Here is a 57,301-nt window from a genome sequence, read left to right on the forward strand (position 1 = left end):
ACCTCTGCGACACCACGGCGTGCACGCCTGCGCGACCGGCATCGCCATCAGCGCGCAGACCGCCCAGAAGCTCATCGACCCGGCCCACATAATCCGCCACGAGCCGATCCTCGTCGCACTGCGCGCCGATCACCGCGAACGACGTCGCCGTCGGCACCGGCAACTGCTCCGTCGTCATCGCCGTGTTGATCCCGGCGCCGAGCACCACCGCCTGTCCGGTCGCCTCGGCGAGGATGCCGCAGATCTTGCGTTCGTCGACGAACACATCGTTGGGCCACTTCACCCCGACCTCGTGGTCCGGGAGCTGAGCGGCCACGGCATCCGCCATCGCCGCTCCCGCGATCAGCGGAATCCATCCGAACGCCACCGGATCCGCCGGCAGATCCCGCAGGAGCACCGAGATCGCCAGAGCCGACCCCGCCGGTGTCACCCATGAGCGATCCAGCCGACCGCGCCCCGCGGTCTGATCCGCTGTCACGATCACCGAGAGGTGCGGGTACTCCGGTGATTCTGCGGATCGGTCGCGCAGCTCGGCGTTCGTCGAGGGCGACTGCTCGAGCGCATCCACCCGTCCGGCCACCGCACGCGTGCGCGCGAAGCCGGCTGCGCGGTCAGACGACCAGCTCATCGTCCTTCTCTTCTTCGTCGTCATCGTCTTCATCCGTGACGACGGATCCGATCTCGCGCTGGTGCCACTCATCCCACTCGGCCATCAACTGCTCGATCGCGGCGTGGAACTTCGCGGTCGCGACGCCCGGCGTCGTATCGCCGAAGTAATGGCGAACCCACATGCGCAGCTTCGCGATGGCCTCCTCGTCGGCGCGCACGCGCTCGACCTCCGCAACGATGCCGGATGCCCTATCGACCGTCAGCCACTCGCAGTCCGAGAGATATCCGCCCGTGTCGACGGATGCGCGCTCATCGGCCGGCCGGGTGATCAGCAGCGGCTTGCCCACGGCGAGACGGTCGTAGACCATGGCCGAGATGTCGACGATGGCGACGTCGGAGGACGCCAGCTGCCAGCCGAGCTCGGGACCGTCGTCGTAGACGTGCCCGGCCGCGGGGTCAGCCTCGTTCGCGGCGGCGATCGCGGCGACGATGCGCCGATGCGCCGCGCCGTAATCCGCATCGACGACGCCGCTGCGCGGGTGCGGGCGGTAGACCACGCGGTGCTCGCCCGTGGCCAGCAGCGCGGCGACGAGGCTCTCGCCGTGCGTCGCGATCGAGCCGTAGAACGCGCTCGGGCGGTCGCCCTCCCAGGTGGGCGCGTAGAGCACGACCGTGCGCTCGTCGGCACTGAACGGGAGCGAGCCGGAGTAGTGGTCCGCCTGCGGGCGCCCGATCTCGATCGTGCGCCGATCGATGTCGAAGTCCCACAGGGTGCGGGAGAGCCGATCGCGCGCGGCCTGACCGGCGACCAGTGCGTAGTCGTACGCCTTGTACTGGTTCGTCGTCATGTACATCTTGTCGGACTCGCCGTGGTTGATGAACACATGCCAACGGCGGCCATAGCGGAACATCTGGAAGTTGCGCGTGTTCTGGTTCACGTACAGCACGATGCGGATGTCCTGCGTGCGGATGAAGCGCTCCATGTCGCGCACGGTCGGCACGAAGGCGACCGGCGGAGCGTCTTCGGCGATGAGCTTCTCCGCGCCGGTCGCGCTGCGGGAGAGCACGACCACGGGCCACTTCTTCGCCAGCTCGGCCAGCGGCTTGTACCACTGGCGCATCTGGTACATGTTGACCGCGCCATCGGCGAAATACACCGCGATCTTGTAGTGCTCCTCCGGGTGCGGGGGCATCGCCGCGAGAGTACGCCGAACGTTCTGCACGGCTCGACGCGAGCGCAGGGCCTTTCGCAGGAGGCGATAGGACTTCTTGACATCTCTTACAGCACCCACATGACAAGCCTACGCAGGCCTACCCTCCGCGTCATGACATGATCGGGGGGTGGGAGAGAACGATTCGACAACACCTGCGGCCGGCGTCTCGTTCGTCATGCCCGTGCTCAACGAGATCGACTACCTCGAGCACGCCGTCGCCTCCGTCCTCTCGCAGGAGATCGACGGCCCCTCCGAGCTCATCCTCGCGCTCGGCCCCTCCACCGACGGCACGACCGAGCTCGCCGAGCGCCTCGCCGCAGCCGATGACCGCATCCGCCTCGTCGACAACCCCGCAGCCCACATCCCCGTCGGCCTGAACGCGGCGATCCGCGCGAGCAGCAGCCCCGTCATCGTGCGCGTCGACGCGCACTCCGAGCTCTCCCCCGGGTACGCCCGCCGCGCGATCGAAACGCTCGAGCGCACCGGAGCCGCGAACGTCGGCGGCCTCATGCGCGCCGATGGCCGCAGCCCCTTCCAGTCCGCGGTCGCCCGCGCCTACAACTCCCCCGTCGGCCTCGGCGGCGGCGCCTACCACGGCACCGACCGCGAGGGCGAGGCCGAGTCCGCCTACCTGGGCGTCATGCGCCGCGACGTCCTCGACGAGGTCGGACTCTTCGACGAATCGATCCGGCGCGGCGAGGACTGGGAGCTCAACCTGCGCATCCGTCAGGCCGGCCACACGGTCTGGCTCGACCCGCAGCTGTCCGTGACCTACTGGCCCCGCGAGAGCTGGTGGCGGCTGGCCCGACAGTTCCGCGCCACCGGTGCGTGGCGCGGCGAGCTCGTCCGCCGCTACGGGCGCAGCAACGGCATCCGATTCTTCGCCCCGCCCGCACTCGTGCTCAACGTCGCGGTCGCCGTGATCGTCGCCGTGCTGCAGCTGAGCGGTGCACTGCCGACCACCGCGGCGCTCATCGCGAGCATCGTGTATCTGCCGCTCGCGCTGTATGTTCTGCTGGTGCTCGCCATGGCCCTGCGACCCGGTGGCGGGCGCACACCGCGCGAACGCCTGTGGACCCTCGCCGTCCTGCCGACCATGCACCTCTCCTGGGGCTCCGGATTCCTCACCGGCGTGCTGCGCGGCGCGCGCGACACCGTCGACGCCTCGCGCCTGGGTTCGCAGAACACCCCGCTCCCCTGAGCCGAGCGCCGACGATCGGCGTGGGGGTCAGGCCTCGAGATATCCGAGGTCGAGCAGACGCGAGACGACCCGCTCCGAGGCGCGCCCGTCGTCGAGCTCGTTGAACTGCTTCCGCCAGGCCGCATAGCGCGGCCCGAAGTGGCCCGGCACGGTCGCGTCGTTGATGCGTTCCGCCAATTCTTCCTGCGTCGAGACGAGCGGGCCCGGCGCCCGTGCGGCGAGATCGAAGTAGAACCCGCGCAGCTCGCCCCGGTAATGCTCCAGATCCGGCACGAGGAAGAAGATCGGCTTGCCCGTGACGCTGAAATCGAACATGACCGAGGAGTAATCGGTGATGAGCGCATCGGCTGCGAGCAAAAGCTGCGCGGTCTCCGGGTGCCCGGTGACATCGATGACCCGCGCGCCCGATTGGTCGCGCCCCGGACGCAGCGTGCGCGAGTGCCCGCGCACGAGCACGACCGAGTCGGTCTGCTCGGCGAGAAGCTGCGGGTCGATGAAGTCCACCATCTCGGAACGGTCGTCGCGCCAGGTCGGCGCGTACAGCAGCACCCGCTCGTCCGGCGAAATGCCCAGCTGTTCCCGGGTCGCGGCCCCATCGTCGGTGACGAGCATGTCGTTGCGCGGGTAGCCATCGGTCCAGACCGGCTTGCCGAAGAACGCGTAGGCCTTCTTCAGGATGCGCTCGGAGTAGGTGTTCTGCGCCAGCAGCACATCCCAGCGGCGCGACTCCTTCACGACGGCCGCCATGCGCCGCGGCGCGAATCCCGGGCGGTGCAGGGCGAGGCGCTTGAGGGGTGTGCCGTGCCAGGTCTGCAGAACCTTCTGCCCGGGCTTGCGGGCGAAGCGCCTCCGGAGCCAGTCGTTCACGATGAGCAGCCGCGCCGCTGCGCGCGCCCGCCACCACTCGGGAGTGCCCTCGACGACGGCGATCGCGCCGGGAGGGACCGGCACCGAGAGATCGGTGACGCTCCAGTAGCGGGTCACGTCCGGGGCGCGTCCGGCGAGCTCGCGGTCGATCGCGCGCGGGTTGCATCCGGCGCTCTGCCCGTAGAAGCTCTCGAAGAAGACCGCGTTCTCGAAGTCGCCGCTCTCGGTGACGTACTGCTCCTCGAGGGCCGCTTGCCCGGCGGGCGTCTCATCGGCCGGGGCGATCGGCGGGGCGATCTCGACGACGGCGCCGCACACGTCCACGCGCAGCCTCGGCAGCAGGGTGGTCGGGACATCGATCCCGGTCAGGTCCGTTCCCGTGATCACGAGCTCATAGGCGCCCGCGGGAAGCGGGAGCTCCTCCCCGCCCCAGCGCGCGAGCGTCAGCGGGAAGCGCGCCTTCCAGGTCTTGCCGCCCCCGGTGATCTTCGCCACGACGCGGGCCCGCGCACCCTCGAGCACGGCGTCAGCCGGTTTCGGACCGTCACCGGCGATGATCAGCGTCTCGCTCTGCTCATCGAGCTGGGCAATGGTCATCGTGCTCCTTTCGGCGCGGGGATTCCCCGCGCACGGATCGCCCGGTACACCCGGCGGGAATTCTTGCCGTCCCGGAACGCATGCACCTGTGCGCTGAGCGTAGTGGACCGGCGCGATCTCTCGGCGAATACGCGCTCATCCGACAGCACCGCCGTGAGCTGATCGATCGTCTCTCCCCAGGTGCGCGCGGCGTCATCACCGGCGACATCCGTGTAACGCCCGTAGAACCCTCGCGTGAGCGCATACTCCTCGGCGTCGGGGGCGAGGTAGAGCACCGGCATGTCGAGCAGGCCCACGTCGTACGCGAGGGATGAGTAGTCGGTGATCAGCGCATCGATTCCCGGCAGAGCGGGGGTCACGTCGGCGAGGACCTCGGATCCGAGCATCCGCACCCGTGCGCTCGGCAGCGGGGGCTGGTATCCGCCGGCGCCGAGCGGATGCGAGCGCACGTAGAGGACCGCGTTCTGCGATTCGAGGAGCCCGATGATGCGCACCCATTCCGCGGCGGTGGGAACGGCCGGGTCTTCGGCGCCGTCACGCCAGGTCGGTGCGTAGAGCAGGGCTCGGGAGCCCGCGGGTCGCGGTCCCGCGGTTTCGTCGAGAAGCCGGGATGCCGCTTCCCGGCGGTCATTGGAGGAGCCCGACGAGAGCACGTCCACGCGCGGCTCCCCCGTCACGACGACCCGGGCATCGCCGAGGGCGAAAGCGGATTCGAGACGGCCACGGGAGCGATCGGATGCCGCGGGCAGCACCTGAATGCGCTGTGCGGCCGCGCGATACAGCAGGCCGATGAGCCTGCGCAGATAACGGGCCCCGGGAACGGCCGGGACCTGGGTCGTGGCCGGCGAATCGAGCCCGATCCGCTTGAGAGGGATGCCGTGCCAGAGCTGCACGACGAATCCGCCGGCGACCGCGTAACGGTTCACATCCCCCAGGCCGTGCGTGACGACGAGCACCCCGGCACGCGCGGTGGCCCACCAGCCGCGGAGGGAGGACTTGGCGAGCGTCGGGATGCCGAGGGCATGGGCGTCCGTTTGCTCGCGCTCGGAGGCGACGAGCCAGACGGCGTCGTGCCCCTCGGCGGTGGCGATGCGCCACAGGGCGAGCGCTCCGTCGCCGATTCCGGCACCGCATCCGAACACCCAGCGCGTTCCGCGCGGTGTCAGGAGTGTTCCGAGGCGACCGATGGCATAGACGGGGATCCGCAACAGCTTGGCCGCGTTTCCCGAGCCGAATGAGAAGGACGCCACCGTGCGAGCCTATCGCGCGGTGGCGTCCTTCTCTGGGATATGAGCGGTCAGCCCCGCGCAGAGATGATCAGAGATCGAGCTCGCCGAGCACGACGTCGACCTCTGCGGACTCGCCGTCGCGCTGGTAGGTCACGGTCACCTCGCTGCCGGCGGCGACGGCGCGCACCTGGGCCGTGAGGTCTGTGGCTCCGCTGATCGGCATCCCGTTGAACTTCGTGATGATGTCGCCCTCGCGAAGGCCCGCTTCCGCGGCCGCACCGCGGGGGGCCTCGGCGATGTAGGCGCCCGCGACGTCCGCGCCCTCGACGTAGGCGGCGTCGCGCACCGAGGCGCCGAGCAGGCCGTGGCTGGCGGATCCCGTCTCGATGATCTCCACCGCGATGCGCTGGGCGACGTTCGAGGGGATCGCGAAGCCGAGGCCGATCGAGCCCGATTCCTCGGAGCTTCCGGCCGTTGCGATGGCGACGTTGATGCCGATGAGCTTGCCCTCGCTGTCGACGAGCGCGCCGCCGGAGTTTCCGGGGTTGATCGCGGCATCCGTCTGGATGACGGCGATCGAGATCGACTGGCTCGCCGCCTGCCCCTGTGCTCCCGGCAGATCGAACTGGAAGGGGCTGCTCTGCTCCTGCTCGCCCTCGGGAGCATCCGGAGCCGCCGACTCGGGAAGCGCCGAAGAGGCGATCTGGATGCTGCGGTTCAGCGCACTGACGATGCCGGTGGTGACCGAGTTCGAAAGTCCGAGAGGTGCGCCGACGGCGACGGCGGTCGAGCCGACGTTCAGCTTCGAGGAGTCTGCGAACTCGATCGGAGTCAGATCGTCGACGCCGTCGATCTTGAGGACGGCGAGGTCGTAGATCGGGTCGGTTCCGACGATCGATGCGCTGTAGATGCTTCCATCGGATGCCGTGACCTGGATGCGCGGGTTCGCCTCGGCGCCGCCGAGCGTGACGACGTGCGTGTTGGTGAGCACGTAGCCGTCTTCGCTGAGGATCACACCGGATCCGCTTCCGGAGGCGCTGGAGCCCGCGGCGTCGATCGTGACGACGGAGGGCAGCACGGATGTCGCGATCGCCGTCGTCTCGTTGACGGATCCCGGGTTGTTGACCGTGATGCTCTCGGGGCCCGACGTGGAGGACGAGCCCTGGTTGCCCCACAGCGTGTTCCCGAGGTAGCTGGAGCCGAGACCGGCACCACCGCCGACGAGGGCGGCCGCGACGATGAGGGCCGCGACCTTGCCGGCTCCGGACGCCTTCTTGGGGGCGTGCGACGCGGCGCCCGATGACGGCAGCGGTGCCGCGTATCCCTGCGGCAACGGAGTCGTCGGCTGCGTGATCTGCGGGCGCTCGGCGTGAACCGGAGTCGGGATTCCGCCAGCGGGCTGATGTGCGGCAGGATGCTGCGCCGCCGGTGCGTGCGAGGCGAATGCGCGCGGCACGTCGTGACCTGCTGCGGCGACCGCGGCGGGAGTCTCCGGAACCGGCGGCACCGTACGCTCGGCGGGCGCTTCGAAGGCGGTGGGCGCCTCGGGCGCGGACGGCGTCTCGGGCACGACCGGCTCGGCGGCCGGGGTGTTCTCGACGGGGGTGTTCTCTTCGTTCATCTCTGCTCCTTCACCAACGCTCTTACAGACTGACGCCCGTTCCTGTGTGTTCGTTATGGTCGCGGTGAGTGTCGCTTATGGCCTTAGCCTGGGTTGCATGAGTGCAATTCCCGGCGCGTGGCGCCGCACCGCGGCCGGAGCAGGTCTGCTCGGGCCCGACGGCGCTGTCGCGCCCACCATCTTCGCAGAGATGTCGGCTGCGGCGGTCGAACATGATGCCATCAATCTCGGCCAGGGCTTCCCCGATGAGGACGGCCCCGCCGAGATTCTCGAGGCCGCACGCGCAGCGATCGCGAACGGCGCCAACCAGTACCCGCCCGGACGCGGCATCCCCGATCTCCTGGCCGCCATCAGCGAGCACCAGCAGCGCTTCTACGGGCTTGCGGTGGACCCGGCATCCGAGATCATCGTCACGGCGGGGGCGACCGAGGCCCTGACGGCGACGCTGTTGGCGCTGATCGACTCCCCCGACGATGAAGTCGTCGTCTTCGAGCCCTATTACGACTCCTACGCCGCGGCTGCGGCTCTGGCCGGCGCCCGCCTGCGCACGGTTCCGCTGCGCCGCCCCGACTTCCAGCCCGATCTCGAACGGCTCGCGGAGACCGTCACGGATCGCACGCGGATCATCCTCGTCAACGATCCGCACAACCCCACGGGCGTCGTCTTCGACAGTGACGTGCAGGCCGAGGTCGTGCGCCTCGCTCACAAGCATGATGCGGTGATCGTGACCGACGAGGTGTACGAGCACCTCACCTTCACCGGCCCGCACATCCCTCTCGCGACCCTGCCGGGTGCCGCCGAGCGGACGCTCACCATCTCCTCGGCGGGCAAGACGTTCTCGACGACCGGGTGGAAGATCGGTTGGATCCACGGGCCGGCAGAGCTCATCACCGCCGTGCTCACCGTCAAGCAGTACCTCACCTATGTGAACGGCTCGGCGTTCCAACCGGCGATCGCTGCAGGCCTGCGGCTCCCGGATTCGTTCTTCACGGATGCCACCGGGACCCTCGCGCGCAAGCACGAGATCCTCGGCGCGGGACTGCGCGCAGCGGGCTTCACGGTGAACGCACCGCAGGGCGGATACTTCACGGTCGCCGACGCGACGGCCCTCGGCGGGGCCGATACCGCCGCATTCTGCCGGGCGATGCCCGCACGCGCAGGAGTCGTCGCGATCCCGATGAGCGCCTTCGTCAGCTCCGAGCATCGGAAGGATTACAACGGGCTCGTGAGGTTCGCCGCCTGCAAGCGGACGAGCGTTCTGGAAGAGGCGGCCTCCCGCCTCGCGGCCACCCGCTGGTGAAGCCCGCTCAGCGCGGGACGACCCGGTAGCGGCGCAGGCGCAGAGCCGGGTTCTTCTCGCGCACCGCATCGACGGCATCCTTCGTCAGCGGTGCCACGGCGATCCCTTCGCCCGTGCCGACACCGCCGATCACCACCCCCGACGGGTCGATGATCTGCGAGTGCCCGACGCCGATCGGCGTCGGGTGATCCGCGGCGACGACGTAGACCGTGTTCTCGATGGCGCGCGCAGCGAGCAGCGTCGTCCAGTGGTGCTCCTTGAGCGGGCCGCGCACCCACTCGGCCGGGACCACGATCGCATCGGCGCCGACGTCCACGAGCGTGCGGGCCACCTCGGGGAAGCGCAGGTCGTAGCAGGTCATCATCCCGATGCGCAGGCCCGCGACCTCGATGGTCTGCGCATCGCTCAGATCCCCGGGCGCCACCCAGTCGGACTCGCGGCTTCCGAACGCGTCGTACAGATGCTGCTTGCGATAGGTCGCGAGGAGTCCGGTCGCATCGACGGCGACGAGCGTGTTGTGCACCCGGTCGCCCGCCTCTTCGACGAACCCGGCGATGACCGTGACGCCATGGGCGGATGCCGCCGACTGCAGCGTGCGCACGAAGGGCCCGTCGAGCGTCTCGGCGTTCTCCGCGAAGGACGCGTCCAGCTGGTCGACGAAATAGTTCGAGTACTCCGGCAGCACCACGAGGTGAGCCCCGCGCGCCGCAGCATCGCCGATGAGTTCCACCACCCGCGCCCGGTTCCCCTCGGGCGAAGCGGACGGAGAGAACTGGCAGACGGCGGCGAGAAGCTCGGACATGCTCCCATCATCCCGCATCGACGCGCCCGGGGTACCCATCCGAATGAGCCCGCACGCGATACCTGATGTAGGCTATTACTTGTGACGCGGGGTGGAGCAGTTCGGTAGCTCGCCGGGCTCATAACCCGGAGGTCGTGGGTTCAAATCCCGCCCCCGCAACCAAGAGAAGGCCCGGATCATTCGAAAGAATGATCCGGGCCTTCGGCATTACCGCCCACCGGTGAACGGTTTTCCCTCTCCGCAACACAGCACCTCAGTTCATTGCTACATTCGCTGGCACAAGACTGAACCAAGGGGTGCAGGGCATGGATTCGTCCATAGTCGGATTCACAGCGATCCTGGGAGCACTGTTCGCGATCGCGAACCCGTTCTCCGGATTGCCGTTCTTCCTCGGCTACTCTGCTCCGTTGACGTCATGGCGCGAGAAGTTGACCGCGGCGATCATCACGAGCGCCACGATCTGGGTCGGCGCCACCGTCGTCCTGCTCGCCGGCCACGCGGTGCTCTCGTTCTTCGGCATCTCGATCGCGGGACTCCGTGTCGGCGGCGGGCTGGTCATCCTGATCTCCGGCCTGTCGATGATGAACACGAAGGTCGATGACACGAAGAAGAGCGGCCGATCGCTCGCACGTGTGGTGCATGACCTCGTCCGTCGCGGGCACACCCCGCACGGGGCGGCATCCGCCGTTCACGCATCGTCCCCCGAAGCCGCGGCCTCCTTGCGAGAGCATGCCGCGACCAGCGGCCACGACGCCGTCTCGGCTGCGATCTCCCACGCGGCGACGGACGAGCCGTCGCCGAATACCGGGGCCCCCGATGCCGAGACCGAGCGCAAGAACAAGAAGGCCGCCTACCTCTCGCTCATGTTCCCGTTCGCGATCCCCATGGTGCTCGGCCCGGGATTCATGTCGACGGTCCTCATCGCCCAGCACAGCAACGGAGCGATGCCGGTTCTCGGCGCCTACTCGATCATCATCGGCATCTCCTTCGTCGCCTTCCTCCTCGCGGCCCCGATCCGGGCGATGCTGGGCGCGTTCGGGATGAACGTGCTCCTCCGCCTGGTCGGCCTCATCGTCATCGTCCTCGCCGTCGAGATCATGGCCGCCGGTCTCGTGAAGCTGCTCCCCGGACTGGCGGGCTGACATCATGTGCCGCTGGCTCGCCTACCTCGGCTCCCCCATCCCCCTCGAGGATGTGATCGTCAAGCCCAACCATTCGCTGATCGATCAGAGCCTCCTCGCCCGCGACCTCCTGCTGCCCGGCACCCCCATGGCCTCGCAGTTCCGCAGGCATGCATTCCCGACGAACGGCGATGGCTTCGGCATCGCCTGGCAGGGACGCGGCGGCACGATCGGGCAGTACCGGCAGACCACCCCCGCTTGGGACAGCCAGAACCTCCGCCATCTCGCCGCGCAGATCGAATCCGGATGCTTCCTCGCGCATGTGCGCGCCGCACCCGGCGGAACGATCGCGGAGCAGAACTGCCATCCTTTCCAGCACGACGGGTGGATGTTCCAGCACAACGGCGAGATCAACGGATTCGAGCGGCTCAAGAGGGATCTCACCTTCGACGTCGCGCCGGAACTGTATCCCTCGATCCTCGGGAACGGCGACACCGAGGTGTGCTTCTTCCTCGCCCTCACCTACGGGCTCGCCGACGATCCTGTGGGAGCACTCATCCGTATGGTGCAGCGCATCGAACGGGCCCGCCAGGAACGCGGCGTCGCCGAGCCGTTCCGCGCGACAATGTGCGCGTCCGACGGCACGCGTCTCATCGTCCTGCGCTGGGTCAGCCCGGAAGCCGATTCGAGCGCCGCACCCTCCCTGTTCCACTCGCACGGCCCGACCACGCTCCATGTGAAGACCGGCGACGCGGAGCACCTCCCGGTCGATGCGCAGCTCGTCGTCTCCGAGCCACTCGAGCTGCATTGGAGCGCCCGCACCTGGCACGAGGTACCGGCAGGCACCATCGGAGTCTTCCGCCCGGGCCGCGAGCCCGAGTTCACCGCCGTTCCCCTCTGAGCTCGATTCGACTTCCGACACTCATGCGGGTAATGTGGTCTCTTGTGACGCGGGGTGGAGCAGTTCGGTAGCTCGCCGGGCTCATAACCCGGAGGTCGTAGGTTCAAATCCTGCCCCCGCAACCAAGAGAAGGCCCGGATCATTCGAAAGAATGATCCGGGCTTTCGGCATTTCCGCGGTCGCCTGTTGCATCGGTGAAGCGAGTTGCGACAGCATCCATCGAACACGCAAGAGCCCGGTCGAATTTTCTCGACCGGGCTCTTGTCACATCACTGTGCGGCTATCAGTCGGCCTCCAGGGCGATCAGCTTCTCGATCGCCGCGGTGAGCTTGGCATCCGCATCCGCGAACGCCGCCAGGTCGCCCGAGGTGAGCGCCGCCTGGCGCTCGGTGAGAGCGGCCTGCGCCTCGGCCAGCGCAGCAGCGCGAGCCGCGTCGCTTGTTCCGGTGCTGGTGCCGGGGTCGGTCGTCCCCTCTTCCGGGTCTTCTCCCTCAGCCGGTGGCGTTACCTCGCCATCGCCCGGATCGACCGGCTCGACCTCTTCATCGCCGCCCGAGGCTCCCGAATCGCCGCCGAAGATCGCATCCAGCGCCTCGGTCAGGGTGTTCTCGAATGCGACGCTGTCGCCGAACATGACGAGCACCTTCTGCAGCAGCGGAAGCTGCGTGCCCTCGGAGGACTGGATGTAAACCGGCTGCACGTAGAGCAGACCGCCACCGACCGGCAGCGTCAGCAGGTTTCCGTAGAGCACCTCGGACTTGCCGAGCGTCAGAACGTTGAGCTTGTCGGCGATGGTCGTATCGGAGTCGAACGTGTTCTGCACCTGACCGGGGCCGGGCACCGTCGTATCGGCGTCGATCTCGAGAAGACGCAGCTGACCGTAGCCCTCCGCCTTCTCACCCGCCGTGGATCCGGCATCGGAATCGACCGCCAAGTAGCCCATCAGCACGTTGCGGCTCGTCGTGCCCTGCGCCGTGGCCGGGATGAACGTCGAGAACATCGAGAAGCGCGGCGATTCCTGTCCGGGCATCTGCATCGACAGATAGTACGGCGGCTGCAGCTGGGTCTCGTTGCGCGGGTCGTTCGGCGTCTGCCAGCGGTTGTCCTGCTGCGCGAAGGAGCTGGGCGTGTCGACGTGATAGACCTCGAGGATCTCGCGCTGCACCTTGAACAGATCGGTCGGGTAGCGCACGTGGCTCATGAGCTCCGCCGACATTTCGCTGATCGGCTCGACCGTCGAGGGGTACACCTTCTGCCAGGCCTCGAGGATCGGGTCCTCGTCGTCCCAGGCGTACAGCGTCACCGATCCGTCGTAGGCGTCGACCGTGGCCTTCACCGAGTTGCGGATGTAGTTGATGTCGTCGATCGCGAAGCTCGGCGCGCTGACGTTCGAGTCGGCGATCGCGTCCGACAGGCTCACGCTCGTCGAGTACGGGTAGCTGGAGCTCGTCGTGTAACCGTCGATGATCCAGACGATCCGGCCGTCCACGACGCTCGGGTACGGGTCGCTGTCGAGCTCGAGGTAGGGCGCGGCCTTCTGCACGCGCTGCTTCGGGTCGCGGTCGTAGAGGATCTGCGATTCGCTGTTGACCAGGTCGGAGAACAGGATCTCCGCCTCCTGGAACTTCAGCGCGTACAGCATCTTGTTGAAGGTGTTGCCGATCGCCGGTCCGCCGTCGCCCGAGAACGTCGTCTTCGTCTCGCTCGCGCCGTCCTGACCGCGCGGGTAGTCGATCTCGACGTCCGTCGAGCCCTCGGGGGCTCCGACGATCGAGTACAGCGGCGAGTCCTCGCCGAAGTAGACGCGGGGCTCGAACTTCTCAGTATCGGTGAGGAATCCCGAAGTCGGGATGCCGCGCTCGAGGAAGACGGGCTCGCCCTCACTCGTGCGCTGGTTGCCCGCGGCGACCACGAGGCCATAGCCGTGCGTGTAGACCGCGGTGCGGTTGTTCCAGTTGTTGCTGTCACCGAGACGGTTCACATCGAGCTCGCGGACGGCGACCACCGTGTCCTGCGTCTCGCCGTCGATGTCGTAGCGGTCGACGTCGAGCTTGTTCTGGAACTGGTAGTAGCTGCGGAACTGCTCGAGCTGCTGGACCGTCGGGCTGACGATGTTCGGGTCGAGGATGCGAATGGATGCCGTGGTCTCGGCGTCATCGCGCAGCTGGCCCGCAGCCGCATCGGTCTCTGCCTTGAAGGGCGTGACCTCGAGGTCGGAGATGCCATAAGCATCCTTGGTGCCCTCGATGTTGCGCTCGTAGTACGGCGCCTGCACGCTGTTCTGGTTCGGGCGCACCTGGAAGGTGTCGACGACCCACGGGTATCCGACGCCGACCACGAGGGAGGCGACCAGGAGGAGTCCGGTGGCCACCAGCGGGAAGCGCCAACGGCCGATGACGGCCGTGACGAAGAACAGGATCGCGACGAGAATCGCGAGGATCGCGAGGATCGCGAGACCCGGGATCGTCGCATTCGCGCTCGTGTAGGCCGCGCCCGTGATGCGGTCCTCTTCGGCGACGAGCTTCTTGAACCGGTCGAGCCACAGGCTCGCAGCCTGAACCAGCAGGTACAGCCCCGCGAGGACAGCGATCTGGATGCGCGCCGGCTTCGAGATGCGCAGCTCTCCCTGGCCGATGCGCACCGAGCCGTACAGGTACGACACGAGGGCGGTCACGATCAGGCACAGCAGCAGAACCGCCGAGACGAAGGCCAGGAGGATCGAGTAGAACGGCATCGCGAACAGGTAGAACCCGATGTCCATGCCGAACTCGGGGTCGGTCGTGCCGGTGCTGCCGCCGTTCATCCACAGCAGCGCGGTCTCCCAGTTGCCCGCGGCCGCGAATCCGGCGAACAGGCCGAAGAAGATGGGCATGCCCCACATCGCGAGGCGGCGCAGCGGCTCGATGACCTCCTGGTAACGGTCGAGCTGCGAGCTCAGGCGCACATAGACCGGGCGCAGGCGGTAGGCGAGCTGGATCACGACGAACAGCGGAACCGCCATGCCCAGGAAGCCGATGACGAACATCACTGCGGTGGCGACCCACTGCGTGGTGAGGACCTGGGTGAACTCGAGCTGGTCGAACCACAGGTAATCGGTGTAGAGCGAGGCGAACACGAAGAACGCGACGATGATCGCGGCGATGATCGCCAGCGAGATCGTCAGAATTCTTCGAGAGGCGTTGGGCGTGGCCGAATTCGGCGCTGAGGTCGTGGTCACTCGTCCATCCTAATCGGGGTCATCGTGCAGGGGCCGCGGTTCGCATGACGGTGAGGTCACGAAGCCGCGCAGGCGGGAAGGGCGTCGACGTCACCGCCCTGGGCGATCACCTCGAGGGCCGCGAGCGATTCCTCGAGGGTCGCGGTGCTGATCACCTGCAGGCCGCTGGGGATGTGCCCGACGACCTCACCGCAGTTGTCCGAGGGCGCCAGGAAGAAATCGGCACCGGCATCGCGCGCCCCGTAGAGCTTCTGCCGGATGCCTCCGATCGGGCCGACGACGCCGTCCGCGTCGATCGTTCCGGTGCCGGCGATGTCATTGCCGCCGGTGAGCTCCCTCGGCGTCAGCTCATCGATGATGCCGAGGGCGAACATCATCCCCGCGCTGGGCCCGCCGACGTTGTCGAGCTGGATGCTGACATCGATCGGGAAGTCGTACTCGGTCGTCAGCGTGATGCCGATCAGCCAGGTCTCGGTGCCGTTGGAGGTGCTCAGCTCGGGCGTCAGCGTCACCGACAGCTCCTCCCCCGCACGCAGCACCGACAGCGCGACGGGTTCGCCTGCGGCATCCTGGATCGTCGCGCGCAGCGCACCGGCGCTCGTGACGGGTGCGCCGTCGATCGCCGTGATCCGATCGCCCTCCTCCAGCAGCCCGTCCGCCGGGGAGTCGTCGACGGCCGCGACCACCTCGACGCTCGCCCCGGTGTCGAAACCCAGCTCGTGCAGTGCGGCGGCCGTCGCCTCCTGCTGCGAATCGACCATCAGCACGGCGTTGTACTCATCGCGCTCCTCCGTCGTGACCCCCTCGGGGAACACCGATTCCACCGGGACGACGGCGCGGGAGGAATCCATCCAGGCCAGCGCGAGCTCGAACCAGGACGGCGTACGCTCGCGGTTTCCCACCACCTGCACGGTCGTCAGGTTCAGCGACCCGGTCGTCTCATAGGTCTCAGCCCCGTCGATCGCGATCAGCGGGATCTGCTCGCCGTCCGCTCCCGCAGCCGTGCCCAGAGTGTCGTAGACCGGACCGGGCCGCTGGATCACGTACGGGGTGGGCAGGAAGCTGAGCACGAGGAGCGCGATGAGCGCGACGATGAGCGCCCAGACTCCGATCCCGACGCGGGAAGTGCGGGTGTGTGACACGTTGGGGGTCCTCCGTCGTTCGCGACCGGCGTACAGCGATCTGCCCGCGCCGGGGGTGCGCGCAGAAACCTGTGACTAGCGTAGATGGCACGGCTAGCGACGTGCTGAGAGGCGAACCGACATGGCAGACAACGAACCGACCCCCGAGGACTTCCAGGAGTTCCTGCGCAAGATGATGTCCGGAGGCGGGGCCGAGGGCTTCGACCTCAGCGCGCTGCAGAACGCGCTCGGCGGAGCCGACGGCATGCAGATCGACCCGGCGATGATGGCGGCCCTGTCGCAGCAGCTGCAGGGCATGTTCGGCGCCGATCCGTGGGAGAAAACTCTCCGCCAGGCGCTGCACATCGCCAATCGTGAGGGACAGGGTATCACCGACGGTTCCCGCACCTCGCTCGTCGACGCCTTCGCCCTCGCGAACCTCTGGCTCGGCGAGGCGACGACCATTTCCGAACTCGGCGAGGCCCCGCAGTCCATGACCCGCGGGGAATGGGTCGAGAAGACCCTGCCCGTGTGGAAGGACATCGCGGGCCCCGTTTCGACGAGCATCGCCGATGCCCTCACCGGCGCATTGGAGGGCCAGGTCCCCGACGACATGCACGGGGTCGTGCAGGGTGCGGGTCAGCTGATGCGCGGGCTCGGCGCCTCGGTCTTCGCCGCGCAGTTCGCCCAGGTCCTCGGCAATCTCTCGCTCGAGGTCGTCTCCGGCGGCGACGTCGGCATCCCCGTTCTTCCGGCCGGGACCGCCGCCATCGTTCCGCAGAACATCACGGCGTTCGGCGAGGGCCTCGAGATCCCCGAAGACCAGATCTCGCTGTACCTGGCCACCCGTGAGCTCGCCTACGCGCGCCTGTACCGTCACTCCAAGTGGCTGCACCTGCACGTCATGTCGCAGATCACCGACTTCGCGCGCGGCGTGACCGTGGACGCCGACGCCCTCGAGGACGTCGCCAGTCGCCTGGACCCCTCGAACCCCGAGGAACTGCGCGCCGCGATCGAGGGAGGGGCGCTGCTGCCGCCCCAGAGCGAGGCTCAGCGCGACGCTCTCGCGCGCCTCGAGAACATCATCGCGATGATCGACGGCTGGGTCGATGTCGTCACCAACGAGGCGACCTCGCGTCTGCCCGATGGTGCACGGTTGGCCGAGGCGGCCCGGCGGCGCCGCGCGGTCGGAGGGCCGGCCGAGGATGCTCTGGGAGCCCTCGTGGGTCTGAAGCTACGTCCGCGTCGCATGCGCGAGGCTGCGGCGATGTGGCGCCAGGTGACGGATGCCGTCGGGGTCGACGCCCGCGACGCGCTGTGGGACTATCCCGATCTCCTGCCGACCGCTCAAGACATCGACGACCCGAGCGCTCTCATCGCCCGTCTGCAGGCGAGCGCTCGCGGTGAGGCGCCGGTGGCCGACGAATTCGACGAGGCCCTGGCCCGTCTGCTCGACGGCGATGATTTCAGCGAGAAGGATGCCGGGGCCGATGGGTCCTCCGAGGAGGACGGCCCGGACAACCAGGGCGGCGAGACTCCGGCCTGACCGCCGCGCTTCCCGTGGCATCTACTCGCCCTGCACACGCGGCGTCGGTGTCGAGTTTTCCACGGATGAGCCTGAGGCGCTCCGCGGCGATCGCGTTCCGAGCAGAATCGGGGCTATGCCTCCGATCTCTCCCCCGACGCTGACGCGCCTGGACCCCGCGTTTCCGATGCTGTGGCGCGACGTCGACACGGTGCAGTTCGGACTCGAGGCGCGGGTGAGCGTCTCGCTCAGCGCGCCCTGGGCCGAGCCGCTGTTGCAGGCGATGCGCACCGGATTCCGCCTGCGCGCCTTCGATGTCGTGGCTCACGGGGTCGGTGCGCCGCGGGAGGCGGCCCGCGACCTGCTGCGCGCACTCGGCCCGGTGCTGTCGACCGACGCTCCGACGAGCCCGTCCGTATGGGTCGAGAGCATGAACCTCGACGACTCCCGTGTCGAGGCGAGGATGATCGAGGCGCTGGCGGATATGGGCATCCCTCTGACGGATCGTGCGGATACCGCGGCGATCGGCGTCGTCCTCGTGCACGGTGCGGCCTCCGCACGACAGTTCGGCCCGTACCTGCGCGAGGATCTCTCCCACCTGCCCGTGGCGTTCGAGCCGGGCGGCACCCGAGTTGGTCCGCTCGTCGTGCCCGGCGAGACACCGTGCCTCTCCTGCCGGGACGGCCATGAACGCGATCGCGACCCGGCCTGGCCACTGCTCCACTCGCAGCTGATCGGTGCGACCCGCGAACGGGTGTCGACCGTTCACGCCGTCGAAGCGGCGGGCCTCGTCCAACGCGTTCTCACGCGGATCGGCGAGGGATCCCCGGCGACGGCGGTGCGCGTCACCCCCGACGGGCGCCGCGTGTGGAGCGCGGCGACGTTTCACGAAGAATGCCGGTGCCGCGCGCAGTCGTTCCGATCTCCTGCAGGAATCGGGATGCTGCCCGTTCTCGATGACCGGCGGCACGCGACCAGGTCATCGACAGCGTTCGCGCTGCGCGCGTGATGCCCACGTAGGCGAGGCGCCGCTCCTCGTCGATGGCTTCGAAATCGGTCGCATAGCCGATGGGCAGTGCCCCCTCGGCCCACCCCGCCAGGTGCACGTGCGGCCACTCGAGGCCCTTTGCCGCGTGCAGGGTCGAGAGCGTGACCGTCTCGAGAGTGGGCTCGTGCTGATCCTTCGCGCGCGCCATGAGCATCTCGCTGAAGGAGCGCAGCGTCGTCTCGGGCGGGGCCTCCTCGGCCAGGCGCAGCAGGGCGCGGCGCGCCTCCCAGCTCTCGCGCTGGGCGCCGGGCGCGGGCGGCTCCTCGGTCAGGCCGAGTTCGCGCATCACCCGGATGACGTTGGGGAGGAAACCGCGCTCGGTCGGAGCGACAGATGCTCCGCGCAGAGCGAGCACCGCCTGTCGCACTTCGGGCATGTCGAAGAAGCGCCGGCCGCCGAGCACGGAGGAGGCGATCCCGGCATCGGCGAGCGCCTGCTGGATCGCCCCGGACTGCGCGTGCGAGCGGTACAGCACCGCGATCTCGGACGCCGAGGCGCCCGAGGCGAGCTGGGCGGTGATGGATCGGGCGATTCCGGCGGCCTCATCGGTCTCGGTGTCGAATGCGGTGACCGTCGGGGGCTCCGCGGTGATCGCCGCCCTGGCGGCGACGAGTTCCAGGGCGCCCGGGCGCCCCTTCATCAGCGCGTTGGCCGCCGCGAGGATCGGTGGCTGCGAACGGTAGTTCGTCTCGAGTCGGACGACCGTCGCATCCGGATAGGTGCGCCCGAATTCGAGGAGGTAGCGCTGCTCGGCCCCGGCGAACGAGTAGATCGTCTGGCTGGCGTCTCCGACGACGCAGATGTCTCGGCGGTCGCCGAGCCACAGCTCCAGCAGCCGGTTCTGCAGGGGCGAGACGTCCTGGAACTCATCGACCGTGAAGTGGCGGTACTGCTCACGGACGGATGCCGCGACCCGCGGCTCCGCCTCCAGCATCCCCGCGCATGCCAGTAGGACGTCCTCGAAGTCGAGCTGACGACGGTCGTCCTTGAGCACCTCGTAGCCCTGCTGGAGCGCCGCGAGCTGATCCGTGCCGACTTTTCCGACCGAGCGGCCAAGCTCGGCGTGCTGGTCGATCGAGAGCATCGAGACCTTGCGCCATTCGATCTCGCTGGCCACGTCCCGCAGAGTCGCGGTGTCCAGGCGCAGGCGCAGCTGGTCGGCGGCCTGACCGAGCACGCGCACCTTGTTGTCGATGATGCTCGGTGCGGGCGAGCCCGCCAGCGTCGGCCAGAAGAAGTTCAGTTGAGACAGAGCAGCCGCGTGGAACGTGCGTGCGACGACGCCCGCCACTCCGAGTGCGCGCAGGCGCCCGCGGAGCTCACCGGCCGCTTTGCTCGTGAAGGTGACCGCGAGCACCCGGTTGGGCGTGTACGCCCCGGTGTCAACCCCATGGGCGATGCGGTGGGTGATCACCCGGGTCTTGCCGGTACCGGCTCCCGCGAGCACCGCCACGGGGCCGCGGAGGATGGATGCCGCTTCGCGCTGCCGGTCGTCGAGGGCGTCGAGGGCGCTCACAGGGAATCGCCGTGGTCGGCCGGCGCACCGTGCGGGCGCTCGTCGTACCAGCCCTGGATGAGCGTGCGGGCGATCGAGGCGGGACCGGGGAGGCCGACCGGGCCGTCGCCGACCAGGGCGCTGCCGATCTCCTCGCGCGTGAACCAGCGCACGTCGATGATCTCCTCGCCGTCGGGGCGCGCTTCGCGCTCGTCCGAGGCGGTCGCCCGGAACCCGACCATGAGCGATCGGGGGTAGGGCCAGGGCTGGGATGCGATGTAGCGGAGGTCTGTCAGGAGAACCCCGGCCTCCTCCTCGATCTCCCGGTGCACCGTGGTCTCGAGCGATTCCCCGGCCTCGACGAACCCCGCGAAGCAGGAGTACATGCGTCCGCGCCAGTTGGCGTTCGCCCCCAGGAGGAGTCGCTGTCGGTCTGCGCTCTCGACGGCGACGATGACCGCCGGATCGGTGCGCGGGAAGATGTCGATCTCGCACATCGCGCACCGGCGCGACCACCCGCCCTGGCGGATCTCTGTCTCCGCCCCGCACACCGTGCAGAACCGTGCACCGAGCATCCACGAGGCCAGGGATACCGCGGCGATCAGCAGCTCGGTGCTCTCGGCGTCGAGCATCCCTCCGGTGTCGCGCACTCCGAGCCAGGTCTCGGCGGGAGCCGCATCGATCGTGTCGCTGAGGGGCGGCACCGCGGCCAGCAGCAGGGATGATCCGTCACTGTGCCGCCCGAGCACGCCCCACTCGGCCTCGCCGACATCGCCGAGGGGAACCATCAGCAGACGGCCGTCCGCGACACGGGCCCGCCCCTCGCGGACCACGACCGCGCGCGTGTCAGGGGCTGCCCGCAGTGCGTCGAGGATCCCCTCCTCGTCGCGCAGGTGCGCAGTGCGATCGAAAAAAGCACGTCGAACGGTCATCGACTCCCTCTCTCACAGGCGTGGCGTGGGTGCAACCGCGCCCGAGCAGACCTACCCTGGGTGCATGGCACGGTCTCCCTTCACTCTAGCGGCGGCAGTCACGGCCGCCCTGCCCGAGGCAGAGGTCGTCGGGACCCGCGTCCTCACCGCCGGCGGCGATGGCCGCTTCGATTCAGCCGTCATCACGCTGGCCGATGGCAGCGAGGTCGCGATCCGGGTCGGCGACGACGATGAGACGGCCCGCGAGCTCGCCGCAGAGTCGATCGCCCTGCGGGCCCTGACCCCGGGTGCGCGCGCCATGCTCCCATTCCAGGCCCCGGAATACCGGGGCGAGACCCTGATCGCCGATGGTCGTGCTCTCGTGACGGGGCTTCTGCCCGGCTTCCAGATCGAGGCCGCTGACATCCCCGCGGGTCGGGGGGCCGCCGAGTCGATGGGCACCGCGATCGCCGCCCTGCATGCGCTTCCCGCCTCCGTCGTGCGCGGCGCAGGCCTCCCCGCCCGAAGCAGCGCCGAGGTGCGCGAGGAGATCCGTCAGCTCGTCGACCGCGCCGCCGCCACCGGCCGTGTTCCCGCACGTCTCACCGTGCGCTGGCGCGAAGCCGTCGACGATGACGACCTGTGGCGATTCGAATCGGCCGTGGTCCTCGGCGGGACCGAGGCGAAGTCCTTCATCTTCGACGACGACGACGAGCTCGGCCCCCGTGTCACCGGGATCGTGCACTGGAACGGTCTGTCGATCGGCGACCCGGCCGCGGACCTCGCGTGGCTCTCGGCGGCGCCGGATGCCGAAGCCGATGTGCACGCCGCATACGCCGCCGCATCAACCCGCTCCCCCGACCCGGCCCTCGTCGTGCGCGCCCGGATGCTCGCCGAGCTCGAATTCGCACGCTGGCTGCTGCACGGGGAATCCTTGCACCGCGACGACATCATGAATGACGCGGCAGGTCTCCTGGAGGCTCTCGCTCAGGGCCTGCGCGAACGCGATCTCTCCGTCATCGCGGCGCGCGCCGACGGCGTCGAATCCGCCCTCGATGCGCTCGACCGCGTTCCCGCGACCCCCGAAACCCTCATCGACACGTCGATGCAGACCGACGCTTATAATCCCGAGGACCTCCTCGTCCTCGCCGATCTCCCGGATGCCGCGCCCGCCGACGTCACAGAGGATCTGCGCGAGGTCGCCGAGTCGGACCTCATCCCGGAGGTCACGGACGAGAAGGCCGCGCCCGTCGAGCTGGCTGACACCGTCCCCGTTGCCCCGACCGAGAGCCGCGAAGCGGCACCCGGTCGCGCAGACGGCATCGCGACCGACGACGATCCGGACGCCGACCCGGCGGAGGAGGCTCAGCGCGCCGCGCGCGCAGCCCTCCAGCGCTGGACCAGCTCCTCTTCGGAATAGACGCGGTCTCCGCGGATCACGAGATCATCGGCGACGTAGTACAGAGCGACGTCGATCTCCTCCAGCGGAACCCCGAACCGCCGGTGGTACGCCAACCGGTACAGCGCGAGCTGCAGCATGCGCTCATCCCGCTCAGCGGCGGTCTTGGGCGCCTTGCCGGTCTTCCAGTCGACGATCTCGATTCGGCCGCCCCGATCATCACGGCGATACACGGCGTCCAGCTTGCAGATCACGATGTGCCCGGCATCGTCTTCGGTCCCGCCGCCGAGCGCGAAGTCGATCTCGATCTCGACCGCGATCGGTCGCAGCCGGGCCCATTCGCTTTCCAGGAAGATCTCCCGCAGCCGCTCGAGGTCGGCTTCATCCGCTGCGGATGCCGTCACAGCATCCGGCTGCTCCTCATCGATCTCCCAGAGCGCGCTCTCCGGACTCGGCGCCGCACCGACCAGCCCCGACCGGTGCTCGACCCAGGCATGGAAGAGCGTGCCCAGTCGTGTCTGCCGGTAGGGCCGCTCCGGCATCGGACGACTGAGCCCGCGCACCGTCGCCGCGTAGTCGGTGACGTACTCCTTGAAGCGCGAGGCCGGCACGCGCGTCGGCGCAACCGCCACGGTCCCGCTCTGCCGCTCGGCACGCTCGGCGAGGAGACGCTGCAGCAGATCGCTCGGCGTCGGCGCCGGTTCATCGAAAGCCGCGCGCACCGCAGCGGCGGCCGCTTCGACCCTCTCCCGGCGACCGCCGAGCGGATCCAGCGGCCACACCAGGGTCTGGCCTTCGCCCTCGTAGGGGTTCGCGTCCGGATCGACCTCGCCGGCCTCGCCCGCCCCCAGCGCCTCCCACGCCTCCCGCAGGAACGGTCCCGGAATGCGCGGCTTCTTCTGCCCGGCCCAGTGCGATCCGGTCAGAAGCAGATCCGTGCGCGCGCGGGTGACGGCCACATACGCCAGCCGGCGTTCCTCCTGCAGCTGGTACTCGCGGTACTCCTCCTTGAACACGGTGATCGCCCCGGGCGTGGTCTTGCTCGCACTCGTGAGCGAGGCGATCCCCGCCTTCAGCCGTTTCGCCTCATCGAGCTCTTCCTCGACGGGCAGGAACCAGGTGAACTTCGGCAGCGCCGCGGCATCGCCGCGCAACGCGAACGGCAACACGCCGAACCCGAACCAGCCCGACGTATCGCTGGGAGTGGAGGGCAGCTCCCCCTCGACCATCCGCACCACCGCCACAGCATCCCATTCGAGCCCCTTGGACCCGTGGATCGTCAGCAGCTGCACGACACCGGGCTCCGGCGGCTCCGGCCGCGGCATGAGCTCGTCCGTGACCTCGGCCTTGTCGAGCCAAGCCAGAAGACTGCCGATCGAGCCCCGGTCATCGGCCGCGAGGAAGGCCCGTACCTCATCGGCGAACGCCCGCAGCTGCGTCGCGGCGACACGGGCGGCGCCGCGCGTCTCGTTCGCCGCGAGTTCGATGTCCAGCCGCAGCTCGAGCTCGATCAGGCGGATGAGCTCGGGGATCGGCTGACCGGATGCCCGGCGGAGCCGCTCGAATGCCTCGCCGGCCAACCGGATGCGCGCACGCCCCTCGGAGGTGAATCCCTCCAGCAGTCGGTAGTCGTCGCGCAGGCCCCGCACCACGTCGACGGCGTCGATGATCGACACCGCCTCGTCGATGCCGCGCGATGAGCGGATGCGCGCACGTAGTTCATCAGGCAACGGGAGCAGTCCGCTGTCGCGGCGGGCGAGCTCGCCGGCGAGTGCGTACAGGGCCTGCATGTCGGCCACGCCGACCCCGAAGCGCGGGCCCACGAGGAGCCGGATGAGCGAGGACCCGGCGTTCGGATCATGGATCACCCGCAGCGCCGACACCACGTCGACGACCTCGGGGGTCGACAGCAGCCCGCCCAGTCCGAGAATGCGATGCGGAATACCCCGTGCCGCGAGCGCCTCGGCGAAGGTCTGCATGTGCCGCTTGGAGCGGAACAGGATCGCCCCCGTGTGCGGCTTGGCCCCATCGGTATGGGCCGCTCGGCGCGCGGCGAACCACTCCGCGACGTCGGCGGCCTCATCGTGAACCGTGAACGAGTAACGGGTCTCGACCGTCCCCCGCCCCGCCCCGGGACGCGGTTCGAGCGGCGGGACGTCGAGCCCCGGGCGCTGCAGCGGCACGAGCACGGTGTTCGCGATGTCAAGGATCGTGCTGTCGTTGCGCCAGCTCGTCATGAGGCTGTAGCTCTGCGCAGCCTGGTGCGCGGCGAACGTTCGCGCGAAGGCGTAGAGATTGTCGGCGCTCGCGCCGCGCCATCCGTAGATCGACTGGTGCGGGTCGCCGACCGCCATCACCGCGCTATCGCGGAACAGTGCTGCGAGGAACTGCGTCTGGATCACCGAGGTGTCCTGATACTCGTCGAGGAGCACCACGCGGTGCTGTTCGCGAAGCCCCTCGCGCACATCCGGCGACGATTCGACGATGCCGAAGGCCCCGCTGACCTGGTCGGCGAAATCGAGTACTCCCCGGCGGTGCTTCTCGGAGATGTACTCGCGCACCAGCGCCGAGAGCGTCGGCAGGGCCAGGAGATTGTCGGCGATCTTCGCGATCGCGCCGTTGCTGCGATAGGGCTCGAAGGCCGCGGCCTGCTCGAGCGCGATGCGGTCGGCCCGGTCGAGGTCGGCCCGGTGGTCGAGAGCATCCCCGGCCAGGCGCTGCACCGCATCGACGATCGTCGCCACCGACAGGTCGATGTCCTCCAGCTGCGGAAGATCGGCCCGCAGCACGACCTCGCGCGCCAGCATCCACGACGCCGCCTGGCTGAGCATCGCGACATCCGGGTCGCGGCCGATCCGAGCGGCGTGCTCGCGCACGATCGAGTCCGCGAACGCGTTGTAGGTCGAGACCTTCGGACGGATGAGCAGGTCGTCGCTGCTGCGCGGCGCCGATGGATCGAACCCGGTCGCGTATTCGGCGGCGAGCTCATCGAGCACCTGGGTCCGCACGGCGGCGCGCTGCGCCGCGTTCGTCGCGGCGTCGATGCGGGACAGGGCTCCGGATGCCACGATCCGCGGCACGAACGGGAGCAGGCCCCGCCGACCGTACTCGTCGATGACGGCCAGACGCGCGCCGATGCGTTCGGCGAGCTCGCCCGCGGCCTTGCGGGTGAAGGTGAGCCCGAGGATCTCGTCACGGCGCACGATGCCGTTCGCGACGAGCCACACGACGCGCCCCGACATCGTCTCTGTCTTCCCGCTTCCGGCGCCGGCGACCACGAGCGCCGGGGTCAACGGCGCTTCGATGACCTTCTGCTGAGCCGGGGTGGGCGGCGGCTGGCCGAGCGCCGCGGCGACGTCGAGCGCTGAGAGCCCGAGGCCGCGCAGTGACTCGGGCGCGACGACGCCGCTCACGCGCTCACCGCCGGAACCGTGTGGATGCGGCACGGATGCACACGCCACTGGACGTCGTGGCAGTGCGTCTCGACGTGGGCCGTGAAACTGTTGGACGACATGCCGCGAGCCGCATCGGCGAGACGGTTCAGGAACCGCGCGCGGTCCTCACCGCGCAGCGTGTGCTGATGCGCGACCCGGTAATCGCTCTTGGCCAGTGTCTGGGCCACGAGCACGAGGCGCGCTCCGGCGAGCGCGGCGGCATCCGCGCCCGCGACCTGCCCCTGCTCGACCGCGATCTGATACGCCGCGAGCTGAGCGTGCTCGAGCACCTTCCCATCGGACTCCGGCTCGTTCTTGCCGGTCTTCAGATCGACCACGACCACCCGTTCTCCCTCGGCCTCCGACCGCATCGCGGTCATTCCTCGTCCGCGCGCCGCCGCATGCTCGCCGCCGCCGGGCGGATACGCCTCGACGCGGTCGATGAACCCGTGCACGAGCGCGCGGTGCGGGCCGTGCACCTCTTCTCCGGTGTACACCGCGGGTGCCGCCTCGTCGTCACCGGGGCGCTCGGGCACCTGCACGGCGAAGCGGAACTCGCCCTCGTTCGCGATCACGCGTCCGCCCTCGGCCGTGACCCGATCGAGGTAGGAGTGCAGCCGATCGATGTACAGCTCGGCCCGACGACGTTCCTTGCGACCGATCCACTCCGTCTCGAACTCGAGCTCCGGCCAGAGCCGGGCCACGACCTCGCGCATCTTCTCGAGCTCGCCATCGGGCGCGATCTCCATGGCGGAGTGGATGATGGTGCCGATCCCGGCCGATGGCGGCAGCACCGTGTCTCCGCCGAGCGAGGAGATCGCCCAACCCAACTCGCAGGTCTCGAAGGCCTCCATCCTCGAGGGCGAGACGCGCGCCGCCTCGACCTCGAGGTCGTGCAGCGGAGCCGTCGTCGATGGTTCCGGAATTCCGTACCACTCGGCCGGCGCTGCTCCCGGGACGTCGGCCTCGGCGAGCAGGCGGAGCTCGCGCGCGGCCATCGTGCGCACGGCGGGATCGCTCGAGCTCGTCAGTGTGCGCCGGTGGCGAGCGACCAGGCCGCGCAGCGTGAGCGGATGCTCGGAGGACGGATGCTCCGACAGCAGCGGCGGCTCCGGCAGGAACGAGAAGAACGGGCTCGGCCCCGTCGCGTCGTCGTCGACCGCCGTCACGACGATGCGCGAACGAGCCCGGGAGACGGCGCGCACGAACAGACGGAGTTCATCGTGCAGCGCTTCTCGGCGCCGGTCGATGGCTCCGGGCGGGTCCAGCGGCGCGCCCGTGCGCGCAGCGGCGACGGCATCGGCCAGACGCCACGTCTCGAGCATGCCGCCGCGCAGGCGGGTATTGGGCCAGACACCGTCCTGCACACCGGAGACGATGACCGCCTCGAACTGCGTTCCCAGAGCCGTGGCGGGCGTGAGGAGGGTGACCAGGCCCGGACGATCGGGGGTCGAGAGCGTGTCTTCGGGCACCTCGCTGTCGAGGATCTCGCGCACGAACGTCTCGGCGCGTTCATTCGGCGTGCGCTCGACGAAGCGCTTGGCCGCATCGAACAGTGCGACCAGAGCGTCGAGCGAACGTGCGACCTTGGCGCCGCCGGGCTGCTCCGCGGCCTCGCGCCAGTGCCGTTGAAGCTTCGAGCCGTCGAGGGCGCGCGCATCGTCCCAGATGCGCCACAGCAGCTCGTGGATGGTCTCGTTCGCGGCGGCCGCCGCCGTGGATTCGGCGAGCGTCCGTGCGAAGCGGGCCGCGACGCGAGCCTCCGGAGCGTCGATGAAGGTGAAGGCGAGGGGCTCGGCCATGGCTGCCCGCAGCAACTCGGATGCCGGCGTCGCCCCGCCCTCGGCGAGCTCGGCATGCCGCATCCGCGCGCGCAGACGGCGCAGACCCACGGCATCCATCCCGCCGAACGGCGAGCGCAGCGCGTCGACGAGCATCTCGGTGGTGCGCTGCTCGAGCGGCGTGAGCGCGAGACGGACGATGCCGACGATGTCGCGCACGATGCCCTCGCTGCCGAGCGGGCGCTGCACGCCCGCGGCCCGGGTCGGGACCTCGCGCGCCGCCAGCTCGGTCTCGAGCATCGTCACCTGCCGGGTGTCGTGCGCGATCACCGCCATGTCGCTCCACGCGATGCCGTGGCTGAGGCGCCAGTCCCGGAGCGTGCCGGCGATCCGGTCGATCTCTTCATGGGGAGATCCCGCCAGATAGGTCTGCACGGCATCATCGGGCTCGTCCGGACGGGGCCCGGGGGCACGACGGTGATCGACGCGGCCGGCGACGCCGATCGCCTGGGTGACGGTGCGCGTCAGATCGGTGAGCGCACGGGTCTGCCGGTGCGCGGCGTCGAGGACGAACAGATGCTCGAGCACCGTCGTGAGTTCGTGGAACAACTGCGGACTCGCCCCGCGGAATGCCCCCGAGGAGATGTCGGGGTCACCGAAGGCCATGACCGCGATGCCGCGCTCCCGCAGTGCCCGCACGAGCGTGATTCCCCCGCGCGTCGTCTCCTGCGCGTCGTCCATGAGCACGACCCGCAACGGCGCCAACGGGCCGAGCGTCGCCGCATCGGCGCGCTGCAGGATCGCCGCCGCCTCGCTCACGAGGTCCGCGGCATCGCGGTAGGAGGTGCGCATTCCCGCGAGAACCGCGCGGTACTCCTCGGTGAAGTCGCCCACCGCGCGCCACACCGGGCGGTCGGAGGCTTGCAGCTCGTCGGGCCGGACGCCCAGTTCGGTGCACTCCGCGAGGAAGGCTCGCAGCTCCGAACGGAACCCCGTGGAGGCGCGCACCGAGCGGCTCAGCGTCTCGGGCCAGCGACTGGGCTGCCCCGACTCCTCGTCCTCGGCGTCTCCGGCGAGGAGATCGGCGATGATGCGGTCCTGATCGGCTCCGGTCAGCAGCGCCGGGGGCTCCTGGCCCGCGTGCACCATCGCACCGCGGACGATCTGGAACGCCAATGAACCGAGCGACCGTGCCAGCGGCCCCGGTGTCGCCTGCGCGATGCGCACGCCGATCCGGTCGCGCAGCACGGTCGCCGCCTGACGATTCGCGGTGAGCACGAGCACCTCTTCGGGCGCGAGCGCATCGGGACCGGACAGCAGGTGCGCCACCCGGTCGATGAGCGTGTGCGTCTTGCCCGTGCCCGGACCTCCGATGATCACTCCGGATGCCTCGACGGGGGCGTTGACGACCGCTCGCTGGCCAGCATCCTCTGTCATGGCATCCACGCTATCCGGCCCCGCCGACATCGCCGTCGCGGCCCGCGGCCTCCCCCGTTGTGCGCCCCTGGCGAAACCTTCCCCGCCGCCGGTCCTCGCGCCGCCGGCCGGGGTAGAGTTGGCGCAGTCCCCGACATGTCAAGGAGCACGCGTGGAAATCCGCATCGGCATCATCAACACCGGCCGCGAACTGAACTTCGAGACCGCCACCAGCGCAGACGACGTGCGCAGCCAGGTCGCCGCAGCCCTCGAGCAGAGCGCGGCCAGCGTCAGCTTCAGCGACGTCAAGGGCAACTCCTACATCGTGCCGACCGCGAACCTCGCGTACATCGAGCTCGGCACCGAAGAGTCGCGTCGCGTCGGCTTCGTCGCCTGACGATCCGATGTACATCCTCCTCGCACTCATCGCCGCGTGCGCGCTGGGAATCGGCGTGCACTACCTGATCCCGAACCGTGAGCTGCGCGGCGTCGCCCTCGTGCCCGCGACCGCGACCGCCGCATCCGCGGCGATCTACACGATCATGCAGTGGAGCGGAATGAGCCAGACGAACGGCTGGCTCTGGCTCGCATCCATCGTCGGATCGCTCGCGATCGCCGCGGTCGTCGGCGTGGTCCTGACCCGTCGCCGTCAGACGGAGGACGCCGAGAAGAAGGCCGCGCTCGGACTCTGAGCAGACCTCCGGCTCTCAGGCCGCGAGACCCATCGCATCCATCCGCCGGGCGTGCGCTCCCATGAGCTCCGTGTAGACGGGCTCGACCCGCTCCTCGTCCTCGGCGAGGCGCTCGGTGCGCAGCGCCTGGCGGGCGACGAGCAGCGTGTCCCCGACCAGCCGCCGAGCCCACATCGACAGCAGCGATCGCCATTCGGCGTCGCCCTCGATCGTCTCGGTGAGGATGCGCACGATCTCGCCCGTGGCGTCGTCCTCGCTGAGGATCTCTGCCACGCGCTCCCCCGTGCTCCCATAGCTCGAGGCCAGCGCGAGATAGAAGTCATCGAGCATTCCCGCCGTGATGTACACCGACAGCAGCGTCTCGCGCGGGCGCGCTCCGATCGTCTTGCGGCGGAACGCATCCAGATGCTCGCGGAACGGCAGCATGACCTCGGTGGGGTCATCGCCCTGCGCGCGGATCACCTCGACGATACCGGTGTGCTTGCTCAGAGCCGCTCCGGCGGCCTCAGTCAGCGCACCCTTCTCGTCGAGATCGGGGGTGGCCCGGATCAGCCGCGTCAGCGTCTCGAAGTAGCCCAGCTGCAGATAGGCGGCCTGGCCGAGGAAGCGGTTCAACTCGGGGGCGAGCTCCGCGAAATCGACGCGCGTCGCATCGCCCATGTCTCCCCTGCTGCGCAAGGACAGCATGCGACGGGGCTTCTCTTTGCGCCAGAACCACTTCACCACGCGTTCAGACTACCCGCGCGCGAAGATAATCTGCGGCGATCCGGAGCCCCTCGGGTAGTGTGGGGAGGTGTCCTGCCGTCGGAGCAGGACCCCGCGCCTGTGGCACAAAGACGGCGTGGATCCGTAACGAGGCGATCTCTTCGCTTACGAAGGTCGCCGGACAGGCAATAGAACACGTGACAACTTTCGCCGATCTCGGCATCGATCAGGACATCGTCGACGCACTCGCCGCCAAGGGCATCGTCGACGCCTTCCCCATCCAGGAGCAGACGATCCCCCTCGGCCTCCCCGGCCAGGACATCATCGGCCAGGCGAAGACCGGTACCGGAAAGACCTTCGGCTTCGGCATCCCGGTCGTCCAGCGCCTGGGCGAGAACCCGGAGCCGGGCGTCAAGGCCCTCATCGTCGTGCCCACCCGCGAGCTCGCGGTCCAGGTCTACGAAGACATGGACCTGCTGACAAGCAACCGCTCCACCAGCGTCGTCGCCATCTACGGAGGCAAGGCCTATGAGGGCCAGATCGACCAGCTCAAGGCCGGTGCGCAGATCGTCGTCGGCACGCCGGGCCGCCTCATCGACCTCGCGGGCCAGCGCCTGCTCGATCTGTCGAACGCGACCGAGGTCGTGCTCGATGAGGCCGACAAGATGCTCGATCTCGGCTTCCTCGCCGACATCGAGAAGATCTTCTCCAAGGTCCCCGCGGTTCGGCACACGCAGCTGTTCTCGGCGACCATGCCCGGCCCGATCGTGGCCCTGGCGCGCCGGTTCATGTCGAACCCCATCCACATCCGCGCCAACGACCCCGATGAGGGCCTGACGCAGGCCAACATCAAGCACGTCATCTACCGCGCGCACTCCCTCGACAAGGACGAGGTCATCGCCCGCATCCTGCAGGCGGAGGGCCGCGAGAAGACGGTGATCTTCACCCGCACCAAGCGCGCGGCGCAGAAGCTCGTCGACGAGCTGAGCGACCGCGGCTTCAACGTCGGCGGCGTGCACGGAGACATGGGCCAGGAGCAGCGCGAGCGCTCGATGGCGGCGTTCAAGGCCGGCAAGAAGGACGTGCTGGTCGCCACGGACGTCGCCGCCCGCGGCATCGACGTCGACGACGTCACCCACGTCATCAACCACACGATCCCCGATGAGGACAAGACCTACCTGCACCGCGCCGGCCGCACGGGCCGCGCGGGCCGCAACGGCACCGCCGTGACCTTCGTCGATTGGGAAGACCTGCACAAGTGGGCCCTCATCAACCGCGCCCTCGAGTTCGGTCAGCCCGAGCCCGTCGAGACCTACTCGTCGAGCCCGCACCTGTACACGGATCTGAACATCCCCGAGGGCACCAAGGGCCGTCTGACGACGGCGCCCAAGGCCCAGGCGCCGAAGAAGCCGGCGCGCCAGCGCCCCGAGAAGGCAGCCGACGTCGCCGCCGAGCAGGGCGCGGGCGACGGCACCACGCGTCGCCGTCGCCGTCGCCGCCGCGGCGGTTCGGATGCAGCGGTCGGATCCACCTTCGTCGAGGATGCCGCGTCCCCCGCCGCCCCCGAGGCGGCTCCGGCCGTCGACCGCGACGCCGATGGCGCAGGAACGCACGATGGCGACAAGAGCCATGAGCACCAGGACGGCAAGCCCGCCCCCCAGCGCCGCCGCCGGCGTCGCCGTTCGGGCGGTGCGGCACCCGCCGGCGCCTGACACCCTCTGACCGGTGGGGCGGATGCGAGCTGCATCCGCCCCACTGTCGTCTCAGGCGTCCGCGAGCTGAGGCGGCGTGCCGGTGGCGCGATCGATGATGCGGGCGAGCATGGCGTCCGCGGTCGTGTTCTCCCCCGGCAGGTTGGGCTTTCCGGCCCCGTGGTAATCGCTCGAACCGGTCACGATCAGATCGTGCTCGACAGCGATGCCGTGCAGCATGCGCTTGCCCTCGTCGGTGTTCTCGCGGTGATCGATCTCGAAGCCGCCGAGCCCCTCGTCGATCAGCTGCTCGATGAGGGCGAGCGGCATCATCCGGTCGCGTCCGGCGGTGACGGGGTGCGCGATGACCGCCACTCCCCCGGCCCGGGTGATCAGGCGCACCGCGGTGAGCGGGTCCGGCGCGTAGTGGGGCTCGTAGTACCCCTCGCGCGGATGGAGGATGCCGTCGAACGCCTCGCCGCGATCGCGGACGATGCCGCGGGCCACAAGAGCATCGGCGATGTGCGGACGCCCGACCGTGGCATCCTTCGTCGTCTGTGTGAGCACGTCTTCCCAGGTCAGGTCGTAATCGCGGGCGATGTTGCGCACGATCCGCTCCGCGCGGCCCATCCGATCCTCACGGATGCGACGGGTCTCGTCCTGCAGCGCAGCGTTCTCGGGGTCGAAGAGGTAACCGAGCACGTGCACGCTGCGCCACTCGTGCTTCGCCGACAGTTCGATGCCGGGGATGAACGACACACCCTGCCGTGCCGCTTCCCGCGATGCCTCGCCCCACCCCGTCGTGCGGTCGTGATCGGTGAGCGCCAGAGTGCGTACGCCGTGGGCGTGAGCCTGGCGCACGACTTCGGCGGGCGACTGCGTGCCATCGGAGTGGTTCGAATGCAGATGCAGGTCATTCGGGCCGGTGAAACGCGGGCAATCGGTCATGATTCGACCCTACTGCCGCCGGTTCCCGGGAGTGCCGAGGCAGGCCATTCACAGCGTGCGGCTCTAGGCTCGATGGGTGTTTCGTCTGCTGGGGATCCTCATAACCGTGCTCTACGCGATCGCGGCCGCGGTCATGGTGTGGCCGCAGTTCTTCCGGCTCGAGCAGACCTTCCCCTTCGCTCAGCTCGTCGCCGTGCGCGGCGCTGTCCTCGGCGGGTTCCTCGTGATCGCCGTGCTGTCGCTGCTGCTTCTGCTCGCGCGCCCCATCCGCGGTTTCGCGGCGTCCCTGCTGATCGTCTCTCTCCTGGCCGCCGCGGCCACCGGGGCGATCGGCACCATGCGCGGCTACGGATCCGGCGAAATGCCCGACAAGACCGACGCGAGCGTGCGCGTGCTGACGTGGAACACCGCCGGCGAAGCGGTCTCGGCCGAGAGCATCGCGGAGACCATCCTCGATCAGCAGGTCGATGTCGTGACCCTTCCCGAGACCGCCGAATCGGTCGGCGAGCGCATCGCGGTCATGCTCCGCGAGCAGGGGCATCCGATGTGGGTGCACCACGTGCAGTTCGGCGATGTCGACTATGGCCCGCAGGCCTGGGAGACGACGATCCTCATCTCCCCCGAGCTGGGCGACTACTCGGTCATCGCCTCGTCGGAGGACGGCTCGAGCAACACCAGTTCCGTGCCCAGCGCCGTGATCATGCCGGTCAACGGCGCGGGGCCGACGATCGTCGCCGTCCACGCGGTCGCCCCGCGCGTCGATGCGATGTCGCGCTGGCAGTCGGATCTCGCCTGGATCGCCGACCAGTGCCCGCCCGGGGACTTCATCATCGCGGGCGATTTCAACGCGACCATCGATCACCTCGCGAGGCTCGGCGTCGACGGCGGTGACATCGGATACTGCCGGGATGCCGCGGTGCGCACCGGCACGGGCGCCATGGCCACCTGGCCCGCCGACTACCCGGAGTTCCTGGGCGCCCCGATCGACCACGTCATGGCGAGCCAGAACTGGGATCCGACGGGCTCTCTCGTGCTCGATGCGCAGGGTTCCGACCACCGCGCGCTCGTCGTGCAGCTCGACCCCGCCGGTTGACGGGCCCCGTCAGGATTCGGCGTCGGCGCGGCGTCGCCGCACACGAAGGATGAGCGCGAGGATGAGGCGCCATCCGATGAGGAACAGCGCGAGCACCAGCACGGTCACGATCATGAACGGCACGGCGGTGCCCTGTCCGCTCACGGCGCGCAGCAGCAGGCCGCCGACGACGGTGATCGCCCAGATCACGATTCCCGGCAGGACGCGGGATGCCCCGCCCCGTGTGAGAATCACCACGGCGTGTGCCACGAGCAGTGCCACGAGGAAGGGCCAGATCGTGTTCGCGAGCCCCGGCAGGTCGGTGAGCACGCCCTCGGCATGGGAACGCCGGCCGATCATGCAGAAGGCGAGCACGCTCACCAGATCGATGACGAGAACGAGGGCGCGGGGCATCCGACGGGTTTCCACCCCTCCAGCGTAGGCCGCTGCCGGAGCGCCCCGGTTGTCGGACGGGAGTGAGAGACTGGAGGCATGAGCACCGCAGAGAACGCCACGACCACCGAGGCTCCCGTCACGACGAACCGCAAGCAGCCCTTCCCCCGCGGCTTCCTCGACACGATCTCCACGGGATGGGCCGAGCGTCCCGAGACGATCCCCGGCGCCCGTGCGCAGGCGGCCTTCGCCGCGGTGCGTCGCGCCGCCGTCTCGGCGGCTTTCCCGGGCAAGCGCCTGGTGATCGAGGCCGGCTCCCTCAAGCAGCGCTCCAACGACACCGACTACCCCTTCCGCGCGCACTCGGCGTTCGCTCATCTGACGGGCTGGGCGGCCGACACCGAGCCCGATTCGGTCCTCGTGTTCGAGCCCACCGATGCCGGCCACGACGTCACCCTCTATTTCCGCGAGCGCGCCGACCGCACGACGACCGAGTTCTACGCCGATGCCACGGTGGGCGAGTTCTGGATCGGCCCGCGCCCCTCACTCGCCGGCGTCGCCGCCGACCTGGCGATCGCGACCGAGCACCTCGCCGTCTTCGCTGCGGGCTCCGACGATCTGACGCTGGCGGATGCCGAGCTGGAGCGCTTCGTCTCGGAGCTGCGCCTGGTCAAGGACGCCTATGAGCTCGAGGAGATGCGTCTCGCCGTCGAGATCACCGCGCGCGGTTTCGACGACATCGTCACGGCCCTGCCGGATGCCGCCCGCCATGCCCGCGGCGAGCGCGTCGTCGAGGGTGTTTTCCACCGCCGCGCCCGGGAGGACGGCAACGGCGAGGGCTACGACACGATCTCGGCGTCCGGCCCGCACGCCTGCTACCTGCACTGGACCCGCAACGATGGCGCAGTGGTCCCCGGCGATCTGATCCTGGTCGATGCGGGTGTCGAGACCGACAGTCTCTACACCGCCGACATCACCCGTACGCTGCCGGTCAACGGCACGTTCAGCGAGGTGCAGCGCCGCGTCTACGAGACGGTGCTCGAGGCCGCGGATGCCGCGTTCGCGATCGCGAAGCCGGGCATCAAGTTCCGCGAGCTGCACGAGACGGCGATGGGGGTCATCGCGAAGCGCACCGCCGAGTGGGGGCTGCTGCCGGTCACCGCGCAGGAGGCGCTCGACAACGAGAAGGGCGGCCAGCACCGCCGCTACATGGTGCACGGCACGAGCCACCACCTCGGCATCGATGTGCACGACTGCGCTCAGGCACGTCGCGAGATGTACTACGACGGCGTCCTCGAGCCGGGCATGGTCTTCACCATCGAACCGGGCCTGTACTTCCAGATCGACGACCTGACGGTTCCGGAAGAGCTGCGCGGCATCGGCGTGCGCATCGAGGATGACATCGTCGTGACCGAGGACGGCGCCGTCAACCTATCGGCCGATATTCCGCGCACGGTCGACGAGATCGAGGCGTGGATCGCACGGCTGCAGGGCTGATCCGTCCGTGCGGCACGGGGCGTCGGGCATCGCATGATCCTGCGTGAAGCGCTGCGCGGGATCTTCAGCGCGGGACTGACGATCTACACCGGTCTCGGCATCTGGGCCGAGATCGCGCACGGCAGATCCAACCGGCGGATGCTCGGCACCGGGGGCGATCCCACCGGGCACGAGGCGATCGTCGTGCTCGGGTACGGCAACCGCGGGCCCCGCGCCAACATGATCAACCGCTACCGGGTTCGCGCCGGCATCCGCTCGCGCGACCCTCGTGCCACGGGCAGCACGATCGTCTTCTGCGGCGGCACGGTCATGGGCGCGGAGCCCGAGGCGGTCATCATGGAGCGCTTCGCCCGGGAGGAGCTCGGTTTCACCGGCCGCAGCGTGCTCGAGACCGAGAGCCGATCGACGCGGGAGAACATCGCGAACGCGATCGGGTTCATCGAGCACGCCGACGCGATCAAGATCGTGTCGAACTCCCCGCATGCCGAGGTCGCGCGCGAGCTTCTCTGGACGATGCGGCCCGACATCGCCGACCGGCTCGTCAGAGCGGACGAGCACATCCTGGGTGAGATCACCCCGATCAAGATCGGTGCGGCGCTGCGGGCCGTCGCCTATCGGCGGGCGCAGCGGCGACGCTGAGACCTCAGACGAGGAACTCTGCGACGAGCGGTGCCAGTGAGGCTCCGATCACGGATGCTTCGCGCTTGTTGCCGCGGATCTCGAACGAGTGGTTGGCGTTCTCGATCCAGACGATGCGCGCGTCCTGGCATCCGGTGATGACATCCTCCAGCTGTTCGCGCGGCTGGACGAAGGGATCGGTCGTCCCCTCGATGAAGAGCTGGGGCACGGCGACCGCCGGCAAGTGCTCGGCGCGCGGCTTCTCCGGCTTTCCGGGTGCGTGCAGCGGATATCCGAGATAGATGAGGCCGTCCGTCTCGAGGCCCTCGGCCACGGCCATCGATGCCATGCGACCGCCGTAGGATTTGCCGCAGGCCCAGATGCGGTCGCCGGGCGCCAGCGCGCGTGCGTGCGCGACCGCGGCGCGCCAGGCGGCGATCGCGTGCGGCGCGGGGCCCTGCATCCGCCGTCCCATCGCCCGATAGGCGAATTCGAACCGCAGGGTGGAGAACCCGAGATCGTTCAGCGCATCGGCGAACCCGACGAGGAACGGGTGGCCCATTCCCGCGCCGGCGCCATGCGCGATCACGACGGTTCCGCGGCCGGTCACCGGTGACCACGCGCTCGGCAGTTGCACGGTTCCGGCCGGCAGGTCGACCGAGAGCGTCACTTCTGCTCGTCGTCCGGGCTCTTCTCCGCGGGCTGCTCGGCGGCGGTCGTCTCGGAGGGCGCCGTGCCGTCTCCGGCGGCGCTGTCCACGCGCTCGCCGTACTGCGGGCGCGGCAGCGGCGGGCGGGGCGGGATCACCTGTTCGCCGACGGGCTCACCGGCCTCGGGCTGCCCGGATCCCGGGGCGACGCGTTCGCCGTACCGCGGCGGCTCGCTCAGGTCGACGGGTGGACGGACCACCTTCGTGCGCTGGACGCCGACGATCTCGCGCGCCTTGGCCAGGGAGGCCGGCATCACCGTGACCTCGTAATGCTCGGCCGCCAGCTGCGTCACGCTCGCGAAGTCGCGACGACGACGAACGATCATGTACGAGACCAGGCTGAGGATCATGCCGAACGCGACACCGACCAGCAGGAAGCCGACGAACAGCTGGATGGGCGCCTCGGGGTTGCCGAGGACGAGGATCGCCGAGAGCAGGAGACCGATGAGGATGCCGTTGATCGCGCCGGAGCGCGCTGCGGCGGCGTAGCCGAGCTTGCCCGTGACGCGTTCGATCGTCCGCGCGCCCTGCCCGACGATGGCGATGTCCCGGGCCGGAACCTCGCCGGCGATCAGCTTCGACACCGTCTTCTGCGCCGCTTCGTAGTCGCGAACGGATGCGACGATCTCGCCGACGACGGTGTTATTGGCCGGACGGTTCACCATGCTCATGCGCACATTGTCCCATGCGAGTCTTTGACGCCGTCGGCACCCGCGTCGGCGGGGCTACGCTGGAAGAGTGAGCACACAACGGGTCTTCGTCGCACGACTGGCCGGCTGCGCCGTGTTCGACCCCGTGGGCGACCGGCTCGGCAAGGTTCGGGATGTCGTCATCGTTTATCGAAGCACCGCCTCGCCGCGGGTCATCGGCCTGGTCATCGAGATCCCCGGACGCCGCCAGGTGTTCATGTCGATCGGCCGTGTGACGTCGATCCGTTCGGGTCAGGTGCTGACGACGGGTCTCATCAACGTGCGCCGGTTCCAACCGCGTCCCGGCGAGGTGCGTGTCCTCGCCGAGTTGCTGGGGCGTCGCGTCGAGTTCTCCGACGGCACCGGGACGGCCGTCGTGGAGGACGTCGCGATCGAGCCCGACCGCCGTGGGGAGTGGAACGTCGGTCAGCTCTTCCTGCGCCGGCCCAAGACGAGCGCGTCGCCGTTCGCGAAGGGGCCGACGACGTTCGCCGCCTGGAACGAGGTGCAGGAGAAGCGGGCTCCCGGCGAGTCCCAGTCCGCCGAGCAGCTCGTGGCATCCTATTCCGAGCTGCGCGCCGCCGATCTGGCCACCACGCTGCTCGATCTGCCGCAGCAGCGCATGATCGAGGTCGCCGAGGAGCTTCCCGATGGCCGTCTCGCGGATGCTCTCGAGGAGATGCCCGAAGACGAGCAGATGCACATCCTCGACGGTCTCGGCGATGAGCGCGCCGCCGACATCCTCGACCAGATGGAGCCCGACGACGCCGCCGATCTTCTGGCGCAGCTGCCCGCCCCGCGTCTGGAGCAGCTGCTCGAGCTGATGGAGCCCGAGGAGGCTGAGGACGTGCGCACGCTGCTGCGCTACGAGCCCGATACCGCGGGCGGTCTCATGACGACCGATCCGATCATCCTCTCGGCCGATGCGACGGTCGCCGAGGGGCTCGCCCTGATCCGGCGCCACGAGCTGCACCCGGCCCTGGCCGCCGCGGTGTTCGTCACGCTCCCCCCGTTCGAGACGCCCACCGGGCGCCTGCTGGGCGCCGTGCACTTCCAGCGGATGCTGCGCTATCCCCCGCACGAACGGCTCGGCGCGATCGTCGACGAGGCGATGGAGCCGGTCTCGGTCACGGCATCCGCCACGGAGACCGCTCGTCTGCTCGCCAGCTACGACCTCGTCTCGCTGCCGGTCGTCGACGCCGCCCACCGCCTCGTCGGCGTCGTGACGATCGATGACGTGCTGGATTACCTGCTCCCGGATGACTGGCGCACGCACGACCATGCGGATGCCTCGACGGAAGGCGCCCGATGATGGCCCGCGCGAACCACGCCCTCGATGCGCCCGGACGCAGCATCGCGCGTCAGCGTCCGACCTCCCGCGACCGCTTCGGACGCTTCACGGAGTGGGTGGCCCGCGCGATGGGAACTCCCGCTTTCCTCGTGATCCTCACACTCTTCTGCGTCGCCTGGATCGGCTGGAACACGCTGATGCCCGAGAACACCCGCTTCGACGACGCCGCCCTCGGCTTCACCGCACTGACTCTGATGCTGTCGCTGCAGGCCTCCTACGCCGCGCCGCTCATCCTGCTCGCGCAGAACCGCCAGGACGACCGCGACCGCGTGCAGATGGAACAGGACCGCCAGCGGGCCGAGCGCAACCTCGCCGATACCGAGTACCTCGCACGAGAGATGGTGGCGCTGCGCATGGCGCTCGAGGAGCGCAATGCGCAGGCTCTGACCCGTGATGTTCTGCGTGCCGAGCTGAAGGCGCTGCTCGCCGAGCTCGAGAATGAATCCCGACATGATCTCCCGGCGGCGCAGGGCCCGGGCGAGCGCGCGGATCGGCCCCGGTCATGACTCTGCCCGATCGCATCCGTCAGGCCGTCAGCGCGGTCACCGATCCCGAGCTGCGCCGTCCGATCGGCGACCTCGACATGGTGCGCGAGATCACGCTCGACGGCGCGCATGCGCACGTCGGAATCACCCTGACGATCGTCGGATGCCCCGCCGCCGACCGCATCGAGAGCGATGTGCGCCGTGCCGCGGCATCCGTGCCGGGCGTCGCCGAGGTGACGGTCGAGCTCGGCGTCATGACGCCCGCCGAACGCACCGCCCTCACCGCGAAGCTGCGCGATGGACGACCCCCGCGCCAGATGCCGTTCGGTCCCGATTCCCTCACCCGGGTCATCCTCGTCTCCAGCGGCAAGGGCGGGGTCGGCAAGTCCACCCTCACCGCGAACCTCGCCGTCGCCCTCGCCGCGCAGGGGCTCTCGGTCGGACTCGTCGACGCCGACGTCCACGGATTCTCGATCCCGGGGCTCCTCGGCATCCCGAGCGGCACCCAGCCCACCCGCATCGACGACCTCATGCTGCCGCCCGTGGCGCACGGGGTGAAGACCGTCTCCATCGGCATGTTCCTGCGCGAGGGCGAGGCGGTCGTCGCCTGGCGCGGCCCCATGCTGCACCGCACGGTCCAGCAGTTCCTCACCGATGTGTTCTTCGGCGACCTCGACGTCCTCCTCATCGACATGCCGCCCGGCACCGGCGACATCGCGATCTCGATCGGGCAGATCCTCCCCCACGCCGAGGTTCTCGTCGTCACGACACCGCAGTCCGCGGCATCCGACGTCGCGATCCGCAGCGGTCTCGTCGCGCGCCAGACAGGCCAGCGCGTGATCGGCGTCATCGAGAACATGGCGGCGATGACCCTGCCCGATGGCACGGTCATCGACCTGTTCGGCTCGGGCGGGGGCGCCGAGGTCGCCGCCGCACTGTCGGAGGGCGAGGAGACGGTTCCGCTTCTGGCATCCGTACCGCTGAGCCCGGCGCTGCGCGCCGGAGGCGATGCCGGAGAGCCCGTCGTCCTCGCCGACCCCGATGATCCCGCCGCGCAGCAGATCCGCGCCATCGCCGCGCGTCTCGCCCACGGAGGGCGGCGCCTGGCCCGGCGCCCGCTGCCGATGGCCCTGTCCCGCCCTCAGCCGGGCGCAACGGACGAGGCATGAAAGACTGCTGAAGTGACCAGCGAACCCGCGCCCCGCTCCGTGACCGTCGACGCCGAGCTGCTGCGCAACGTCAGCGCCGAGACGACTCTCTACACGCTGACCCGGCCGCTCGCCGTCATCGCCTACACCGCGCTGCTGGCTGCTGCGATCCTCAACGGGATCGTGCTGTCGATCATCGGGGGCTCCGATGAGGAGCGTGCCCGCACCCTCACCTGGACGCTGCTGGCGATCATCGCCCTGATCATCGCGTCGATGTTCTTCACCCGGGCGTCCGTCCGCCGGGCGATCAGCACCGCGATGCCCTCGGGGACGCGCATCAGCGTCGTCGTCGGAGAGGACGCCCTGCGCCTGGCTTCGAAGCGCGGCGTCTCCGAAATGCCCTACTCGACTTTCGCGGGCATCCGCGTGGGCCGGCACGCGGCCGTGCTGCGTCTTAGCGGTCAGTCCGTCGTGACAGCCATCCCCCGCGTGCTGCTCAGCGATGCCGACATCGCGACGCTGCGCGCGAAGATCTGACTCAGGTGGCTTCCATGTCGAATGGCGGAGGGGTCTCTCGCGTGAACACGGGCCGCATCAGCGGCGCCCGTCGAGGAGCCGCCGGCTGCGGCTCCCTGATCACGGCCGGGGCAGTCGACGCCGGCGCCGAGGGTGTGTCTTCGAGCAGCGCATCGCGGATGATGCGGCGCGGGTCGTACTGACGCGGATCGAGCTTGCGCCAGTCCACGTCATCGATCTCGGGGCCGATCTCCTCGCGCATGCGCGACTTCGTGTCGCGCAGGTACTCCCCGCCGCGGCGCACGAACTTCGCGAAGGTCTCCGCCGCCTTCGGCAGCCGCTCCGGGCCGATGATGAAAGCCGCGACGACACCGATCAGCAGAAGCTTCTCGAAGGTGAGCCCGAAGTCCATGTACCCAGGCTACCCGCCGCGCCTACGGGCGACGCTCACCGCGGGCGAATACTCTGAGAAGCGAAGTCCGAGGAGAAAACCATGAGCGAGAACGACGCGAACGCCCGCTATCTGCGCGAGGCGATCATCGAGCCCGCCGCGATCGCGCGAGCACGCGCCCACGCGGTCGAATTGGGGGCGGCTCCGGTGAGCCCCGCGCTCGGTGCGCAGCTGTCGATCCTCGCCGCCACGACGAACGCCCGCTCGATCGTCGAGATCGGCACCGGAGCCGGCGTCTCCGGGCTGTGGATGCTCCGCGGCGCCCCGCAGGCGGTCCTCACCTCGATCGACAACGAACCCGAGCACCTGGCCGCGGCGCGCCGTGGTTTCGCCGAGGCGAAGGTCCCCTCCACGAGGGCCCGTTTCATCACCGGCCGTGCGGCCGATGTGCTGCCGCGCATGAACGAGGCGTCCTACGACATCGTCTTCATCGATGCCGATCCCGCGAACGTCATCGAGTACGTCGAGCACGGCCTGCGTCTGGTGCGCACCGGAGGCATCGTGCTCGTCCCCCGAATCCTCGCCGGGGGCAGAGTCGCCGACCCGGTGCAGCGCGATGAGATCACCAGCGCATACCGCTCGCTCGTGCAGGAGACCCAGGAGTCGCCCGCTGTTCTCGCGGCGCTCTCGACGGTCGGTGAGGGACTGCTGCAGCTCGTGAGCGTGCGCAGCCACTGACAGACCGGACGGGAAAGGGCGGTGGATCCTCTCGGATCCACCGCCCTTTCTCATCCGTTGATCGGAGGTGTCAGCTCACGACGCCGGCGAGAACGCCGTGAAGCTCCTTCGCCTCTTCGTCGTTGACGGAGACGACCAGTCGTCCTCCGCCTTCGAGGGGAACGCGGACGATGATCAGTCGTCCCTCCTTCACAGCCTCCATGGGTCCGTCTCCGGTCCTCGGCTTCATCGCTGCCATAGTGGCTCCCTTTCCCTCGGTGGTATGCATCAAGTTTATCGGTATGCTTCCGCCCGGGCACATCCGGCGGAAGAATACGTCATGATCGACCGATCACGGCACCTGCCAGAACGCACTCCCCAGCGCGTAGACGGGGTAGATCCACAGCCACTGGCCGATCACGCACAGCAGCAGCACCGCCACCCGGTACACGCGGGAGCGCGGAACGGCGACGGCGCCCCACAGCGGGGTCAGCGGCATCAGCAGCCGGAATGTGCTCGACTGCGGGAAGAACACCGCCAACAGGTAGATGAGGTAGCTGGCACTCCACAGGCGCAGATCCACGCCGAGTCGTCGGACGGGACGGATGAAGAGCGCGGCAGCGGCGCCGATCACGAGCAGGAGCAGGGCCACGAACCCGAGATCTGCCGGAAGCCCCCACTGCACGAACCAGAAGCGTGCGCCCTGGACCCATCCGTCGACGGGGATGAACCCTCGCTCGGCCACTCCCCAGTTGCGTCGCCACGACAACTCGGTCGCGAGATACGCGCCGGGATCGCCCGTGACGACGCCGGCGATGATCTGCCAGGAGAATCCGGTGATCGTCGTGAGCGCCCCCAGCGCGATGATGTGCGCGACCTCGGCGGGCGCAAGCCCGTCCTCCCTTCGGCGCAGCCACCGCCAGATGCCGATGAGCCCGAGGAACAGCGCGAACGCGAGGATGCCGGGACGGGTGAACGCCAGGACAGGAAGGACGAGGTACAGCCATCCGTAGCGACGCCGAGCCACGAGATCGAGAGCCACGAGCAGCAGCAGGAGGAACAGGGACTCGGCATAGCCGACCTGGAACATCGCGGACAGCGGCCCCCACGCGAAGAAGGTCACGGCCCACATCGCGGCGGACTCCCCGATCCGCCCGCGCAGGAGGCGGTGGAGCATCACGCAGGCGCCGAAACCGGCGAGGAGAGAGAGGAGCATCGCTCCCACGCCCCAGCTGCCGAAGGGGACACCGAGGGTCTGCGACGCATATGCGTACACCGGCATGAAGGCCCAGGCGTTCTCCGCGACCTGTCCCGACACGGTGACCGGCAGCATCGACGGGTACCCCTCCCACGCGACGAGCCAGTACCACTGGGCGTCCCAGCCGACCACGAAGTCGGCGATCGTGGCATCCGGTCCGAATCGCGATCCGGCACCGGACAGCCGGGCCGCCGCGCCGAGGAGCCCCGTCGTGACCACCCGGGCCAGCACGTAGACCACCCCGATTCGGGCGATGGCCGGCATATGCGCCCAGCGGCGGGAGATCGCGATCAGGTGAGCCACGCCCGCAGGCCCTGCTCGACCGCGTCGATCTGATCGAGGGGCACGCGCTCCTCATCGTGATGTGCGAGCAGCGGATCGCCGGGGCCGTAGTTGACCGCCGGGATGCCGAGCGCCGAGAACCGGGCGACATCGGTCCAGCCGTACTTGGGCCTCGGCTGCGCGCCCACGGCCGAGACGAACTGCTGCGCCATGGGTGCGTCGAGTCCCGGCCGGGCCCCCTCGGCGAAATCGGTGATCTCGAGCTCGAAGCCCTCGAAGACCTTGCGCAGATGAGCCTCGGCGTCCGCGGCGGACTTGCTCGGGGCGAAGCGGTAGTTGACCTCGATCTCGCAGAGATCGGGGACGACGTTACCGGCGACGCCCCCGTCGATGCGGACTGCGCTGAGACTCTCCCGATAGACCAGCCCCTCCACCGCGACTTCCTTGGCACGGTACTCCGAGAGCCGCGCGAGGACCGGAGCCGCCGCATGGATCGCGTTCTCCCCCACCCAAGCGCGGGCGGAGTGCGCGCGAACGCCGTACGTGCGCACCAGGGCGCGCATCGTGCCGTTGCATCCGCCCTCGACCTCGCCGTTGGACGGCTCGCCGAGGATCGCGAAGTCGGCGGCGAAGAGTTCCGGATGCTCGTCGGCGAGCAGCTTCAGACCGTTGAGGGAGGCCGCGACCTCCTCATTGTCGTACCACATCCAGGTGATATCGATCGCGGGATCGATGAGCTCGGCGGCGAGCTTGAGCTGAACCGCGACTCCCGCCTTCATGTCGACGGTTCCGCGGCCCCAGAGGTTCGGCTCGCCGTCGACGTCGATGAACCGCGTCGGCACGTTGTCGTTGATCGGCACGGTATCGATGTGGCCCGCGATCGCGACGCGCTGCGCGCGGCCGAGGTTCGTGCGCGCGACGATCGTGTTGCCATGACGGATGACCTCGAGGTGCTCGAGGGGAGAGACGGATTCCTCGATCGCATCAGCGAGGGCCGTCTCACTCCCGGAAACGCTCGGGATATCGCAGATCGCCCGGGTGAGGTCGACGGAGGACGCGGTCAGATCGAGCTGCATGCCCCCAGCCTACGACCTGGCGTTCCGGCCCGTGTCGGACCGGGTGGATCCGACCCGTTAGAGTGAAAAAATGAGCGAAGCGCGCACCATCTGGGGAATCGGTCTGACCACGATCGCCCGGGACGGAACGGTGCTCGACGCCTGGTTCCCGCGGGTCGGCTCCGGCTCCCTGCCGGCCGAGATCGACGCGGACCTCGAGGCGCAGGCGGGAGCGGATGAGCGCCGCGATGTGACGATCGAGACCGTGCACCTGCAGATCGATCTCGATGCAGCGCCCGCGTCGACCGCCGATGCGTACCTGCGACTGCACGCCCTCTCACTGCGGCTCGTGCTCCCCAACGACCTCAACCTCGACGGGATCTTCGGGCACCTCCCCATCGTCGCCTGGACCAATGCCGGGCCGATGCATCCCGATGATGCAGCACGACTCGTCCCGCAGATGCGCCGGCACAGCATCCAGGTGCAGGGCCTCGACAAGTTCCCGCGCCTGACCGACTACGTGCACCCCGACGGGGTCCGCATCGCCGATGCCGCGCGCGTGCGCCTGGGCGCCCACCTCGCCCCCGGCACCACCGTCATGCACGAGGGCTTCGTGAACTTCAACGCGGGAACGCTCGGTCCCGTCATGGTCGAGGGCCGCATCTCGCAGGGCGTCGTGGTCGGCGCGAACAGCGACATCGGCGGCGGAGCATCCATCATGGGCACTCTCTCCGGCGGCGGAACCGTGCGCGTCTCGATCGGCGAGCGCACACTGCTCGGCGCGAACGCCGGTCTCGGCATCGCCCTCGGCGACGACTGCATCGTCGAAGCGGGCGTGTACATCACCGCCGGGTCCAAGATCATCGTTGCCGACGGGCCGGATGCGCCGCAGGGCGGAAAACGCACCGTCAAAGCGGCGGAGCTGTCGGGGCGGAGCGGTCTGCTCTTCTGGCGCAACTCGGTCACCGGAGCCGTCGAGGTCCGTCGGCGAAACGGCGCCGGGGTGACGCTGAACGAGGCGCTGCACGCCTGATCACCGCGCTCAGGATCCACCATGGCCGCTCTGCTAGGGTTGAACGGTTATCCGAGTGATATCTGATAACTACGTCGTCGTCACGGGGTCTCCTCAGACCGTAGCGAGCTGAAACAGCTCCTCCACCAGTTGGCGTTTCGAACGGCGAACCTCTGCGCACTTCCTGTGTGCGGTCGCCCCCTTCAACGAATCAGAGCGCCTTCAAGGTGCTCGTGGAGTAACCCCTATGCCTACTTTCCTCGAACTCGGCGTGCCCGCACGCCTCGCCGACGTGCTCGCCGCCGACGGCAAGACCGAAGCGTTCGCCATCCAGCGCGACACGCTCCCCGACTCGCTCGCCGGTCGCGACCTCCTCGGCCGCGGCCGCACCGGCAGCGGCAAGACCATCGCCTTCTCCCTCCCCCTCGTCTCGCGCCTGAGCGCCTCAACGAAGAAGACCCGCGCCTCGCACCCCCGCGGCCTGGTCCTCGCACCGACCCGCGAGCTCGCCACGCAGATCGCCGCGACCGTCGCGCCCCTCGCCGAGGCCGCAGGCCTTCGCGTGTCGACGATCTTCGGCGGCGTGAGCCAGAAGCCGCAGGAGCAGGCGCTGCGCAGCGGCGTCGACATCATCGTCGCGTGCCCCGGCCGCCTCGAAGACCTCATGAAGCAGAAGCTCGTCTCCCTCGACTCCGTCGAGGTCGCCGTGCTCGATGAGGCCGACCACATGGCCGACCTCGGCTTCCTCCCCGGCGTCACCCGCATCCTCGCCGCCACCCCGGCCGACGGCCAGCGCCTGCTCTTCAGCGCCACGCTCGACCGCGGCATCGACACGCTCGCCAAGCGCTTCCTCTCCAACGCCGTCAGCCACGAGGTCGACGAGGCGAGTGTGCCCGTCGGCGAGATGACGCACCGCGTGCTCATGACGACCTCCGCCGAGCACAAGAAGCAGGTCGTGAACGACCTCGCCTCCGGCACGGGACGACGCATCCTCTTCACGCGCACCAAGCACCAGGCCAAGAAGCTCGCGAAGCTGCTGACCTCCGCCGGCATCCCCGCCGTCGATCTGCACGGAAACCTCTCGCAGAACGCCCGCGAGCGCAACCTCAGCGCCTTCTCGGCCGACCCCGCCGACGGCGGCGTGCGCGTTCTCGTCGCCACCGATGTCGCCGCTCGCGGCGTTCACGTCGACAACGTCGACCTCGTCGTGCACGTCGACCCACCCATGGAGCACAAGGCGTACCTGCACCGCTCCGGTCGCACCGCCCGCGCCGGCGCCGCCGGAACCGTCGTCACGGTCGTGCTGCCCGAGCAGCGCCGCGATGTGAAGGATCTCCTGCGCAAGGCGCAGATCACGGCCGACCTCGAGCAGGTCGATTCCGGGATCATCGACGAGCTCGTCGGCGAGAAGGCTCCCTACGTCAAGCCCGTTCCGGTGCAGCAGCAGAAGCAGCAGCCCAAGAAGAAGCCGCGCCAGCCCCAGCAGCAGCACGGCGAGCAGGGCTCGAGCAACCCGCCCGCACGCCGTCGGCGTCGTTCCGGCCAGGGCGGCGGGCAGGGCGCTGCCGCTTCGACGCAGGGCGCCGCATCCACCGGTCAGGGCCAGCGCTCGGGCGGCCGCCCCGCTCAGCAGGGGCGCATCCAGGTGGGCCAGCGCGTCGCCGACACGCGTCGCCCGCGCCGGGCTCAGGGCGGTGGCTCGCAGAGCCGCTGACCGTCATCACTGGATGCCCCGCCGGTTCGCCGTGCGGGGCATCCGTGTCTCCGGGCGCCCCTGCGCTCGATGCCCACCCCACGAGAAAGGCCCCGAACCCTCCATCGGAGGGGTGCGGGGCCTTTCGGGATCCGCGGTGATCAGCGGGTCGGGAACGCACGCTCCGGCGATCCCGTGTACAGCTGCTGCGGGCGGCCGATCTTCGTCTGCGGGTCGAGCTGCAGCTCGCGCCACTGCGCCAGCCAGCCGGGCAGACGGCCGATCGCGAACAGCACGGTGAACATGCGCGTCGGGAAGCCCATCGCCTTGTAGATCACGCCGGTGTAGAAGTCGACGTTGGGGTACAGACGACGCTCCTTGAAGTAGTCGTCGGCGAGGGCGATCTCCTCGAGCTCCTTCGCGAGGTCGAGGAGGGGGTCGGTGACGCCGAGCTCGCGCAGAACCTCATCGGCTGCATCCTTGACGAGCTTGGCGCGCGGGTCGTAGTTCTTGTAGACGCGGTGCCCGAAGCCCATGAGCTTCACGCCGTCTTCCTTGTTCTTGACGCGCTCGACGAAGCGCTGCACGCTCTGACCCGAATCGCGGATCTGACCGAGCATGGTCAGGACGGCCTCGTTGGCACCGCCGTGCAGCGGGCCGGAGAGGGCCTGGATGCCGGCGGAGACCGAAGCGAACTGGTTGGCGCCGGTGGAGCCCACCAGGCGCACGGTCGAGGTCGAGGCGTTCTGCTCGTGGTCCTCGTGGAGGATCAGCAGAAGCTCGAGGGCCTTCGACATGACCGGGTTGACCTCGTAGGGCTCGGACTGCACACCGAAGTTGAGCTTGAGGAAGTTGTCGACGAAGCTCAGCGAGTTGTCGGGGTACAGGAAGGCCTGGCCGATGCTCTTCTTGTGCGCGTAGGCGGCGATGACCGGCAGCTTCGCGAGCATGCGGATCATGTTGAGCTCGACGTGCTCGGGGTTGCTCGGGTCGGTCTGGCCCTCGTAGTAGGTCGACAGCGCCGAGACGGCGGAAGACAGCACCGACATGGGGTGCGCCGTGTGCGGCAGAGCCGTGAAGAAGTGCTTGAGGTCTTCGTGCAGGAGCGTGTGACGGCGGATGCGCTCGTCGAAGTCGGCCAGCTCGCTGGGCGTAGGCAGCTCACCGTAGATGAGCAGCCAGGCCACCTCGAGGAACGAGCTGTTTCCCGCGATCTGGTCGATCGGGTACCCGCGGTAGCGCAGGATGCCCTGGTCACCGTCGATGAATGTGATCGCCGACTTGGTCGACGCGGTGTTGACGAAGCCGTAGTCGAGGCCCGTGAGGCCCGTCTGCTTCGTCAGCGTCGAGAAGTCGATGCTGTCGTTGCCCGCCGTCCCGCGCAGGACGGGGAACTCCGCCGTCTTGTCGCCGACCGTGAGGGTCGCCTTGGCCTGCTGATCTGCCGCTGCGCTCACGCGGACCTCCTTGTACGTTTCGTGACCGATTGGTCGTAGTCGTCGAGGGCGATGCATGGCGCATTGCGCCGGGTCGGGTCTCGACCGAATCGCCTCTATAGCCTAGTGGGCTGTTCGCCCTCCTGTGACATCAGCCAAGCAGGAGCCGGATTGCCCTGTGGGAATCCACTAAGACTCGCCGAGGAGCCGGCGGGCAGCCTGCTCCACGCGCTCCAGCGGAGCCGTGAGCGAAAGCCGGATGTGCTGGCTCGCATCCGGTCCGTAGAAGGGCCCGGGCCCCGCGAGGATGCCGAGATCCGCGAGCCGCGCCATCGACTCCCAGGCGTCGCGGCCCTCGGTCGCCCACAGGTAGAGCCCGGCCTCGGAACCGTCGATGCGGAACCCCGCGGCCGCCAGCGCCGGCCGCAGCAGATCGCGTCGGATCCGGTAGAGCTCCTTCTGGTGGGCGACGTGCTCGTCATCGCCGAGGGCGGCGATCATCGCCTCCTGCACGGGCAGCGGCATCATCATGCCGAGATGCTTCCGGGCCGTGAGCAGAACGGCGATCGTCTCGGCGCAGCCTGCCACGAAGGCTGCGCGATAACCGGCGAGGTTGGACTGCTTACTCAAGGAATAGACGCTGAGGAGACCAGCACGCGAACCTCCGGTGACACGGGGATCGAGAACGGAGGGCACCGGCTCGTGAGCCCACTGGCCGTCCCAGCCGAGCTCGGCGTAGCACTCGTCGCTGGCCAGGACAGCGCCGAGCTCGCGCGCGCGTCGGACCGCGTGTGCCAGCTCTTCCGCCGTCCAGGTGCGACCATCGGGGTTTCCCGGAGTGTTGATCCAGATGAGCTTCGTGCCCTCGGGCCAGGCATCCGGGTCGTCCTCGGCGAGCGGTGCGGCGCCGACGATGCGGGCACCGACCTCATAGGTCGGATAAGCCACGCGGGGGAAGACGACGGTGTCACCTGCTCCGAGACCCAAAAGCGTCGGAAGAAGGGCGACGAGCTCCTTCGAGCCGATCGTGGGCAGAACTTCGTCGACGCGGAGCTCCGGCACGCCGCGTCGGCGCGCGTACCAGTCGACGATCGCCTCGCGCAGCGCGGGAGTGCCGACGTTCTGCGGATAGGAGTGCGCATCGGTCGCCGCGGAGAGCGCGCGCCGGATCACCTCGGGGGTCGGGTCGACGGGCGAGCCGATCGACAGATCGACCAGGCCCTGCGGATGCTGCGCGGCACGCTCACGGAACGGGACGACAGCATCCCACGGGTAGTCGGACAGGTCGCGCACGCCCATGCGGATCAGTCGCCCTGCGGGGGAAGTGCCGCGATGATCGGGTGATCGTGCTTGATGACACCGACCTTGGCGGCGCCTCCGGGGGAGCCGACCTCTTCGAAGAACTCGACGTTCGCCTTGTAGTAGTCCTGCCACTCATCGGGCAGGTCATCCTCGTAGTAGATGGCCTCGACGGGGCACACCGGCTCGCATGCTCCGCAGTCCACGCATTCATCGGGGTGGATGTAGAGCGAGCGCTCACCCTCGTAGATGCAGTCAACGGGGCACTCGTCGATGCAGGCGCGATCCTTGACATCGACGCACGGAAGGGCGATCACATACGTCACCCCCTCAGTCTACGACCCGTTTCCGCCCTTCGGCTCCGCATCAGAGACGCGCGGCTGCATGCGCATCTTCGACATCGAGGGCCAGGAGACCACGAGCAGGGCGATGCCCGCGACCAGGTAGATCCATACCTGCCCCAACGGGGTGTTCGGCACGATCACCGAACCACCGGGGCCCTCCCCCGAGATCACCGTCAACATGCCCAGCATGCCGATCGCCGTCGCCACGGCGGCGGCGCGATCGCGGGTGAGCGTGCGCACCGCGACGAGCAGCGCTGCGCAGGCGACGCCGCCCACGATCAGGCCGATCGGGATGGGCCCCCACATGAGGCTGTGCGCGATCGTGCCGGCCGTCCCGTAGACGACGCCGACGAGGGCTGCGGCGATCCAAGACAGGGCGCGGGAGATCCAAGGGGGCACGCTCAGATCTTACGCGGCCCGCCTTTCACGCCGCCCAGCCGAGCAGCCGGAGTCCGGCCGCCACTGCCGCCGCAGCGATCACGACGATGAGGAACGACTGACGCAGCGCCAGCAGCCCGCCGGCCACCAGCACCGCGGGCAGCCGCGCATCGACGACCACGGTCTGCCCCGCCCCCACGGTCTGCACGGCCAGCAGGGCCGCCAGCAGCGCCACGGCCAGAAGATCGGAGATGCGGGCCGGACGCGGGGCCTCCAGCAGATGAGCGGGGATCAGATACCCGAAGGCCTTCAGCCCGGCGCAGATGCACGCCGCCAGCAGAACGGCGCTCCACACGCTCACAGTTTCTCCTCCTGAGCGGCCGCGCCCTCCGGCCGATCGAACCAGTTGAACCAGCCGACGACGATCGCGACGACGGCGGCGATGAGAACCGGCATGCCCGGCATGACGATGGGTGTGAGGGATGCCGCGACGACGGCCGCCGCGACGCCCACGGCGACCGCCTGCCGTTGTTTGAGGCGCGGCCACAGCAGGGCGAGGAAGGCGGCGGCGGCCGCGGCATCCAGCCCCCAGGCCTTCGGATCCCCCAGCACGTCGCCCAGGAGCGCACCGATCAGGGTCGCCAGGTTCCACCCGAGGAAGACGCCCAGGCCCGTCACCCAGAATCCGAGTCGGCGCAACGGCGCCGTGGGCTGCGAAATCGCAACGGCCGTCGACTCGTCGATCGTGACGTGCGCAGCCGCGGTACGGCGCCAGAATCCGGGCCCGACGACGGAGGACATCCTCATGCCGTAGGCGAGGTTGCGCACCCCCAGCAGAGCCGAGGAGGCCACCGCCGACGGAAGCGCGGCGATTCCCCCGGCGCCGAGGATCCCGATGAACGCGAACTGGGATCCGCCCGTGAACATCAGCAGGCTGAGCACGCACGTCTGCCAGATGTCGAGACCGGATGCCACGGCGAGGGCTCCGAACGAGATCCCGTACGCGCTTGTGGCGACGGCGACGCCGAGGCCTTCTCGCCAGACCTCGCGCCGGGCGAGGCCCAGATCGGGCGTGTCGCGTTCGGGATGCATGAGGCCAGTCTCTCGCACGGAGGAAGTCGCCGCGCACCGGCGGATGCGCGATCTCCTCCTCGTTCAGTCCACCGGCGACGGGTCGGGAATCTCCTCGGGTGTGTACTTCGGCAGACGCGATGCCGGCAGGATCGCGAGCGCGCTGACCCCGGCGAGGACGAGAAGTCCGAGCCGGAGCGTTCCCAGACGTGCTTCTTCGTTGACGACGACGGCGGCGTCCACCTGCGCGGGCGTCGCATCCGTGCCCTCGAGCACCGTCTTCAGCTCGTCGTTGCTGATGAAGCTCACCGCATCGAGGTCGACCTGCGCGATCAACTCCGGCGGCAGTTCTGGATGCTCGATCACCGCGCGCCCGACGCTCAGCCCCAGCAGCGACACCAGCAGAGCTCCTGCCACAGCCGTGCCGACCGCCGAGGCGAGGTTCTGCGTGGTTCCGCGCAACGATCCCACGTCGCCCGCGAGTGCCGACGGCGCCGAGGTCACGAGCACGTTGAAGACCAGCGTCACGAGCGCCCCCTGGCCGACACCGAAGACGAAGAGCCCGAGGATCGTCGGGAGAGTCTCCCAGTTGTTGTTCACGACCGCCGAGAGCCAGACGAGCGCCGCCGTGGTGAGGATGAACCCGGCGATGCCGATCGTGCGCGGCGGGTACTTCTTGTACAGGCGCACCACGAGCACCGCGGTGAAGAACACCGTGAGGTTGAACGGCATCATCGCCAGCGACGTGTCGAAGGGCGTGCGCCCCTGCACGATCTGGATGTACAGCGGGATCGAGAAGTTCACGCAGGCTTCCAGAGCGACCACGATGAACATCGCGTAGACGGCCGCGCGCTCACGCGACGAGTCGAGGATGCTCAGGTCGATCAGCGGCACCTCGCCGCGCGCCATCCGGCGTCGCGTCCAGAGGAAGAACGCCTGCCCCAGCATGATGCCGACGACGATGAACAGCGGCGCGGGCGACAGGCCGAACACGCTGAAGGGCGCGGCTTCGGTCGCCGACAGCGCGCCCCAGCCATTGAGGCTGTTGAATCCCAGCGTCAGCAGCACGATCGCCGCACCGATCAGGAGCGCCGCGACAAGGTCGATCCGGATCGAGGAATCCCCCCCGATCGCCGCGCAGCGTGAAGCTCAGGGCGAAGACGATCACCGCGATGCCGAGCACGATCATGAACACCGGACGCCACCCCACCAGGGTGCCCAGGGTTCCTCCGATGAGGAAGGCGCTGACGCCGGAGAACGCCCGCGCAGACCCCAGCGTGCCGATCGCGGTCCCCTGCTGGGCCCCGCGGTAGTTCTCGGCGATGAGGGCGACGAGCGATGGCACGATGATCGCGGCCGCCGCCCCGGCGACCGCCTGACCGCCGATCGCCCAGCCGATGCTCGGACCGAAGATCATCATGAGCGACGAACCGGCGAACAGCACGATCACGACACGGAAGATCAGCACCCACCCGATGCGCTGTCCGAGCTTCGCGCCGGTCATCACGAGGGCGGCGACCGCCAACCCGTAGACGACGATCGTGGAGCTCGCCACGGTGGGCGCGACGCCGAACTCCTCGACGATCCCGCCGAGCGAGATCGGCAGCGCCGCGACGTTGAACGACATGAGCACCTGCGCGAGGAACAGGCTGACCATCGGCAGCCAGGACGTCTTGTGCGCAGCATCCTGCGCCTGCCCGCCGGTCACCAGCGCGCTTCCTGCACGTCCCCGCTCTGCGGCGCGGACGCGAACATGTTCATCCCCATCACCCGCGACAGATGACCGATCGCGTGCTGCGCGCGCACCGAGTTGCCGGCGTGGTCCAGACGGGGCGAGAACGCGGCGGCCGCGCCCTTGCCGGGGGCGACCGCGACGATACCTCCGGAGACCCCCGATTTCGCGGGGAGTCCGATCTCGAACAGCCACTCCCCCGACTGCTCGTAGAGCCCGTTCGCCGCCACGACGGCGAGCGTATCGCGGCAGACGTCCGCAGAGACCACCCGTCGCCCCGTGACGGGGTTCACCCCGCCGGATGCGAGCGTGGCCCCCATGACGGCGAGATCATGCGCGGTGACCCGCAGCGAGCACTGCCGCGTGTAGACCTCGACCATGGCATCCGCATCGGGCCTCAGCCGCGCATAGGAGACCAGCAGCCGGGCGAGGGCGCGGTTGCGATGGTTGGTCGCCATCTCCGAGAGGAACACGTCCTCGTCGACCTCGAGCTCGCGACCGGCGAATTCGGACAGCCCCGATCGGATCGTCTCCCACTTCTCCTCCGGCGTCTCCCCCGCGACGAGCGCGGTCGTCGCGATCGCGCCGGCGTTGACCATCGGATTCATCGGATGCCCGGCGTTCAGCTCCAGCGCCATGACGGAGTTGAAAGGCAACCCCGTGTTGTTGACGCCCACGATGTCGCGCACAAGACCGTGGCCATGCTCGTGGATCGCCAACGCGTAGACGAACATCTTCGACACGGACTGGATAGAGAAGGGATGCTGCGCGTCACCGGCATCGTAGAAGCGGCCATGCGGCGATACGAGCGCGATTCCGAAGAGATCGGGGTCCGTGTCGGCGAGCACCGGGATGTAATCAGCGACCTGACCGGTTGCGTCATCCCGGCAGAGCCCCATCGTCTCCTGGACGAGCGACTCGACGTGCCCCCACTTCGGCAGATCCCCCGTCGAGACGTGCTGCGGAGTGTCCTCGAAAACCGTCGTGTCCATTGCGCCCTTCCCACAGATGAAGAACCGCCCTCAGCGGTCACGATAAACGTAACGGCTGAGGGCGGTCTTCGGGGATCCGGATTCGGATCAGGCGTTGGCGTCCTGACGCTTCTGGCGCGAAGCCTCGCGGCCACGGACCGTCTGGTCGAGGATGACCTTGCGGATGCGGATCGCCTCCGGGGTGACCTCGACGCATTCGTCGTCGCGGGCGAACTCGAGGCACTCCTCGAGCGACAGCTCACGAGGCGGGGTCATCGATTCGAAGGAGTCCGAGCTCGCCGCACGCATGTTGGTGAGCTTCTTCTCCTTCGTGATGTTGACGTCCATGTCGTCGGCGCGGGAGTTCTCGCCGATGACCATGCCCTCGTAGACCTCTTCGGTCGGCTTGACGAAGAACGACATGCGCTCCTGCAGGGCGATCATCGCGAACGGGGTGACGACACCGGCGCGGTCGGCGACGATCGAACCGTTCTGACGGGTGGTGATGGAACCAGCCCACGCGTCGTAACCGTGCGAGATGCTGTTCGAGATGCCGGTTCCGCGGGTCGTGGTCATGAACTCCGTGCGGAAGCCGATGAGGCCACGGGCGGGGATGATGAACTCCATGCGCACCCAGCCGGTGCCGTGGTTGATCATGTTGTCCATGCGCGCCTTGCGGTTCGCCAGCAGCTGCGTGATCGCGCCGAGGTACTCCTCGGGTGCGTCGATCGTCAGGTGCTCGAAGGGCTCGTGCACCTTGCCGTCGATCTGCTTGGTGACGACCTGGGGCTTGCCCACGGTCAGCTCGAAGCCCTCACGGCGCATGTTCTCGACGAGGATCGACAGCGCCAGCTCACCGCGGCCCTGGACCTCCCAAGCGTCCGGGCGTCCGACCTCGACGACCTTGAGCGACACGTTGCCGATGAGCTCGCGGTCGAGGCGATCCTTCACCATGCGCGCGGTGAGCTTGTGGCCCTTGACCTTGCCCATGAGCGGCGACGTGTTCGTGCCGATGGTCATCGAGATGGCCGGGTCGTCGATGACGATCTGCGGCAGCGGACGCACGTCCTCGGGATCGGCGATCGTCTCACCGATCGTGATGTCCTCGAAGCCGGCGATCGCGACGATGTCGCCGGGGCCGGCGGACTCGGCCGGGTAGCGCTCGAGCGCACGGGTCATGAGCAGCTCGGTGATGCGGGCGTTGCTCGTCGTGCCGTCGGAGCGCACCCAAGCGACCGTCTGGCCCTTCTTCAGGGTTCCGTTGAACACGCGCAGCAGCGCGAGACGACCGAGGAACGGGCTGGAGTCGAGGTTGGTGACCCAGGCCTGCAGCGGCGCCTCGTCGTCGTACGCCGGAGCGGGGATGTGCTCGAGGATCGCGCCGAAGAGCGGCTCGAGGGTGTCGTTGTCGGGCAGCTCGCCGTTGGCGGGACGGTTCATCGACGCTGCGCCGGCACGACCGGACGCGTAGACGACGGGCACGTCGAGCAGCGCGTCGACATCGAGGTCGGGCACGTCGTCGACGAGGTCGGATGCCAGGCCCAGCAGGAGGTCCTGCGCCTCAGCCTCGACCTCTTCGATGCGGGCGTCGCCGCGGTCGGTCTTGTTGACCAGGAGGATGACGGGGAGCTTCGCCTCGAGTGCCTTGCGCAGCACGAAGCGGGTCTGGGGCAGCGGGCCCTCGGAGGAGTCGACGAGCAGCACGACACCATCGACCATGGAGAGGCCGCGCTCGACCTCACCACCGAAGTCGGCGTGACCCGGGGTGTCGATCACGTTGATCGTGACCGGAACATCGGAGTGGATGCCGTTGTAGGTGATCGCCGTGTTCTTGGCGAGGATTGTGATGCCCTTTTCCCGCTCGAGGTCGTTCGAGTCCATGGCGCGCTCATCGACGTGAGCGTGTTCACCGAAGGAGCCCGTCTGACGGAGCATCGCGTCGACGAGCGTGGTCTTGCCGTGGTCGACGTGAGCGACGATTGCGACGTTGCGGAGGTCTGAGCGAAGGGCGTGCGCCATGCAGGTTTCCTAAAAGGGATGTTGGGATGCGCCGGGATGCCGACTCTTCAGGCTACCGTATGCTGTCTGACCGCTGTCTGAACGGCGGATGGACTCTGCCGTAGCATCGGGCTGTGCCCGCTCCTGCCGACCCCGCTCCCCTGACCCGCACCCGGATCCGGTGGGAGATCACGATCGTGCTTCTTCTGGGTCTCGGCATGTCGGCGATCTACGCGATCGTGCAGTTGGCGTACCGCGTCACCTCCGAGATTTCCCTGGCGGATCAGAGCACCACGCTGAACCCGTCGCGCAGCGACCGCGAGGTGTTCGACCTGATCTAC

At 69.0% G+C, this 57,301-nt stretch carries 51 protein-coding genes and 2 tRNA genes (2 of these 53 running past the window's edge); 22 read left to right on the forward strand and 31 right to left on the reverse strand.

Annotated elements, in window-relative coordinates:
- Both ACWAUG_RS01075 and ACWAUG_RS01080 read right to left on the reverse strand, forming a co-directional pair.
- On the reverse strand, positions 1–628 hold the 5' portion of the coding sequence (locus ACWAUG_RS01075) for a biotin--[acetyl-CoA-carboxylase] ligase (RefSeq protein ID WP_298036745.1). The gene continues 161 nt to the left of window position 1, outside the view; the window shows 628 of its 789 coding nt (coding positions 1–628); the start codon lies at positions 626–628; the stop codon falls past the left edge of the window.
- Positions 612–1,901, reverse strand: a complete 1,290-nt coding sequence (locus ACWAUG_RS01080; protein WP_460800610.1) for a CDP-glycerol glycerophosphotransferase family protein — start codon at positions 1,899–1,901, stop codon at positions 612–614. The genes ACWAUG_RS01075 and ACWAUG_RS01080 overlap by 17 nt, the downstream gene beginning before the upstream one ends.
- Positions 1,902–1,998: 97 nt before the next feature.
- On the opposite strand from ACWAUG_RS01080, the gene ACWAUG_RS01085 reads away from it, so the two are divergent.
- On the forward strand, positions 1,999–3,024 hold the full coding sequence (locus ACWAUG_RS01085) for a glycosyltransferase family 2 protein (RefSeq protein ID WP_298037019.1): 1,026 nt from the start codon (positions 1,999–2,001) through the stop codon (positions 3,022–3,024).
- Positions 3,025–3,051: 27 nt separating this feature from the next.
- Here ACWAUG_RS01085 and ACWAUG_RS01090 read toward each other — a convergent pair whose 3' ends face one another.
- From ACWAUG_RS01090 to ACWAUG_RS01100, 3 genes are all read right to left on the reverse strand, one after another.
- The gene (locus ACWAUG_RS01090; RefSeq protein ID WP_460800612.1) at positions 3,052–4,488 is read right to left on the reverse strand and encodes a CDP-glycerol glycerophosphotransferase family protein; all 1,437 of its coding nucleotides are present in this window, start codon (positions 4,486–4,488) and stop codon (positions 3,052–3,054) included.
- Entirely contained in the window at positions 4,485–5,738 is a 1,254-nt protein-coding gene (locus ACWAUG_RS01095) for a CDP-glycerol glycerophosphotransferase family protein (RefSeq protein WP_460800614.1), read from the reverse strand. The genes ACWAUG_RS01090 and ACWAUG_RS01095 overlap by 4 nt, the downstream gene beginning before the upstream one ends.
- A gap of 67 nt (positions 5,739–5,805) precedes the next feature.
- Positions 5,806–7,338: a S1C family serine protease gene (locus ACWAUG_RS01100; RefSeq protein WP_460800616.1), complete on the reverse strand. Its 1,533-nt coding sequence runs from the start codon at positions 7,336–7,338 to the stop codon at positions 5,806–5,808.
- A 97-nt stretch (positions 7,339–7,435) separates the two neighbouring features.
- Between ACWAUG_RS01100 and ACWAUG_RS01105 the strand changes: the two genes are divergently transcribed.
- Positions 7,436–8,638: an aminotransferase class I/II-fold pyridoxal phosphate-dependent enzyme gene (locus ACWAUG_RS01105; RefSeq protein ID WP_460800618.1), complete on the forward strand. Its 1,203-nt coding sequence runs from the start codon at positions 7,436–7,438 to the stop codon at positions 8,636–8,638.
- A 7-nt stretch (positions 8,639–8,645) separates the two neighbouring features.
- On the opposite strand, the gene ACWAUG_RS01110 is transcribed toward ACWAUG_RS01105, so the two are convergent.
- Positions 8,646–9,440 carry a carbon-nitrogen hydrolase family protein gene (locus ACWAUG_RS01110; protein ID WP_460800619.1) on the reverse strand — a complete coding sequence of 265 codons (795 nt, stop codon included), beginning with the start codon at positions 9,438–9,440 and terminating at the stop codon, positions 8,646–8,648.
- 85 nt (positions 9,441–9,525) lie between these two features.
- On the opposite strand from ACWAUG_RS01110, the gene ACWAUG_RS01115 reads away from it, so the two are divergent.
- The 4 genes from ACWAUG_RS01115 (at position 9,526) to ACWAUG_RS01130 (ending at position 11,587) form a co-directional block, all read left to right on the forward strand.
- Positions 9,526–9,602 (forward strand) — tRNA-Met (locus tag ACWAUG_RS01115).
- A 143-nt stretch (positions 9,603–9,745) separates the two neighbouring features.
- Positions 9,746–10,582 (forward strand): MarC family protein, encoded by an 837-nt coding sequence (locus ACWAUG_RS01120; RefSeq protein ID WP_460800620.1) that lies wholly within the window; start codon positions 9,746–9,748, stop codon positions 10,580–10,582.
- A gap of 4 nt (positions 10,583–10,586) precedes the next feature.
- The gene (locus ACWAUG_RS01125; protein WP_460800622.1) at positions 10,587–11,462 is read left to right on the forward strand and encodes a class II glutamine amidotransferase; all 876 of its coding nucleotides are present in this window, start codon (positions 10,587–10,589) and stop codon (positions 11,460–11,462) included.
- 48 nt (positions 11,463–11,510) lie between these two features.
- Positions 11,511–11,587, forward strand: a tRNA-Met gene (locus ACWAUG_RS01130).
- Positions 11,588–11,745: 158 nt separating this feature from the next.
- Here ACWAUG_RS01130 and ACWAUG_RS01135 read toward each other — a convergent pair.
- Positions 11,746–14,679, reverse strand: coding sequence for a UPF0182 family membrane protein (locus tag ACWAUG_RS01135; protein ID WP_298036792.1), 2,934 nt, complete (start codon positions 14,677–14,679; stop codon positions 11,746–11,748).
- Positions 14,680–14,735: 56 nt separating this feature from the next.
- Positions 14,736–15,821, reverse strand: a complete 1,086-nt coding sequence (locus ACWAUG_RS01140) for a YlbL family protein (protein WP_298036795.1) — start codon at positions 15,819–15,821, stop codon at positions 14,736–14,738.
- A gap of 121 nt (positions 15,822–15,942) precedes the next feature.
- On the opposite strand from ACWAUG_RS01140, the gene ACWAUG_RS01145 reads away from it, so the two are divergent.
- Positions 15,943–17,346: a zinc-dependent metalloprotease gene (locus ACWAUG_RS01145; RefSeq protein ID WP_298036797.1), complete on the forward strand. Its 1,404-nt coding sequence runs from the start codon at positions 15,943–15,945 to the stop codon at positions 17,344–17,346.
- An 824-nt stretch (positions 17,347–18,170) separates the two neighbouring features.
- On the opposite strand, the gene ACWAUG_RS01150 is transcribed toward ACWAUG_RS01145, so the two are convergent.
- On the reverse strand, positions 18,171–19,889 hold the full coding sequence (locus ACWAUG_RS01150; protein WP_298036800.1) for an ATP-dependent helicase: 1,719 nt from the start codon (positions 19,887–19,889) through the stop codon (positions 18,171–18,173).
- Positions 19,886–20,800 carry an NAD(+) diphosphatase gene (gene nudC / locus ACWAUG_RS01155; protein WP_298036803.1) on the reverse strand — a complete coding sequence of 305 codons (915 nt, stop codon included), beginning with the start codon at positions 20,798–20,800 and terminating at the stop codon, positions 19,886–19,888. Before nudC ends, ACWAUG_RS01150 begins: the two co-directional genes overlap by 4 nt.
- A gap of 64 nt (positions 20,801–20,864) precedes the next feature.
- On the opposite strand from nudC, the gene ACWAUG_RS01160 reads away from it, so the two are divergent.
- Positions 20,865–22,199, forward strand: a complete 1,335-nt coding sequence (locus ACWAUG_RS01160; RefSeq protein ID WP_460800625.1) for a phosphotransferase — start codon at positions 20,865–20,867, stop codon at positions 22,197–22,199.
- Here ACWAUG_RS01160 and ACWAUG_RS01165 read toward each other — a convergent pair.
- Both ACWAUG_RS01165 and ACWAUG_RS01170 read right to left on the reverse strand, forming a co-directional pair.
- Positions 22,145–25,591, reverse strand: a complete 3,447-nt coding sequence (locus tag ACWAUG_RS01165) for an ATP-dependent helicase (protein WP_460800627.1) — start codon at positions 25,589–25,591, stop codon at positions 22,145–22,147. The two genes, ACWAUG_RS01160 and ACWAUG_RS01165, sit on opposite strands and share 55 nt — an antisense overlap.
- Positions 25,588–28,830, reverse strand: a complete 3,243-nt coding sequence (locus ACWAUG_RS01170; RefSeq protein ID WP_460800629.1) for an ATP-dependent helicase — start codon at positions 28,828–28,830, stop codon at positions 25,588–25,590. The genes ACWAUG_RS01165 and ACWAUG_RS01170 overlap by 4 nt, the downstream gene beginning before the upstream one ends.
- 151 nt (positions 28,831–28,981) lie before the next feature.
- Here ACWAUG_RS01170 and ACWAUG_RS01175 point away from each other — a divergent pair, with 151 nt between their 5' ends.
- Together ACWAUG_RS01175 and ACWAUG_RS01180 are read left to right on the forward strand one after the other, a co-directional pair.
- Positions 28,982–29,206, forward strand: a complete 225-nt coding sequence (locus ACWAUG_RS01175) for a DUF3107 domain-containing protein (protein ID WP_298036813.1) — start codon at positions 28,982–28,984, stop codon at positions 29,204–29,206.
- 7 nt (positions 29,207–29,213) lie between these two features.
- Positions 29,214–29,501: a hypothetical protein gene (locus ACWAUG_RS01180; RefSeq protein ID WP_298036816.1), complete on the forward strand. Its 288-nt coding sequence runs from the start codon at positions 29,214–29,216 to the stop codon at positions 29,499–29,501.
- A gap of 15 nt (positions 29,502–29,516) precedes the next feature.
- On the opposite strand, the gene ACWAUG_RS01185 is transcribed toward ACWAUG_RS01180, so the two are convergent.
- Entirely contained in the window at positions 29,517–30,227 is a 711-nt protein-coding gene (locus tag ACWAUG_RS01185; RefSeq protein WP_298036820.1) for a ferritin-like fold-containing protein, read from the reverse strand.
- A gap of 176 nt (positions 30,228–30,403) precedes the next feature.
- Here ACWAUG_RS01185 and ACWAUG_RS01190 point away from each other — a divergent pair, with 176 nt between their 5' ends.
- On the forward strand, positions 30,404–31,918 hold the full coding sequence (locus ACWAUG_RS01190; RefSeq protein ID WP_298036823.1) for a DEAD/DEAH box helicase: 1,515 nt from the start codon (positions 30,404–30,406) through the stop codon (positions 31,916–31,918).
- 51 nt (positions 31,919–31,969) lie between these two features.
- On the opposite strand, the gene ACWAUG_RS01195 is transcribed toward ACWAUG_RS01190, so the two are convergent.
- A complete protein-coding gene (locus ACWAUG_RS01195) occupies positions 31,970–32,845 on the reverse strand; it encodes a PHP domain-containing protein (RefSeq protein ID WP_460800631.1) in 876 nt (291 codons plus the stop codon).
- A 76-nt stretch (positions 32,846–32,921) separates the two neighbouring features.
- Here ACWAUG_RS01195 and ACWAUG_RS01200 point away from each other — a divergent pair, with 76 nt between their 5' ends.
- The gene (locus ACWAUG_RS01200) at positions 32,922–33,938 is read left to right on the forward strand and encodes an endonuclease/exonuclease/phosphatase family protein (RefSeq protein ID WP_460800632.1); all 1,017 of its coding nucleotides are present in this window, start codon (positions 32,922–32,924) and stop codon (positions 33,936–33,938) included.
- Positions 33,939–33,947: 9 nt separating this feature from the next.
- On the opposite strand, the gene ACWAUG_RS01205 is transcribed toward ACWAUG_RS01200, so the two are convergent.
- Positions 33,948–34,346, reverse strand: coding sequence for a DUF3054 domain-containing protein (locus ACWAUG_RS01205; protein WP_460800634.1), 399 nt, complete (start codon positions 34,344–34,346; stop codon positions 33,948–33,950).
- 63 nt (positions 34,347–34,409) lie between these two features.
- Between ACWAUG_RS01205 and ACWAUG_RS01210 the strand changes: the two genes are divergently transcribed.
- Both ACWAUG_RS01210 and ACWAUG_RS01215 read left to right on the forward strand, forming a co-directional pair.
- On the forward strand, positions 34,410–35,807 hold the full coding sequence (locus ACWAUG_RS01210; protein ID WP_298036833.1) for an aminopeptidase P family protein: 1,398 nt from the start codon (positions 34,410–34,412) through the stop codon (positions 35,805–35,807).
- 33 nt (positions 35,808–35,840) lie between these two features.
- Positions 35,841–36,446, forward strand: coding sequence for a YdcF family protein (locus ACWAUG_RS01215; protein WP_298036836.1), 606 nt, complete (start codon positions 35,841–35,843; stop codon positions 36,444–36,446).
- A 4-nt stretch (positions 36,447–36,450) separates the two neighbouring features.
- Here the strand turns inward: ACWAUG_RS01215 and ACWAUG_RS01220 are convergent, their stop codons facing one another.
- Positions 36,451–37,095, reverse strand: coding sequence for an alpha/beta hydrolase family protein (locus ACWAUG_RS01220; RefSeq protein ID WP_298036838.1), 645 nt, complete (start codon positions 37,093–37,095; stop codon positions 36,451–36,453).
- Complete coding sequence (locus ACWAUG_RS01225; RefSeq protein ID WP_298036841.1) at positions 37,092–37,805, reverse strand: YflT domain-containing protein; 714 nt, start codon at positions 37,803–37,805, stop codon at positions 37,092–37,094. Before ACWAUG_RS01225 ends, ACWAUG_RS01220 begins: the two co-directional genes overlap by 4 nt.
- Positions 37,806–37,872: 67 nt before the next feature.
- Here ACWAUG_RS01225 and ACWAUG_RS01230 point away from each other — a divergent pair, with 67 nt between their 5' ends.
- The 4 genes from ACWAUG_RS01230 to ACWAUG_RS01245 are packed head-to-tail and all read left to right on the forward strand — an operon-like array spanning position 37,873 to position 41,344.
- On the forward strand, positions 37,873–39,135 hold the full coding sequence (locus ACWAUG_RS01230) for a magnesium transporter MgtE N-terminal domain-containing protein (RefSeq protein ID WP_298036844.1): 1,263 nt from the start codon (positions 37,873–37,875) through the stop codon (positions 39,133–39,135).
- The gene (locus ACWAUG_RS01235; protein WP_298036846.1) at positions 39,135–39,680 is read left to right on the forward strand and encodes a DUF1003 domain-containing protein; all 546 of its coding nucleotides are present in this window, start codon (positions 39,135–39,137) and stop codon (positions 39,678–39,680) included. The genes ACWAUG_RS01230 and ACWAUG_RS01235 overlap by 1 nt, the downstream gene beginning before the upstream one ends.
- Positions 39,677–40,828, forward strand: a complete 1,152-nt coding sequence (locus ACWAUG_RS01240; RefSeq protein ID WP_298036848.1) for an Mrp/NBP35 family ATP-binding protein — start codon at positions 39,677–39,679, stop codon at positions 40,826–40,828. The genes ACWAUG_RS01235 and ACWAUG_RS01240 overlap by 4 nt, the downstream gene beginning before the upstream one ends.
- Positions 40,829–40,840: 12 nt before the next feature.
- The gene (locus tag ACWAUG_RS01245; RefSeq protein WP_298036850.1) at positions 40,841–41,344 is read left to right on the forward strand and encodes a YcxB family protein; all 504 of its coding nucleotides are present in this window, start codon (positions 40,841–40,843) and stop codon (positions 41,342–41,344) included.
- Position 41,345: 1 nt separating this feature from the next.
- On the opposite strand, the gene ACWAUG_RS01250 is transcribed toward ACWAUG_RS01245, so the two are convergent.
- Positions 41,346–41,735, reverse strand: a complete 390-nt coding sequence (locus tag ACWAUG_RS01250) for a Sec-independent protein translocase family protein (RefSeq protein ID WP_298036852.1) — start codon at positions 41,733–41,735, stop codon at positions 41,346–41,348.
- Positions 41,736–41,816: 81 nt separating this feature from the next.
- On the opposite strand from ACWAUG_RS01250, the gene ACWAUG_RS01255 reads away from it, so the two are divergent.
- Positions 41,817–42,452, forward strand: coding sequence for an O-methyltransferase (locus ACWAUG_RS01255; RefSeq protein ID WP_298036855.1), 636 nt, complete (start codon positions 41,817–41,819; stop codon positions 42,450–42,452).
- Positions 42,453–42,522: 70 nt separating this feature from the next.
- Here the strand turns inward: ACWAUG_RS01255 and ACWAUG_RS01260 are convergent, their stop codons facing one another.
- The 3 genes from ACWAUG_RS01260 to dapE all read right to left on the reverse strand — a co-directional run bounded on the left by ACWAUG_RS01260 (position 42,523) and on the right by dapE (position 45,047).
- Positions 42,523–42,690, reverse strand: a complete 168-nt coding sequence (locus ACWAUG_RS01260) for a DUF3117 domain-containing protein (protein WP_298036859.1) — start codon at positions 42,688–42,690, stop codon at positions 42,523–42,525.
- 93 nt (positions 42,691–42,783) lie between these two features.
- A complete protein-coding gene (locus ACWAUG_RS01265; RefSeq protein ID WP_460800639.1) occupies positions 42,784–43,992 on the reverse strand; it encodes a hypothetical protein in 1,209 nt (402 codons plus the stop codon).
- Positions 43,980–45,047, reverse strand: coding sequence for a succinyl-diaminopimelate desuccinylase (gene dapE, locus ACWAUG_RS01270; protein WP_460800641.1), 1,068 nt, complete (start codon positions 45,045–45,047; stop codon positions 43,980–43,982). Before dapE ends, ACWAUG_RS01265 begins: the two co-directional genes overlap by 13 nt.
- Positions 45,048–45,117: 70 nt before the next feature.
- Here dapE and dapD point away from each other — a divergent pair, with 70 nt between their 5' ends.
- The gene (gene dapD / locus ACWAUG_RS01275; RefSeq protein ID WP_298036870.1) at positions 45,118–46,059 is read left to right on the forward strand and encodes a 2,3,4,5-tetrahydropyridine-2,6-dicarboxylate N-succinyltransferase; all 942 of its coding nucleotides are present in this window, start codon (positions 45,118–45,120) and stop codon (positions 46,057–46,059) included.
- Between the two features lie 226 nt (positions 46,060–46,285).
- The gene (locus ACWAUG_RS01280) at positions 46,286–47,752 is read left to right on the forward strand and encodes a DEAD/DEAH box helicase (protein WP_460800643.1); all 1,467 of its coding nucleotides are present in this window, start codon (positions 46,286–46,288) and stop codon (positions 47,750–47,752) included.
- 140 nt (positions 47,753–47,892) lie between these two features.
- Here ACWAUG_RS01280 and ACWAUG_RS01285 read toward each other — a convergent pair whose 3' ends face one another.
- The 10 genes from ACWAUG_RS01285 to typA all read right to left on the reverse strand — a co-directional run bounded on the left by ACWAUG_RS01285 (position 47,893) and on the right by typA (position 56,981).
- Entirely contained in the window at positions 47,893–49,188 is a 1,296-nt protein-coding gene (locus ACWAUG_RS01285) for a citrate synthase (protein ID WP_298036877.1), read from the reverse strand.
- 168 nt (positions 49,189–49,356) lie between these two features.
- Positions 49,357–50,466: a succinyldiaminopimelate transaminase gene (gene dapC / locus ACWAUG_RS01290; protein WP_460800645.1), complete on the reverse strand. Its 1,110-nt coding sequence runs from the start codon at positions 50,464–50,466 to the stop codon at positions 49,357–49,359.
- A 5-nt stretch (positions 50,467–50,471) separates the two neighbouring features.
- On the reverse strand, positions 50,472–50,792 hold the full coding sequence (gene fdxA / locus ACWAUG_RS01295; RefSeq protein WP_298036883.1) for a ferredoxin: 321 nt from the start codon (positions 50,790–50,792) through the stop codon (positions 50,472–50,474).
- Positions 50,793–50,801: 9 nt separating this feature from the next.
- Complete coding sequence (locus tag ACWAUG_RS01300; RefSeq protein ID WP_298036886.1) at positions 50,802–51,209, reverse strand: histidinol dehydrogenase; 408 nt, start codon at positions 51,207–51,209, stop codon at positions 50,802–50,804.
- Between the two features lie 25 nt (positions 51,210–51,234).
- Positions 51,235–51,549, reverse strand: a complete 315-nt coding sequence (locus ACWAUG_RS01305; RefSeq protein ID WP_460800647.1) for an AzlD domain-containing protein — start codon at positions 51,547–51,549, stop codon at positions 51,235–51,237.
- Positions 51,546–52,280, reverse strand: coding sequence for an AzlC family ABC transporter permease (locus tag ACWAUG_RS01310; RefSeq protein WP_460800649.1), 735 nt, complete (start codon positions 52,278–52,280; stop codon positions 51,546–51,548). Before ACWAUG_RS01310 ends, ACWAUG_RS01305 begins: the two co-directional genes overlap by 4 nt.
- 63 nt (positions 52,281–52,343) lie before the next feature.
- Positions 52,344–53,168, reverse strand: a complete 825-nt coding sequence (locus ACWAUG_RS01315) for an MFS transporter (RefSeq protein ID WP_460800651.1) — start codon at positions 53,166–53,168, stop codon at positions 52,344–52,346.
- Positions 53,113–53,967, reverse strand: a complete 855-nt coding sequence (locus ACWAUG_RS01320; protein ID WP_460800652.1) for an MFS transporter — start codon at positions 53,965–53,967, stop codon at positions 53,113–53,115. The genes ACWAUG_RS01315 and ACWAUG_RS01320 overlap by 56 nt, the downstream gene beginning before the upstream one ends.
- Positions 53,964–54,983, reverse strand: coding sequence for a glutaminase A (gene glsA, locus ACWAUG_RS01325; protein WP_298036903.1), 1,020 nt, complete (start codon positions 54,981–54,983; stop codon positions 53,964–53,966). Before glsA ends, ACWAUG_RS01320 begins: the two co-directional genes overlap by 4 nt.
- 87 nt (positions 54,984–55,070) lie before the next feature.
- The gene (typA, locus tag ACWAUG_RS01330) at positions 55,071–56,981 is read right to left on the reverse strand and encodes a translational GTPase TypA (protein WP_460800655.1); all 1,911 of its coding nucleotides are present in this window, start codon (positions 56,979–56,981) and stop codon (positions 55,071–55,073) included.
- 113 nt (positions 56,982–57,094) lie between these two features.
- On the opposite strand from typA, the gene ACWAUG_RS01335 reads away from it, so the two are divergent.
- Positions 57,095–57,301: the start of a CPBP family intramembrane glutamic endopeptidase gene (locus ACWAUG_RS01335; protein WP_298036907.1), read on the forward strand. 558 nt of this gene lie beyond the right edge of the window; 207 of the gene's 765 nt are visible here — the first part of the coding sequence; it begins with the start codon at positions 57,095–57,097; the stop codon falls past the right edge of the window.

The sequence above is a fragment of the Microbacterium sp. GXF6406 genome, from assembly GCF_054798215.1.

Bases quoted from the DNA above. Each gene is read 5' to 3' on its own strand.
- ACWAUG_RS01280 (WP_460800643.1), top strand. From the start codon at position 46,286: ATGCCTACTTTCCTCGAACTCGGCGTGCCCGCACGCCTCGCCGACGTG.
- ACWAUG_RS01215 (WP_298036836.1), top strand. From the start codon at position 35,841: ATGATCCTGCGTGAAGCGCTGCGCGGGATCTTCAGCGCGGGACTGACG.
- ACWAUG_RS01125 (WP_460800622.1), top strand. From the start codon at position 10,587: ATGTGCCGCTGGCTCGCCTACCTCGGCTCCCCCATCCCCCTCGAGGAT.
- ACWAUG_RS01120 (WP_460800620.1), top strand. From the start codon at position 9,746: ATGGATTCGTCCATAGTCGGATTCACAGCGATCCTGGGAGCACTGTTC.
- ACWAUG_RS01315 (WP_460800651.1), bottom strand. From the start codon at position 53,168: ATGGCGCGCGGCGAGGTGCCGCTGATCGACCTGAGCATCCTCGACTCG.
- nudC (WP_298036803.1), bottom strand. From the start codon at position 20,800: ATGACCGTTCGACGTGCTTTTTTCGATCGCACTGCGCACCTGCGCGAC.
- dapD (WP_298036870.1), top strand. From the start codon at position 45,118: ATGAGCGAAGCGCGCACCATCTGGGGAATCGGTCTGACCACGATCGCC.
- ACWAUG_RS01105 (WP_460800618.1), top strand. From the start codon at position 7,436: ATGAGTGCAATTCCCGGCGCGTGGCGCCGCACCGCGGCCGGAGCAGGT.
- ACWAUG_RS01160 (WP_460800625.1), top strand. From the start codon at position 20,865: ATGGCACGGTCTCCCTTCACTCTAGCGGCGGCAGTCACGGCCGCCCTG.
- ACWAUG_RS01235 (WP_298036846.1), top strand. From the start codon at position 39,135: ATGGCCCGCGCGAACCACGCCCTCGATGCGCCCGGACGCAGCATCGCG.
- ACWAUG_RS01180 (WP_298036816.1), top strand. From the start codon at position 29,214: ATGTACATCCTCCTCGCACTCATCGCCGCGTGCGCGCTGGGAATCGGC.
- ACWAUG_RS01250 (WP_298036852.1), bottom strand. From the start codon at position 41,735: ATGGACTTCGGGCTCACCTTCGAGAAGCTTCTGCTGATCGGTGTCGTC.
- ACWAUG_RS01240 (WP_298036848.1), top strand. From the start codon at position 39,677: ATGACTCTGCCCGATCGCATCCGTCAGGCCGTCAGCGCGGTCACCGAT.
- ACWAUG_RS01310 (WP_460800649.1), bottom strand. From the start codon at position 52,280: ATGCATCCCGAACGCGACACGCCCGATCTGGGCCTCGCCCGGCGCGAG.
- ACWAUG_RS01225 (WP_298036841.1), bottom strand. From the start codon at position 37,805: ATGAGCATGGTGAACCGTCCGGCCAATAACACCGTCGTCGGCGAGATC.
- ACWAUG_RS01145 (WP_298036797.1), top strand. From the start codon at position 15,943: ATGGCAGACAACGAACCGACCCCCGAGGACTTCCAGGAGTTCCTGCGC.
- ACWAUG_RS01085 (WP_298037019.1), top strand. From the start codon at position 1,999: ATGCCCGTGCTCAACGAGATCGACTACCTCGAGCACGCCGTCGCCTCC.
- typA (WP_460800655.1), bottom strand. From the start codon at position 56,981: ATGGCGCACGCCCTTCGCTCAGACCTCCGCAACGTCGCAATCGTCGCT.
- ACWAUG_RS01090 (WP_460800612.1), bottom strand. From the start codon at position 4,488: ATGACCATTGCCCAGCTCGATGAGCAGAGCGAGACGCTGATCATCGCC.
- dapC (WP_460800645.1), bottom strand. From the start codon at position 50,466: ATGGGCGTGCGCGACCTGTCCGACTACCCGTGGGATGCTGTCGTCCCG.
- dapE (WP_460800641.1), bottom strand. From the start codon at position 45,047: ATGCAGCTCGATCTGACCGCGTCCTCCGTCGACCTCACCCGGGCGATC.
- ACWAUG_RS01195 (WP_460800631.1), bottom strand. From the start codon at position 32,845: ATGACCGATTGCCCGCGTTTCACCGGCCCGAATGACCTGCATCTGCAT.
- glsA (WP_298036903.1), bottom strand. From the start codon at position 54,983: ATGGACACGACGGTTTTCGAGGACACTCCGCAGCACGTCTCGACGGGG.
- ACWAUG_RS01110 (WP_460800619.1), bottom strand. From the start codon at position 9,440: ATGTCCGAGCTTCTCGCCGCCGTCTGCCAGTTCTCTCCGTCCGCTTCG.
- ACWAUG_RS01255 (WP_298036855.1), top strand. From the start codon at position 41,817: ATGAGCGAGAACGACGCGAACGCCCGCTATCTGCGCGAGGCGATCATC.
- ACWAUG_RS01170 (WP_460800629.1), bottom strand. From the start codon at position 28,830: ATGACAGAGGATGCTGGCCAGCGAGCGGTCGTCAACGCCCCCGTCGAG.
- ACWAUG_RS01100 (WP_460800616.1), bottom strand. From the start codon at position 7,338: ATGAACGAAGAGAACACCCCCGTCGAGAACACCCCGGCCGCCGAGCCG.
- ACWAUG_RS01210 (WP_298036833.1), top strand. From the start codon at position 34,410: ATGAGCACCGCAGAGAACGCCACGACCACCGAGGCTCCCGTCACGACG.
- ACWAUG_RS01260 (WP_298036859.1), bottom strand. From the start codon at position 42,690: ATGGCAGCGATGAAGCCGAGGACCGGAGACGGACCCATGGAGGCTGTG.